This window comes from Flavobacterium beibuense (genome assembly GCF_004151245.1).
In the GTDB taxonomy this organism is placed as follows: Bacteria; Bacteroidota; Bacteroidia; order Flavobacteriales; family Flavobacteriaceae; genus Flavobacterium; species Flavobacterium beibuense_A.
In genome coordinates this window covers 1-57,671 of sequence record NZ_JUIW01000014.1, presented here as the reverse complement: position 1 = coordinate 57,671, position 57,671 = coordinate 1, and the positions used below count along the sequence as shown (strand labels likewise).

Sequence of the window (57,671 nt, the reverse complement as noted above, 5' to 3'; positions counted from 1 at the left end):
TGGTCAGATGTTAAGCCCGTATAGGCAAAACCAAAAGCTTCTTCGGTAGCATTGTTTACTGTAGCAACACCTCCAGAATACTGCTCTCCTTCTTCGGGAGCCAGGCTCACATAATCTTCGTCGTTCTTACTGCACCCTGTTGCAATCAGGGCTATGCAGGCAAGCGAACAGATGATTTTTTTCATTACTTTATTTTAACAGCAAAGTGCCTTCTTAAAAAAGAAGACACTTTGTAACTTATTTTATTTGGCGAAAAATTATTCAATAGTAACGCTAATTCCAAGCTTAGCTGCTCCCGCAAGTAAGTTAGGCGCAAGCTGTTCTTGTAAATCAAGCACAGCCGTTTTTACTTTAGCACCTTCTTCAGAGCTGGCACCACCCATAATAGCATAATCAAATGGTATTGCCATTGCGTTAATACTGTTTTCTGTTAATGTAAATGCAGCATCAGTATCATCAGCAATCATGGCATCTGCCTGTTCTACAAGATCTTCCAGAGATGCTCCTGTAATGTTACCGTAAGTTCCTTTATATACATTATACACACCTTTAAAGTTTAAGTAGATATCACGATGTGTATTATCACTAAAGCAAGAATGCTCATCTTCCTGATCCATGTTTGCAAGGGCAACGTCCATACGCTCTACTGCAAGCTCAGCAGCTGCAAGAGTAGTTATCCCTAAATATATATTTTGTAGTGCAGTATCTTCCGGTAAAGCAAGAAATACGTTTCTATAAGCACCACCTTCTTTCCACTGGTCTACAAGGTAAGCCAGATGATCTGTAAGCAAGTCGGCAACTACGTTAAGGTAATCACGTCTTCTGTCCTGGTTAAGAGCCGTACCACCGTCAACAAAGTCCGTATATGGTCTTTGTCCGGGTATCATATCTGCAGGATCTGTCAAATCCTGTCCCCAAAGAAGGAATTCAATAGCATGGTAGCCTGTACTGATGTTTTTCTCACCACCATCTTCGTTAAGGCTGATTAAAAGATCTTTAGTTATTTCAGGATAAGTATCGGTAGCATTAATAATACCTCCGTCTATTACAGTACCGTTATTGTCAACATAATCAATATAATTTTCATCAAGTGGCCATGCGTTAAGCAAACCTTCCGGACCGTTCTCATCATCTATAGGACCGTTAGCAAAACGAAAAGCCTCGGTAGTACCATAACTCTCCCTTGCTGTTTTCCATCTAAGTTTAGCCGTTGTAAAGTTAGCATCAGTAGGGTTAGCTGTAAAAGCGTTAATTGCCTCTTCCAGAGCTACTCCGTCATCATAAGCATTTTTATAATTTTGGTAAACGATATTTGCGTAGTTATCTATAACTTCTGCTTTAGTTACAGCAAAAGATGGTGTGCTTTGATCGTCATCATTGTTACATGATAACATTACCAGTCCGGCAATAGCAACTAACGATAATCCCAGGGTAAGTTTTCTCATTATTATATTGTTTGTTTATTTAATGTTATTTAGATTTATTAAAAACAAGACAAATGTAAAAACTTAAAGAGTATAACAAAAAAATACCTTTAATTTTTTTAAGATTTTTTGATGTTGAAGAAATTATTTATAATAATTATAGATAAGTAAGTTCTGTTTCATACTTTTGCAAAAAAAATTTAAAGAATGAAAAAAGTATTTGCAATAGTTATTTTGGCCGTTGTTGCCTTTGCCTGCTCATCTAATGATAATGAAGGAGTTAACAACAGTCAGAATTATGATCGTACTGCCATACTTACTAACTGGGCCGATAATATAATTGTACCGGCTTACCAAAACTATAATGATAAAGTAAGCGAGCTTTATACTAAAACAACAGATTTTACTCAAAATCCTGATGAAACTAAGCTTAATGAACTAAGAACTGCGTGGCTAAGCGCTTATGAAGCATACCAATATGTTGCTATGTATGATTTTGGTAAAGCATCTATACTTTATCTTAAACAAAGTGCTAACACCTACCCTACCGATGTTGCCGGAATTGAAAACAACATTACTACAGGAAGCTATAACCTTGACACTCAAATACAGTTTAGCAGACAGGGTTTCCCTGGTATCGACTATCTTATTAACGGTCTTGGCGATGATGCACAAACAGTTGCTTATTACAGTAACACTGCTGCAGCCGATTACCTTACTGCTATTACTGCACAGCTAAAAAGTATTGCAGAACAGGTTACTAACGACTGGAATGGTGCTTACAGAAATACTTTTGTAAACAATAACGGAACTTCGGTTACTAGTTCAGTAAATGTTACAACAAACAGCTTCGTGAGAAATTTTGAAAAAGATGTGAGAAGCGGTAAAGTGGGTATCCCTGCAGGTATTTTCTCAAATGGAGTTACTTATGCCGATAAAGTAGAAGCTTACTATAAAAATAATGTGTCAAGAACTCTTCTTAATGCCGGTATTAAAGCACAACAGGACTTTTTTAACGGTAAATCCTTTAACAGTTCTGCTACAGGGCCAAGCTTAAAAAGTGCTCTTGACGGTGTTAATGCCGTAAGAAACGGTGAAAACCTAAGCGCAATCATTAACAATCAGTTTGCTGCTATTTATACTGCAAATAACCAGCTTAGCGAAAGCCTTTCACAACAGGTTACTACAGATAATAATAAAATGCTTAATGCTTATGATGCCATGCAGCAAAATGTAATTTACATTAAACTGGATATGATGCAGGCACTTAACATTACTATTGATTATGTAGATGGTGACGGCGACTAATAATGATTTCGCATATAAAGTCATATTTAAACTCATATACTGATGCCGCAACACTGGCCTTCTACAGGCTGGTGTTTGGTTTTATGATGCTTATGGGACTTGCCCGTTTTGTATCATACGGCTGGATAGACAAATTTTATATTCAGCCAAAATTTCACTTTACATACTATGGTTTTAGCTGGGTTAAGCCTTTTGGGGCCTATACTTATGTCCTGTTCATAATTTGTGCAATTGCAGCATTATGCATGGCTATAGGATATAAATACAGGCTTGCAGCCATAACCTTTTTCCTGAGCTTTACATACATAGAGCTTATGGATAAAACCACATATCTTAATCATTACTATTTTATTTCCATAGTAAGCTTTGTAATGATTTTTTTACCGGCATCGGCCTGTTTTTCTGTTGATGCATATAAAAACCCGCAACGCAACTTTAGCCAGATACCGCGATGGACAGTTGATATACTTAAACTGCTTTTGGCGATAGTATATTTTTATGCCGGGCTGGCAAAACTAAATTCTGACTGGTTATTAAATGCCATGCCTTTAAAAATATGGCTATCGGGTCATGCCGATTTACCTTTAATAGGCCCACTAATGCTAAAAAACTGGGTACATTTTGCCTTTAGCTGGTTTGGTGCCCTATACGACCTGTTTATTGTTTTCTTACTGATAAACAAGCGTACCCGACTTATAGGGTTTGGTTTTGTAGTTATATTCCACCTGCTCACATCACTTCTTTTCCCAATAGGTATGTTCCCGTATATTATGATAGCCTCATCGCTTATATTCTTTAGCAGTAGCTTCCATAAAAAATGCCTTGCCATAATTACTAAGGCTTTCAGGTTACCTAAAATGGCTGTAGAATCAAGTAAAAAATACATACCGCTAAGAGAAGGATTATACAAACTAAGCCTTTCAATACTTACAGTTTTTCTTTTTATTCAGTTAGTATTCCCTTTCAGGTATTTATTATACCCTGGCGAACTGTTTTGGACAGAAGAAGGCTTTAGATTTTCATGGAGGGTTATGCTTATGGAAAAAGCGGGTTATGCACAGTTTATAGTAACCGACTCAGAAACCGGAAAAAGCATACATGTAAACAATGAGGAGTTTCTTACCAGATTTCAGGAAAAGCAAATGTCTTTCCAGCCTGATTTCATATTGGAATATGCCCACTTTTTACACGATTATTATGAAGCTAAGGGTATGAATAACCCAAAAGTATATACCGAGTGCCATGTGGCGCTTAACGGCAGGCTAAGCAGGCCATATATTGATCCTAAAATTAATTTAGCAGACAAAAATGAATCATTTAAACACAAAGACTGGATTTTACCATTTAACGAAACTATTTGGGGGCTTTAGCCTGTTCCTGTTGTTAGTTCCTGTATTTGCTTTTGCGCAAAACACTATTTCGGGCACTGTGGTTTCTAACGATGGTGGCAACCTGTCTTATGTTGAAATATTCAACAAAACAAACAATACATCACTTACCACTGATGCTAACGGTGCTTTTACCATTAAAGCAGCTACGCCGCAAATTCTGGTATTTTACAGAGACAACTATGGCCTTTTAGAGCAAACTTTTAGCCCCGGCGAAAATATTACCATTACCCTGCAAAAGGTTATTAGCCTTAACGAACTGGTAATACAGCAGGAAAAGTTCTATTCACTTACCAAAATGAAAGATGTGGATGGTACGGCCATTTATGCAGGAAGAAAAACAGAGGTTATAGACTTACAAAAAATTACTGCCAATAAAGCGACAAACAACACAAGACAAATATATGCACAGGTAGCAGGACTTACCATTAACGAGAATTCTGATGGCGGTTTACAGTTAAGCATTGGCGGACGCGGACTTAACCCTAACCGTACCTCTAACTTTAATACACGCCAAAACGGATATGATATTAGTGCCGACGTTTTAGGCTATCCTGAAAGTTATTATACACCTCCTACCGAAGCATTAGCTGAAATTCAGGTTATACGAGGGGCTGCAGCCTTACAGTATGGTACGCAGTTTGGAGGATTGATTAACTTTAAATTTCAGTCGCCTTCTCAAAAACCAATTGAGGTGGTTACCCGCAACACTGTAGGGTCTTACAATCTTTTAACGGATTTTACCAGTCTTAGCGGTACTGTTGGTAAGTTTAGTTACTATACTTTTTTCAATTACAAACAGGGAGATGGATTCAGACCAAACTCTGAATTTAACAGCCGTAACTTTTTTGCAAACTTAAATTACCAGTTCAATAAAAAGACATCACTACACTTTGATTATACCATGTTTGATTACCTGGCGAAACAACCCGGCGGACTTACCGATTATATGTTTTATCAGGATATGTTTCAAAGCAACAGAAATCGAAACTGGTTTGACGTAAACTGGAATCTTTTGGCATTAAGGCTTAATCACCATTTTACAGACAAGTCTCAGTTTTCATTACAGCTTTTTGGTCTTGATGCCAGCCGTAATGCATTAGGTTTCCGTGTTAATAGGGTAGCAAACCCCGATATTGAAGGAACAGAAAGAGACCTGCTTAAAGGAAATTTTGTAAACTGGGGTGCAGAAGCCCGTTTTTTACAGCTTTATGATATAAATGAAAACAGCAGTGCCTTGCTTGTTGGCGCAAAGTACTATCAGGCAAGAAATACAGGCTCTCAGGGACCGGGAAGTTCCGGCAGTGACCCCGACTTTAGTTATGCTTTTGATGAGTTCCCTAATTATGCGAATCAAAACGACTATGTGTATCCTAACCTTAACGTTGCTTTTTTTGCAGAAAACATGTTCAGGCTATCACCTAAATTCACAATAACACCGGGGATAAGAATAGAAAACATACGTACAAAAGCAGAGGGATACTACAGGGTAATAAATAAGGATTTGGCCGATAATGTAATTTTAGATGAAACAACTCAGGAAAACGTTACCAAGCAAAGGGAGTTTATCCTTTTAGGACTAGCCGCCAGTTACAAACCTGATACCATGATTGAGTTCTATGGTAATTTGGCTCAAAACTATAGGTCGGTTACCTTTAACGATATACGTAATGCTACCCCAAGTCAAACCATAGACCCTAACATAACTGATGAAAAAGGTTATACTTCTGACATAGGCGTACGTGGAAAATTAGCAAATAAATTATCTTATGACGCCAGTATATTTGGATTATACTACAATGATAAAATTGGTGATTATCAAACTTTTATAGATGGGAAGTTCACACGCTACAGAAGCAATTTGGGAACGGCAATCACATATGGTTTTGAAGCACTATTGGACTGGAACATTACAAATACTTTTTTTGAAGGAAGTAAGTTTAAATGGAACGTGTTTACCAATACCTCAATAACAGGATCTGAATACTTAAAATCTGAAGTACCAAATATTGAAGGGAACAGCGTAGAGTTTGTACCGCTGGTAAACCTAAAAGCCGGCTCAGGGCTTGGATATAAAAACTTTACCTGTAACATCCAATTAACCTACCTTTCATCTCAATTTACAGATGCTATAAACAGTACTTCAAGGAAAGAAGATAACACATACGGTATTTTTGGAGAAATACCTTCTTATTACGTTGCTGATGTTTCTGCATCCTATACATGGCGAATGCTTAAACTGGAAGCCGGTATAAACAACTTTACAAACAACTATTATTTTACAAGGAGAGCCACAGGATATCCGGGCCCTGGTATTATACCATCTGACCCTAGAACGTTCTACACAACACTTCAAATAACCTTTTAGGCATATATAAGCACAAAGCCCATGCAGTTGCATGGGCTTTGTCAATCAAAACCAATAAAAAAACATTATGAAAAAGTTTTTACCCTCCTTATTTATAGTGTAGGGTTATTTTCCCTAACTGGCCCAGTAATTTGAAAGATTGAAAGAATGAAACCTTAGTATTACGGGCATAAATCCATCTGTCTAAAGGCTTTTCATACCATAGCTGCTGCAAATTGTAGCGACCATACTTCTTTTTAAGCCTTAACAGTATTTCTATATCAAAAAGCGTTTTAGTGTAAAACCTGTTAGCAAATGCAAGTTCTACAACATCTCTTGTCATTATTTTTACACCACACTGTGCATCCCTGAATTCAAGCCTGAAGATTTTACGAATGGTATAATTTACAAACCTGTTTATAAACCTTCTGGTAGGTTCAGTAGTAATATCGGCTCCCATGCGGCTTACCCTGCAACCACTAACAACTTTGTATTTAGACTTGGTAATTGTATTAACCAAATCTGAAAGGTCTATGAAATTGGTAGAAAGGTCAGCATCCATAAAACCTATGTAATCAAACTGCTTTTGTTTTGCCAGACTTAGCATACCTAATCTTATAGCCTCTGCCCTACCTACATATTTTTTGATGTTATAAATACTTATACGACCTCCATTTTCCTTTTTAAGATCATTTAAAACCTCAAGCGTATTATCTGTGCTTCCGTCGTTTACAAAACAAAGGTGATACCCCAGATTCTTATGCACAAAACTCCTGAACTCTTCGCTTAAAAGCCAGTTCTCTTCATTATAACATGGTATTACGATGCCTATGCAGGTATTTTGTATAATACGGTTATTTATGCTTACGGGTACACTTTCCGCAGGTACTGGACTTCCAATCAGTTTTTTCACTCTAATCCCTATTTCTTTAAGGCTAACAGGCTTTTTCATATACTCGTTAGCACCCAGTTCAAAACCTTTTTCTAAAATATCATCATCAACATTTCCAGAAAGTATCATAACCGGAGTATCATGGTTTCTTACATATCTTATGTATTTTAAAACCTCAAGTCCTGAATCCTTGTTATCTATTTCCTTAATTGTATTTTCAGGAGAAAACGTATCGGCAGTAACCGACATATTGATATCGATTAAAGCTAAATCAGGACTAAAGCTGTCATAATACTGTACCGCATCAAAAATATTATCGGCACACTTTACTTCAAAGCCTAAATCGGTAAGGCTTTTTTCCAAAGACAGTAATACTAACTGTTGATCATCTACTACCAGTACTTTCATTGTACTATTATTATGGGGATTGTTATGTCAAATTTATACCTATAAAAGACTGTATAGTATAATTTTAGACAAGCTGCAGTTTGGTGTCGGTAAATGGTAACAAAATATCGACGTACTCCTTCAAATAAAAACCCCCTCCGCAAACAAATGCTAAAAGGGGGTTAGCTTTAAAATAGACATTAGTAAAGCTTTACATTTAAGCTCTTTAATTTAGTTATTGTATTGGGGGTATCGGCATTATGGTGGGGTTTAATAGGCACACAGACATATGTGCATTATTAATACACCGCAAATATCATAATACTGATAATCAGATATATTCATTTTTCGACCAATAGCTATTTACATTAGACGAATAAAAAAATTGAGCCGATAAATACTATTAGGGATAGGGTAAAAAAAACCATCCCGATTATTAATCGGGATGGCCAAACTAGCTAAAAAAAAGAATTAATATAAAAATTTATATTACTCAACTAAAAAACTCTGGATAGTGGTAGAGTAGCACCGGCCAGGCCGGATAAAAGAGTTAAGCCCCACTTCAACTGCAATTTACTACTCACCCTCAATAGGGTATCTCAGAGAACTTTGATGCAAAACTATAGCTAATTGTGGCCATTTTAAAATTAGTGTTTTTAGGATTTAAAGAAATTTCAGGTTTTAATAAAGAAAAAAACACAAGTTAAAGCACTGTAAATCAATATCTTATAATGATGTTTTTATTTTTTTTGATTATCTTCTATATCACTCCTTTTTTGCTCTAAAGACCTTCTCTTCTTCCTTATTTTTAAAAAGATTATTAACAAGATTGTAAGTAACAGAAACGAAATTGCAACTACAATTAAGATTAATTTATTACTCTGTTCCTGTTCGTTTTTTTTATTTTCTACTGAAATCTTATTTGCAACCTTGTTTAAAGATTTCTTTTCCTCTTCACTCAATTTCTTCTCTTCTTCTAAAGCAAGTTTATTATAGTATCCTTGTTTTTCAAAATTTTCAACGGAAAGATAGTCTTCGGAAAGCTCACGGTAAAGCTGACTTTTCATTGAGGCATCATCAATATTTTTAGTCTCATGCAAAACCTCATTCAATAAAGCTATCGCTTCTTTATATTTGTCTTCTTTTTTTAATACTCTTGATAATCCTATTTTTCCATAGGCAGCGCCTTGAGTAGCATTTACACTTTCGGCATACTTAATAGTTTCTGTAAAGTTTTCCTTTGCAGCTTCGAGATCATTAAGTTGGATATAGCAATCGCCGGCATTATTACTGGCAATGCAAAAGCTTACCGCGTTTATTTTTTTTTGCGTATTGGCCTTAAATATCTCTGCTGCCTCATTAAAATAAGGTAATGCGTATTCACATCCCAGATTATCTTTTTGAATAAGCCCTTTTACAAACAGTATATTACCTCCAAAATATTTTAATGAATCAGGAATAGTCTCTGTTTTATATATTTTTTCTGCCTGATTAATATAAACCAATGCCTTATCGTTAAGCTGCAATCTCCTGTATTCTCCCGCTATAAAACCTAAAACCTGTATTTTATTTAAAGGTGTTCCTCTGGTATCGGCTATATTTTTTGCTTTTAGGGCGGTTTCCATAACCTCATCATGCTTTTTTAATATGGCATAGGCATTTGCGATAGCCAGGAGATAGGTTATTTTAAGGGTAGTATCATCCTCTTTTATAAACGGATAGGCTTCTTTAGCCTTCCTAATGGCTTCTTCAGGATTATTATAAACCATGAGGTTTATCTCGTTTTTAAGACTGTCCAGATTAACCTGAGCAGAAACACGGAAACACATAAAGAGCAGGCACAGGACTCCCGCTGCTTTGTGCAGATTATTTTTTAGCATAGTTGGTTGTAATATAAATTCAGTAAAAAGATAGTGTTTTTAAACTACTTCCCTTTCTTTTTCGGTTTTCTTTTTCAGAAAGCTTATAAATTGTTTAGGAGTAAGATTAGTGACCGATTTAAAGACTACGGTAAAAACACTATGAGACGCAAACCCGCAGTTTTCAGCAAGGTAGCTCACCTTATAATTTAGAAATTTAGAATCAGTTTGCATCATGTCAATTATATAGTCAATCCTTAAATCGTTAATGTAAGCATTAAAGTTTTTCCCTTTATGTTTATTAATTATTTCAGAAAGATATTTTGAATTGGTCTTCATTTTTTTAGATAAAAACTGAACCGACATATTAGGATTGGTAAACTCCTTACCGTTTTCAAACTCTTTTAGCCTGTCTAGAATTGCCTGTTCAGTTTTTTCAGGAATAGTAAGAACCTTAACTTCTTTTTTAGCCTCTTCCCTATCCTTCTCTATTTTGATAAGAAGTCTTTCAAACTTTTTATACTCCTTGTCCAGCTTTTTATTATAGAAAAAGTATATACCAAAAGCTACAATAAAAACGAAAATAATAACAACCAGTAAGTAAGTATACCTTGTTTGGTTCTTTTTTAAAATTACATTATGTTCCTTTTCAATTTGGGCAATAAGTGTATTTCTTGCCTCTCTTTCTAAAGTAGATAAGGTATCAAAATTGGCTTTATATAGCTTGTAATTTTCCTTGTACTTACTATCATCTCCCTGCTTAAGGTAAATTTGGGATAGACTGTAATAAGTATCAGCTTTAACCTCGGTTTCAATTACCTTACACGACAGAGCCTTCTCAAATGCTGTTTTAGCATCTTCTAACTTACTACCTTTTAGCGCTATTTCACCTATTCCATTGTAAGCAGAGGCTGCTATAGATGAAAATTCCAGTCCGCCTGTCTTTAAAATATCAATTGTACGCTGGTAGTGCTGTTTGGCTCCTATATAATCTGAAGTATTAAAATAAGCTTTACCCAAAGCACACTGCATTTTAGCACATGCCCCGTAAAACTTGTTTTTATAAGGTTGAATTATAGTATATGAAGAAGATAGTACTCTTATCGCTTCAGAAAACTTTTTATCAGAAACTAAAACCTCTCCCTTTTCATACAACACCTTCGCCTTGGCTAAAGCCTTCTTATCTGCCTGCGAAATAAGATTGGAGTATTCTTCTGCCTGTTCGATATAAGTATCTGATTTATCGGTAAGTCCAAAAAAACTGCATTTAGATGAAATAGATGTTAACACAAAGGTTTTAAGAAAATTATTATTGCTTTTATCTAACAATCTATATGCCTCAAAAAGGCTTTCTACAGATTGCTTATAATCATCCTTTAAAAAGCTAATTTCTGAAATAAGATAAAGTCCCTGAACTTTTTCATCGTTATCATTAGCATTATCCAGCAGGTAGTGTGCAATTTTAAATCCTTTATCAGGGTCTTTATAACAATTGCTAAGGTTTTCAAGGAAAATAGCCTCTTTGTCGGCTACAGACTGGGCCGAAACAAATCCTGAAAAACATAACAGAAAAAGAAGTGCTATTTTTACTTTGAATACCATATCTGCATTAAAATTGCTACACAAAGATACTCTTTTATAAAAATGTTAAATTACTTTTTTCATAAAAGGGTCTACTCAATATCTACACAATTTATACAGAATCAGGCAAATAATGGATTACAAATTTATATTTGTAACAAATTTTAATATCTCGTTTATATCTAACACATAATCGGGCTGCATATTGGCTATGGCATTAACGGGCATAAAAGGAACCTCTGCACTCGCAGGCTTTTGTACTACAGTAATTCCTCCTGATTTTTTTACTATCTCAAGCCCTTTAGTACCATCGGCATTAGCACCGGAAAGTAATATAGCAACAAGAGTTCTTTCATAAATTTCTGCTGCCGATTCAAAAGCGACATCTATACTAGGGCGGCTGTAATTAACTTTTTCCGAAGTATCCAGAGAAAGAGTATGGTCTTTTTCAAATAGGAGATGATAATCAGATGGGGCTATATAAATATTTCCGGGTTCTAGCGGTGTTTTATCATCTACATCCTGTACAGGAACTTTAGTTTTCAGCCTTATAAGGTTTTCCAGAAGATTGTCTTCTCCACTCTTTCTGTGAAGCACAATAACCAGTGCAAACGAGTTTAATGTATTCAGGTTGGGGAGCAATTGCAAAAGTACTTCGAGGCTACCGGCAGACCCTCCTATTATTACCACTTGGCATTTTACGTTTATTTTACCTTCTTCCATATTTTTTCCCTGTTAAGTTGCTGAAACCGATCCTGAACGGTTGAAAACTTAATAGTTTCTTTTGTACCCAGTGCCAAATAACCTAAAAAAGCCAAACTGTTATCAAACAACTGGAGTGCCCTGTCCTGCAGGTTCTTATCAAAATAGATAAGTACATTACGGCACATTATTAAATCAAATTCATTAAAAGAGCCGTCTGAAACCAGATTGTGCTGTGAAAATACCATTTTCCCGGTAAACTCGTCACTAAACTTGGCCAGTCCGTAATTGGCTGTATAATAATCGGAAAAATCGTTTTTACCTCCCGATATCATATAATTTTCAGAATACTGCTTCATCATCCGCAAAGGAAATACCCCTTTTTTAGCAGTATCCAATACTATTGCATTTATATCTGTTGCATATAAAAGTGACTTGTGTAACAGGTTGGCTTCTTTTAATAATATCGCCATAGAATACACCTCTTCCCCTGTAGAACATCCGGCATGCCATATTCTTATAAAGGGTTTTGTTGCAAGCACCGGAAGTATCTCTTCCCTTACCACTTTATAGAATAGCGGGTCCCTGAACATTTCGGTTACATTAACCGTCACCTCTTCGACAAGGTGCTTAACATAACCCGGTTCACTTCTTACTTTAGAAAGCAAATCAGAAAAATAGGTAAATCCGTCTATCTGGTACAGCCTGTCCACACGTCTTTTTAAAGATGCTCTGGAATAGCCACTAAAATCGTAACCATAATATTCAAACACTTCATTTATCAAAACCTCAAGTTCACGGTCACTAATCATACAGTTTTAAATTGTGTTTAATAAAAGTAATAATTTATCTACATCTATAGGTTTAGAAACATAACCGTCTGCCCCGGCCTCAAAACATTTTTCCCTGTCACCGGCCATAGCCTGGGCCGTAACCGATATTACAGGCAAATCTGCCCTGTGAGGTATCTCCTTTATTAACGGAATGGCCTCATAACCATCCATATCGGGCATCATCATATCAATAAGCACCACATCTACAGGCTCCTCGCCTTTTAAAATAGTTAAAGCCTCTTCTGCACCGCTGCACGACAGGCAGGCAAAGGATTTGGCTTTTAAAGTGGCAGTAAGCGCAAAAATATTCCTTGCGTCGTCGTCTATTATAAGTACTCTCTTACTCATTCTATATTCTTATCAGGCTTTATCGTATAACCAAACTCTTAATAATGACAAAAGCTGATCTACATCTACCGGTTTGGTAATATAGTCGGACGCTCCTGCATTAATACATTTTTCCCTATCACCTGTCATCGCTTTAGCGGTTACAGCTATAACAGGCAGATTTTTGAGTTTCTTATCTTGTCTTATTCTGGTTGCCGTTTCATAGCCATCCATATTAGGCATCATCATGTCCAGTAACACTATGTCTATTTCAGGATTTTCTTCCAGTACTTTAAGCGCTTCCTTACCGTCTATTGCAGTAAGTACATTCATTTTAAGTACCTCAAGAGCCTTGGTTAATGAGTAAATGTTACGTACATCATCATCAACCACAAGTACCGTTTTACCGCTAAGGATATTATTTAAGGTATTAAAGTTCTTGTTCTTTTTACCTCCTTCTTTCTTGTTTTGTTCTACCAGGTGCAGGAACAATGATACCTCATCGAGCATACGCTGATATGAATGAGCTGTTTTCACGACAATAGAATCGGCATACTTTTTAATTTTAAGCTCTTCTTTCATAGAAAGGCTCTTACCGGTAAATACTATAACCGGTATATTATCGGCTCCTGATTTGTTCTTTACATTTTCAAGTATCTCATATGCCTGTTTGTCCGGAACACCCATATCCAGTATTACACAGTCTATATTAGTACCCTGTAGCGTAGTAATACCATCGCTTACATCACTCTTTATCTCCGATTTTATATCATTGGTTTCAAGGAAATAAGCCAATGCCTGAGCATGCTTGGCGTTATCTTCTATGATAATTACTTTTTGAGAATCCTTGTTTACAATGTGTTCAATCTTTTTAAACACATCAGGAATCTGTTCAAAAGCAACAGGCTTATCTAAAAAGTTTACAGCTCCTTTTAGAAGGCTTTCCTGTCGCACTTTATGTGAAGACATTATATGCACCGGAATATGCTTTGTAAGAACATTACCTTTTAGCTCATCCATAACTTCCCAACCGCTTTTTATAGGTAACTGAATATCCAGTAATATTCCTATAGGCCTGTATTTTAAAGCAAGATTAAATGCTTCATCTCCCCTAACCGATATAACCCCTTTATAGCCTCGCTGGTGGGTAAACTCCAGTAACGATTTGGCAAAATTAACATCGTCTTCAACTATAAGCATTACCTTATCCCCTTCTGCAATTATCCCTCTGTCGTCTGGTACGTCATCAGGTATTACCAGACTTACATATCTGTTTTCTTCTTTTACCACTAAAGGTTTTTCCTCTTCCTGCTTTTGCAGTTCAACGGCCATGGTTACCTGTGGTTTGGTTACTACCAGCCTGCCTGTAGCTGCTCCTAACACAGGAAGTATTAAGGTAAATTCACTTCCTTTGTTAACCTCGCTGGTAAGAGTAATTTCACCTCCTAATAATTTTGCCAGCTCCCTGCTTATTGAAAGTCCTAAACCGGTACCTCCATACTTACGCTTTGTAGAGCCGTCTGCCTGCTGGAAGGCCTCAAAAATAAGCGGTTGCTTTTCACGCGGTATACCTATACCGGTATCTTTTACCGTAAAGTTTACCAGCTTGTCATTGTCTTTTACCTTTTTGATTTCTAATGTTACCGAACCCTCACTTGTAAACTTAATAGCGTTTGAGATAAGGTTCTTTAATATCTGCTCCAGTCTCATTCTGTCTGTTTTAATAACAAGCGGAGCATCAGTAGTATCAATTTTAAACTCAATATGCTTTTCTTTAGCTACTTCGGTAAACAGATTCTTTAAATTTTCTGTTATTTCTCTGGTTGAAATATCAAGAAACTCAACCTCCATTTTACCTGCCTCAATTTTAGAAAGATCAAGAATCTCATCTATAAGCCCTAACAATCCGTTACCGGAACTTTGTATAACCTTGGCAAATTCTATTTGCTCATCGGTCATGTTCTTATCGTTGTTTTCAGATAAAAGTCTACTTAATAATAATATAGAGTTTAGAGGAGTTCTAAGCTCATGCGACATATTAGCCAGGAATTCGGATTTATAACGTGTACTCAGCTCAAGGTCTTCTGATTTTTTCTGGATTTCCATGTTTCTCTCCTCCAGTAGTACACTACGCTCGGCAAGCTCTTCATTGGTTTGCTGGAGCTCTTCCTGCTGAACCCTTAATTCTTCTTCTGAAGCCTGTAGTTTAGAAGTTTGTGCCTCCAGTTCTGCATTAATATTTTCAAGCTCGCTGTGCTGAATAATAAGCTCTTCAGACTGTGCCTGTGTTTCTTCAAGCAGTTCCTGAACCCTTTGCCTGTTTTGCGACGCTTTTATTGCAATACCTATATTATTAGCTACCGCCTTTAAAAACTGTATTTCCCTTTTTGTAAATGTGTTTACTGTAGCAAGTTCTGCCACACCTATTACTTTATCATCGGTTAAAGGTAAGGCTACAACATGCTTTGGTTTTACCTCGCCTAAAGCATAAGAAATAGTAATATCATCATCAGACAGAGAAGTTAATTCCAGTAATTTACCCGAAGTAACTGCCTGACCTGTTACACCCTGACCTGTTTTTAATCTTTCACGTTTATTTTCTCCGGCATAACTATAGCCTGCTATAAAGTAAAGTTCCTCTCCTTCTGCCAGATATAAAACACCGGCACTGCTTCTTGTAAATATTGCCAGGTACTCAATGATATCCCTTGTAAGCTCTTCTGTTGTTTTTTCGCCTATCATTACCTGATTAAGCTCGGCAACACCTGCCTGTAGCCATTCATTGTCAGATAAAGACCTGAACGACTTATCCAGGGAAGAAGCCATGTTATTTAATGAAACTGCTACAGTACCTAAAGCATCTTTCTGGCTATCGTCTACCCTAACTTCATAATTACCTTCGGATATTTGGGAAGCTATACCGCTAATCATCTCTATTCTTTTTGCCATCTCCACATCCTTTTCCTGAAGCTGCTTGTGCAGTTTGGCTCTCTCATTATAATCTTTAAGTATTCTCATAAAGAAAGAAATACTTATAAGTAGCGATAAAACTGCTGCGGCAACAATAAGTATTGAGCTGGCAGTACCATATCTTTCAGAATTACTGTTACGCTGTTTTAAAAGTTCCTGCTCCTGGCTCTCCATGCGTTTTAAGATAACGCGCATACGATCCATCATTTTTTTCCCCGTGTCTAAATCAGTAGACATTGTAGTTTCTCCACGGGTTTTATCTGTAATGAGATTTTGAAGGTAATCAAAAAATTCACCTCTTAGCGGTTTAAGTTCTGCCAGACTTTGTTGTTGTAAAGCATTATCGGAAGTAAGCCTTGCTATTTCCTCAAAAATCTCATTTGTTCTTGTTTCAGAATTATCGTACTGCTCCAAAAAGCTTTGCTTTCCCGAGACAAGAAACCCCCTTACGCTGGTTTGCGCATCTATAATTACAGAGGCTCCCTCATTAATATTATAAATTACTTCCTGAGTATGATTTACAGCACTGTTGCTTTTTAACAGGCTGGTTATACTAAAGAATGAGGCAGCAGAGCTGATTATTAAAATAACCAGAGAGATACTGAAGAAAACAAAGAGGTTTCGTTTAAAGTTGGTTTCCATATAATGTGTTTACTTTACCGGTAATATTATTATAAAGCTTGCCCCTTCTCCGGGTTGGCTTTTTGCTGTTATAAGTCCGTTATGTTTTTCTATTATCTTTTTGGCAATGGCAAGCCCTATACCTGTACCCTCATACTCCCTGCGATCGTTAAGACTCTGGAAAATGATAAATATCTTATCCAGATATCTTTCGTCAAAACCAATACCGTTATCGGTAACTGTTATTCGACAAAATAATCCGTTATCATCAGCAGGCGCATCAAAGTTCTTTTCAGTAATAAGTTCAGAACTTATTTGTATAATCGGACTTATGTCCTTTTTTGAAAACTTAAGTGAATTACTTATAAGATTTTGGAATATCTGCCTTAACTGGCTTGGCACTCCCTTAATTTTAGGTAAGTCCTTTTTAATTATTATGGCGTTTTTTTCTTCTATAAGATAATCCAAATCACTTATCACCTCATCAACAATTGCATTGATATCGGCCTTTTCAGGAGCCACATCAGATGACAACCTTGAATAATCCAGTAAATCGGTAATAAGTTTAGACATTCTTTGTGCTGCCCTCACTGTTCTGTCCACATAATCTGTTGCTTTGGGATTGTCAGTAAGATAGCGTTCCTTGATCATTTTTACAAAAAGCTCAATTTTGCGTATAGGCTCTTTAAGGTCATGAGAAACCACCCATGCAAACTGTTGCAGCTCATGATTGCGAAACTCAAGCTCTTCATTTTTTTCGATAAGTTCTTTGGTTCTTTCGGCTACTTTAGCCTCAAGGTTCTCTTCGGCAGCTTTTCGTATTTCCACCTCTTTAGAGAGTATGTCCCTTATGTTTTTAAGTTCGGTTTTCTGTTCAGAAAGTTTCAAAAAGGTCTTTACCTTAAGTATAAGTAAATCAGGATCTACAGGTTTAGTAATATAATCTACACCACCCGTTTCATAACCTTTTGAAATAAACCTTTTTTGCCTGTTTACTGCCGAAAGGAATATAACCGGAATATCTTTTGTACGATTGCTTCCGGCAAGTATTTCTGCTACTTCAAAACCATCCATACCCGGCATTTGTACATCAAGAACAATCAGTGAGTAATTTTGCTTTAATATTTTTTTTAAGGCTTCTTCGCCCGATTGTGCAGTATCAACCTGAAGGCCGTGTACTTCAAGTGTCTTTTTTAAAGCAACAAGATTTTCGCTAATATCGTCTACAATTAATATCATAATTTAAAATAGCCCTTACAGTTGAAAAGCTGTTTTGAGAACATTTTTTAATTTATCACATAATTGCCAAAAATCACTGGGTTTTTCTATAAACAATTTTGCCCCGTGGTTAAGACACTCTCTTTGATAATCATCAGATGCTGCCGTAGAGTACATAACAACGGGCACATCTTTAAAACGTATGTTTTCTTTTAAATGTTTAAGACAGTCAAACCCGTTCATGCGCGGCATATTAACATCTAAAAAAATCAAATCGGGAAGAGAAACCTTTCCCGACATAAGTTTTTCAAGTGCATCCGCCCCATTCGAAGCTTCAGTAAACTCAACAGAGTTATCAGCTTCAGCTAATGCCTCTTTAAAAAGAAAACGATCGTCCTGATCGTCATCAACTAATAGTAAAGTGCTTATTTTTTGGTCACAAAACAAATTTAAGAAAACATAAACACAACTCCTTGTTTATTAATATGGTTTTTACAGCTTTTACCTTACAAAAACACCACTTTATAACATTTTACGTAAAATTTCTAAAACCAGTCTACTTTTATTGAATCAAAATCAACCTTGAAGTTTCATTGTGCGTATACTCTAAAACACAATAAACTTGATAGTAATGCTTGATATTTAAAAAGAAAATTTTACATTTATTAAATAATATCCCCGCTAAAAAACAAAATATGCCGCAATCCTCTTCTACTCTGCAACAAGAGTTTAATGATTTACTTATTAAAGCCCCTACTGTATTTTCATGGTTAACTGAGGGGTCCCTTGACGGAATTTGGTATTGTGACCTTGAACTACCCGGAAAATTTTGGGCTAACAATGCTTTCTGGAAAATTTTAGGCATTACACCTCCTGAAGATCAAAACATATTTGACAGATGGAGTATGACTATAAATACTTTTGATAAAAACAAAACAATACACCTTATAAAACAATGTCGTGAAAACCCTAAAAAAGAGTTTAACGACACCTTTACCTATATTGATGACGAAGGCAATGAAGTAATATTACATTCTGAAGGAAAAGTAGTGTTTGATGATAAAAATAACCCGACAAGGCTTATTATTAAACATTTTAAAGAGCGGAATATAAAGCAGGAGAAACTTTTAAGTAAGGTTAAAAAGCTTAAAAAACTAAGGGGTATTTTACATGAAACCAACAAGGTTGCCAAAGTGGGTGGCTGGGAAGTTGATTTGGTTAACCAAAAAATAACCTGGACTAAAGTTACCAAACAGATACATGAGGTAGACTCTGATTATAAACCGGAACTGGAAACAGCCATTAACTTTTTTGAAGAAGGCTGGAGCAGAGATACAATTACCGAAGCTTTTGCCAAAGCTGTGGAAACAGGTAAGCAATATGATGTTGAACTTAGACTGATCACAGCTAAAGGAAATACTCTATGGGTAAGAACAATAGGCAAACCTGTTTTTGAAAATGGTAATTGTGTGAGAATATATGGAGCTATACAGGACATTAGTGCCCGTAAGGAACAGGAAGCCATATACGAAGAAACCCGGGAGAAATTTGAAAAGATTTTTAATCACTCCTCTATAGGTATAGTGCTTTTAGACTTTGATAACAAACCTATAATTGCCAATCCGGCAAGTATGAAAATCTTTGGTTTTGATAAAAATGACTTAGAAAAAATTGCACAAAAGAATATTACTCTAAAAGACATAATATATCCTGAAGACTTTGAAGAAGCAACTGAACTAAGAAAAAAACTTCTGAACGGCGAAATCAACAGCTATACAATACGCAGTCGTTTTTACAAACAAAACGGCGAGCTTATATGGTGTAAGCTAAATTCTTCATTGATAAAAGGCACTGAGAATTCTCAAAACATGATAATCAGTCACATTGAAGATATTACCGAACAAAAACATCTTGAAGAGACCGCCTTTGAAAACTCCATAAGGTTTAGAAGTGCTTTTGAACACTCCCCTAACGGAATGGCAATGGTAGGCCTTGACGGAACATGGCTAATGGTTAACAAAAGCCTGTGTAACATTTTAGGGTACACTAAAGACGAGTTTGTAAAACTTACTTTCCAGCAAATAACTTATAAAACCGATCTTGATGCCGACCTGCGACTGCTACATGAAACCCTTGAAGGAAAAAGGGATACCTACAGTATGGAAAAAAGGTATCTACATAAAGACGGTAGCATAGTATATGGCCTTCTTAATGTGTCGCTAATAAGAGATGAAGAAAACACCCCTCTTTACTTTATATCACAAATTAATGATATAACTAAAAGAGTAAAAGCTAAACAGGAACTTGAAGCTAGCCTTAAAGAGCTTCAGGACCTAATGAATGCCACTACACAGGTTGCTATTATTGAGGCTGATACCACAGGTATTGTAAAGAAATATAATAAGGGAGCCGAAACGCTTTTAGGATATACTGCAGAGGAAGTAATTGGTAAACATAAAGTAGGAATTTTCCACGATCAGGAAGAAGTAGCAAAACGCTCTAAATTACTTGCTAAAAAATATGGAAAAGAATTACACGGTATAGAACTCTTTACTTATAATGCAACAAGAGGTGAATATGATTCTGAAGAATGGGTATTTGTAAAAAAAGACGGGTCTAAGTTTGACGTTCAGCTGGTAATTACTGCCATCAGGGATAAAAACGATGTAATAACAGGCTATGTAGGTATAGCGACTGATATTACTCAGTTAAAGGAAATGGAAAAATCGCTTGTGAGTGAAAAGCACAAAGCGGAATATGCCAATAAATCGAAATCGGAATTCTTAGCAAATATGAGCCACGAGATCAGGACACCTTTAAATGGTGTTATAGGTTTCACCGATCTGCTTATGAAAACCGAACTCAACGAAACACAAAGCAAATACATGCAGATGGTCAACACCTCTGCGCATTCATTGCTCGATCTGATAAATGATATTCTTGACTTCTCTAAAATTGAAGCCGGGAAACTGGAACTTAGTGAAGATAAAACAGATCTTATAGAGCTTTGTTCTCAAACGGTAGATATTATTAAGCACGATGCCCACGAAAAAGGACTGGAGCTACTTTTAGATATTTCGCCAAAAGTGAAACGCTTTATATATGCCGACTCAATAAGACTAAGACAAATATTGGTTAACCTGTTAGGCAATGCTATTAAGTTTACCGAAAAAGGCGAAGTGGAACTTAAGGTAAGGAACACACCTTATGGAAACAACGAAAATGAAATGTTGTTTGAATTCTCAATAAGGGATACAGGTATAGGTATAGCCCCACATAACCTTCAAAAAATATTTAATGCCTTTGATCAGGAAGATGCCTCTACCACAAGAAAGTACGGAGGTACAGGCCTTGGTATTACCATAAGCAACCGCTTATTGGAACTTATGGACAGTAAACTTGAAGTTGTAAGCGAGCTTAATAACGGAAGTACCTTCTCGTTTAAAGTACGATTTAAAACAGAGTTTGATGACAGTTATCCTGAAAAGCAAACCGAAAACGTAAATAATGTGCTTATTGTAGACGATAATGAAAACAACCTTACTATTTTAAAGGACATGCTTGCCTTTGGCAAAGTAAATTCTGTAAGCGCACAAAACGGTATTCAGGCTCTTGAAATACTGGAAAACAAAAACGATTTTGACCTTGCCATTATCGACTTTAACATGCCTTATCTAAATGGTTTAGAATTAATAAGCCATATCAGAAAAAAACTGAAAATAGACAAGGAGGCACTACCTATAATATTACTTCACAGTTCGGTAGTAGACAGTAAGATACTTCAGCTTTGTAAAGAGCTTGACGTTAAGTTTGAAGTTACCAAACCTATACGAATAGATCAACTTTTTGACCTGATAAGTAATATTAAAATCGATAGCAATGGTGTTAAGGAGGTTGTAGACGATAGCTTTACCAAAAACGAACAGGGTGCTTATAACATACTTATTGCCGAGGATAACCCGGTTAACCAGTTCCTTGCAAAAACCATTATACAAAAAGTACTTCCTCAGGCAAACATTACGATTGCTGAAGACGGTGAAAAAGCCGTAAAAATGTATCAAAGTATGCCGCTCGACCTTATATTTATGGATATACAAATGCCTGTAATGAGTGGTTTTGATGCTACTAAAGAAATAAGGCAGCTTGAAGATCCGGGCTTTAGAATACCTATTATTGCATTAACAGCAAGGGCACTTAAAGGAGAAAGAGAACGTTGCCTTGATGCCGGTATGGACGATTATATTACAAAACCCATAATTTTTGAAACTATTAAAGAAACCATAAAATTACATTTACCAGTAACCCTTAAATAACATTTTATTATAATTTTAAACTTTAAAAATATCCCCACCCACATGCAGTTAAATATTTTACTTGTTGAAAATAATACTGAAAAAGATGTAGTGACACAGCTGCTCCCTAAAGAATGGCAAATTACCTGTTGTGAAAATAGCTATGATGCTATACAAAAGGTAAAAAAAGAGAACGACTTTCATCTTGTAATACTTGATGAAAACTCATCTCCGTTAAATGCTTACCAAACGTTTGATTATCTTAACAAAGAAATAAAAGCCGATGTACCTGTATTGGTTTTGGGCGAAGAAGGTGAAAGCACTATAGTTGAACACTATAAAGACAAGCTTGCGTTCATAAAAAAGCCCATAGGTATAGATGACCTTTCTATTATAATAGAATTATTAGAAAAAAATCACTGCGAGAAAGAAGCTGTAGAAAAAGCATACTCCCTGGATTATCTAAATGAAATTTCAGACAGTAACCAGGAATTCATTATGGAAACCCTCTCTATTTTCACTTCTTCGGTAAGCGATAAGCTTGAACAGCTTAAGGAAGCACTTATCAATAAAGATTATCAAAGTGTTGCCGAAATTGCCCACAACATTAAGCCCTCATTTGAAATGCTTGAAAACAAAACATCGGTAGAGATATGTAATTTACTTAACAACAGGGCTCCCGAAGAAGATGTCCCTTTCTTAGCCGATAATTTGATAATAGAGTTTGCTAAAATGAAAGCTCAGTTAGAAAACGATTTCCCACAATTAAAATAAACCCATGAAAAAAAGAATCTTAGTGATAGAAGACAACCCCATGGTCGTAAAATCATTAGAATTTAAACTTAATAAAGACGGCTATGAGGTAACCGTGGCCCCTGACGGACGAGTGGCTACCGAGATTTTAAAAAACAACAATTTTGATCTTGTTATTACAGACCTGATGCTGCCTTTTGTTACCGGCTCCCAGCTTATTGAGTTAATAAAAAAGGAAACACCCGAAACACCTATAATTGTACTTTCTACTGCAACACAGGAAGATATAATAATGGATGCCTTTACTATGGGAGTAGATGATTTTATTACCAAGCCTTTTAGTCCAAACGAACTATCATTAAGAGTAAAAAGAAGTCTTAGCAAATAAGTTAAGGTATTGGAACAGATATACGAAAATATATACTATAATGACTGGGAGTGGATAGTAAAGCTAAACATTCTGGTAAGCTTTGTATTAATTTTACTTAGCTTGATCTTAATCCTGTTTATACTTTACTTAAGGCTGTTTAAAAACAGTCGTAACCTAAAAAAAGCGGAACATTACAGCCGCTTAAGCGATTTTATTAACAACTATCTCTTTGATCCGGATTTTGACGAGACTGAAACCGAAAATTTTAAAAACAATTTTCTTAAAACCAACCTTCAAAAAAAGATAACGACAAAAGAGATACTTATATACAATCAAAACTTTAAGGGAGAAGCAAATGATTCTATAAAAAAACTTTTTTTTAGCCTTGATCTTGATAATATTGTATTTAAAGACTTAAAAAGCTTAAAGTGGCACCGAAGGACCCGCGGTCTCTACACAGTTTCCAGCATGGGAATAAAAATACAGGAATCGTTAGCAGTTAAACTCTTAAACGACAAAAGAAGTGAGGTAAGATTACAGGCACTTTTATACTTTATTAAGCTATCTCAAAAGTATCCTCTTAACTTTTTATACCGCTTAGAAGAACCATTAACCATATGGCAACAGGTATATCTGGAAGATGCTCTGAAAAAATACGAGGAGCAGGTCCCTGATTTCTCAAAATGGCTTACTCACAAACAGCAAAGTGTTGTTATTTTTTGCATCAAGCAAATTGCAGTATTTAACCAATATGAAAATATAGACCAGGTAATGCCTTTTCTTGAAAGCCCTGAAGAAGAACTTAAAAGAGCAGCTATAAGGTGTATGCGCAAAATAGGACATGAAGAAGCCATAGATGTGCTACTCACCAACTTTGCTACAGAAAGCACTGAAATTAAAAAAGAGATTTTAAAACTTATAACCCAAATAGGAGATTTCAATCAATTACAAACTTTATCCGGATTGCTTACCGGCAACGATGAAGAAATGAAAATAGAATATTTAAAAGCTGAAGAGCATTTTTTAAAATAAGACACTTTGGATTATAGAATATTAATAGATATAGCCAGTTGGGCATTTCTTGTATATGCAGTAGTAATATGCTCAGGGTATACGTTTGCTGCCTTATTCTCCTTTTTGGAAATTAAGGAGTATAAAAGGATATATAACCTACCTTCGGAAGAAGTAGCAATGCTGCAATCCTCTACCCTGCCACCTGTATCTATACTTGCACCTGCCTACAATGAGGAAGCCAATGTTGTAGAAAATGTACGCTCCATGCTTACTCTTAACTACCCTTCTTATGAGATAGTGGTAATAAACGACGGCAGTAAAGACAATACCCTGCAAAGGCTGGTAGAAACTTTTTCTATGGTAAAAGATGAGTCATTACGATACAACTCCATACCCACACAGGAAGTAAGGGGCGTTTACACATCTACAATTAAAGCCTACAAAAACCTAACAGTTATAGATAAAGCAAACGGTGGTAAGGCCGATGCATTAAACGCGGGTATAAACAACTGTAAGCACGACCTTATTTGTTGTATTGACGTAGACTGTATACTTGAAAACGATGCCTTGCTTAAACTGGTAAAACCATTTTTAAATAATGAGAAGACGGTAATTGCATCTGGAGGTATAATCCGTGTGGCTAACTCATGTATTATTGAAGACGGCAGGATTATAGAAGTGCGCCTTCCGGATAAGTTTGTGGCCCGTGCACAAATACTGGAATACTTCAGGGCATTCCTTATGGGGCGTATGGCGTGGTCAAGACTGGACGGACTCCTGTTAATATCCGGGGCTTTTGGTATGTTTGATAAAAAGATAGCCATAGAGGCCGGAGGTTATAATCACAAAACAGTAGGAGAAGATATGGAGCTTTTGGTACGCATGCGACGTATGATGCGTAATAAAAAAATTCCTTACACCGTAGGTTTTATCCCGGATCCTTTATGCTGGACAGAAGTACCACAACAGTGGAAAGTACTCCACAGGCAACGCAACAGATGGACACGCGGTACTATGGAAACCTTATGGATGCACCGCAAAATGCTCTTTAACCCTAAGTATAAAGTATTGGGTATGCTTAGTACACCTTACTGGATGTTTTTTGAATGGCTTGCCCCTATCATAGAATTCTTTGGGATCCTTTTCATTATCCTTTTATATGTTTTAGGATTTTTAAACTGGACCATATTCCTTAGCTTTTTTGCATTAGTATATTTCTTCTCGGTGCTTTATTCAATTACAGCTATTTTCTTTGAAGAATATTCTTTTCAGCAATACAAGAAACCTAAGTACATATTCAGGCTTATAGGCACTGCCTTTGCAGAGCCTTTATTCTACCATCCGTTTGTAATGTGGGCAGCAATAAAAGGCAACATCGACCTTATAAGAGGTAAAAAAACATGGGGAGCCATGAGTAGAACAGGGCTTTCAAACCCTAAAAAATAGTTTAATCTTAAAAATTACTATTGTGTCAGTCAATCTAAAAAAAATACAACCAACTGTTAAGGTATTACTTTTTATAGTTATGCTTTTTTCATGCATTACAGTAAATGCCCAAACCAGCGACGATATATACACAGAAGCCAGAAAAGAAGCTTTTGAAAACAAAAACTATAAAAAAGCTATTGACCTGTCACAAAAGGCTTTGGAATTGAGCCCGGATTATACCGAACTAAATATCTTTTTAGGCAGGCTATATACCTGGGATAAACAACCGGAGCAGGCCCGTTTGGTTTTTGAAAAGGTTATGATAAAAAATCCTGATAATACGGATTTATATCTGGCATATGGTAGCCTTGAGTATTGGAATAAAAATTATGAAAAGGCTTTAGAACTAACCGATAAAGGCTTGGGAAAAAGTCCGCAATCGGAAGAGCTACTGCTTTTAAAAGCGAGAATACTTAAAGATTCCAGACAATATACTGAAGCCAACAGTACCCTGACAACACTATTGGAAATAAACCCAAAAAACAATGAAGCCAGGACTCTAAGCCAGGTTATAGGAATGACAGGGTTTAAAAATGCCGTAGGGGTTTATTATGACTACTACTATTTTGATAAACGTTTTGACGACCCTTGGCATATTGCCAGTGTAGACTATACCAGGCAGGGTAACTTTGGTACACTTACCGGAAGGGTAAATTATGCCAATAAGTTTGCTATGGATGCCATGCAGTTTGAAATTGAAAGTTATCCAAGAATATCAGATGTTTTCTATACCTATGTAAATGCAGGTATATCTGATGATAAAGGTATCTTCCCGGAATATAAAGCAGGATTTTCATTGTTTGCCAATCTACCCAAAGGTTTTGAAGCAGAAGGAGGTTTTAGGATGTTAAGTTTTTCGGGAGAACAAACCTGGACCTATACCCTATCTGCCGGAAAATATTATAAAAACCTATGGTTTAACCTAAGAGGATATTTTACACCAGACAGAAATAATGTTGGCCAGTCTTATCAGTTAACTACCCGTTATTATTTAGGTGGTGCCGATGAGTATCTGAGCTTAAGGCTTGGTACCGGTATTTCTCCGGATAATCAGAATAACGTGCTTCTTAATGAGACTTTTACCTATAAGCTAAAATCATATAATGTAGCTTTGGAATACAGAACTGTATTTAACCGATCTTATGTAGTATACGCTAGAACTTCGATTGAGAATCAGGAATATGCCCCTAACACAAAAGGTAATCAGATAACTGCCGGCGTAGGTGCTATAAAACGATTCTAAAAAGAAACACCTGTAGAAAACTACAGGTGCATCAACCAAACCAACCATAAAACTATCATAATCCCTTAAGGCATTATGAAGTACTTTTATATTTTAATTCAAACTAAAAATCGCGTTATCTATACCACTTGTAAGCCTTTTGGCTCTTGCCTCAATATCAGAAATACTTATAGGCATTTTTGCATAGTCGTTTACTCCAAGTTCAAAGGTTTTATTAAAAACCCTTTCATCACTATGACATGAAACTACCATAACAGGAGTACTAACCTTTTTTACATTTCTAATATATTGTATAACTTCTAACCCTGCCCTGTTTGCCTTAGGTTTGTTTATCATAGGTACCATTGGGTACACTACCGACAAACTTATATCTGCAATAAGCAGATCAGGCTGAAAAGCATTAAAACTATTTACAGCATCCCGAGTATTGTCACAACACTCAATTTCATATCCTAAATCGCTTAGGCACCTGCCCAACGATGTTAATATGTGACGTTCGTTATCTACTATTAAAACTTTCATAAGTCTGCTGTTTTAGTTATTAACACTGAATCTTATATTCATTTACGGTATTTTTGGGGTTATCAGTTTATTGGGGGGCAATATCTTGATAAATTATTTTGGATTCAGTGTTAATTACAGTACAAATATCCGTCGGGTTTCAAAGCTTTTTGCCTAATATTCGACAAAAAACATTTTGCTGTAGACGAATGGTAAGAACTAAGCCGACAAACAGGTTGATGGAAGATTTTATCAATAATATCTATTAAGAAACCCTACATAAATAAAAAAGCCTCCTAATAAAGGAGGCCTTAAAAATAAACATCAGTAGTCGTGCATTCTAACATTAATTTCTTTTCATTCTTATAAAACTATCAATGTACTTTGGAGCTTAAAGTATGACAATCTATATAACCACTTTGTACTTAATAACACTGCAAATATCCGTTGGGAAATTACGTTTCCGTCCCATTATTCGACGAATGGAATTTTGCTTTAGATGAGCTGTACTCCTATTAAGGGTAAGCCGTCACATTTATAAAATAATAAACAATAAAAAAGGCCTCCTTATTAGGGAGGCCTGACACACCAGTAATTTTTAATTGAATATCAATAGCACTACTTTATTTTTGGGATCCATTTAATCTAGGGGGCTTTGACTAAATGATTATAAATGCATTATTTATAGTGCAAATATCTAGTGATTATGTTAGCTATATTGTTAGATTTCGACGAATGGCATTCAATTGTAGACGAATGGTATTTTTGTCCCGATTAACTAAGAATCTAATAATAAAATAAGCGTTTATCTATCAATCAGTTAAAATCTATATATTTTATACTTGTAAGAAACCGCTTATAGCCTATTTAAAACCATTCGTCGCTTCAAAGCTACCATTCACCGAAGTTTAACCCTCGCTTATCGAAAAGAAAAATTGTTCTTTACGGAGTCCCGTAATTTTGTAGTTGGAAAAATATACCCTAACTAAAAAAAATGGCGAGAGCACTTAATATACTTTTAATTGAAGACGACTCTATCGAAGTCATGAAGTTTCACAGAGTTTTAAAAACCCTGCACTTAAACCATAAGATAGTAGAAGCCAATAATGGCGAAGAGGCGTTAGCAATATTAAAAGACAAGGAAATTATTCCGGATATTATTATCCTGGATCTTAATATGCCTAAAATAAACGGCATAGAATTTTTGGGTATCCTTAAAAAAGATGAAGTGCTTAAATATATTCCTGCCATAATACTAACTACCTCAAACAACCATAGGGATGTAATGGAATGTTATAAAACAGGCATTGCAGGTTACTTAATAAAACCCCTTAAGTATGAGGAGTATGTAGACAGGGTTAAAAAACTTATAGAATACTGGAGCGTAAATGAATTAATCTCACAGTAATTATGTATGGCTTTGTTAACAATGCAATAAAACATTATGTAAACGATAACTTTGGCAACCAGATTTGGATGGAAGTTAAGCAGCAGTGTGCTCTTACTCCAAGTTTTCTTGATGCCGATCAGCCATACAATGAGGAAACTATTTTTAAAATAGCAGAAACAGTTTCAAAAATCACACAAATACCTCTAAACAAAGTACTTGAAGAAATTGGAGCAAGTATTATTTCAACACTTGCCGAAAAATATAAGTTCCTGATGGAATCCAGAGGCGAAAACCTCAAAGATTATTTATTAAATTTACCTAACTTTCATAACAGGATTATGTTAATCTATCCTGAATTAACTCCACCCGAGTTTAGAATAAGTAATGTAGCCCACAACAGTTTACATCTGCATTACAACTCAAACAGGGAAGGTGTTCGGGATTTTTTAAAGGGCTATCTGGATGGTTTGGTTAAAATATTTTGTGAACCCGCTATAGTAGAGCCTATTGAGTCCCCCGCTGAAAGCCGCCATCAGGAAGTTTTCAAAATCAATTGGTAATATGAGTAACAGCCATACATTTAAATTTAATGCCGATAATTTCAGCAGGATATTTCCTTTCTATATACTGCTGGATGAAAATTTAGTAATCTCCTCTTTTGGAAGCAGCATTACTAAACTGAATCCGGAATTAAAAAAAGGCGACTCTTTTTCTGATTTCTTTTCACTTATACGACCTCATACAGAAAACATTACTGAAGAAGTACTGGTAGAAAACCTAAGCCAGCTTGTTATCCTTGAAAGTAAAATTGTACCCGATTTAATACTAAGAGGCCAGTTTGAAACTATGGATAACAATTTTTTATTTGTAGGTTCTCCCTGGCTTATGTCGGTAGAGGAAGTGAAAAAGAGAAAACTTTCAATCTTTGATTTTGCCAATCATGATCCTTTGCTGGATCTTCTTCAGATATTAAAAACTCAGGAAGCTACCACTCAGGAGCTAAAAGAGCTTTTAAGGATAAACAATGAACAAAAAAATGCACTTAAACAGGATCGTGAAGAGCTTAATAAATTATCGGTAGTTGCCAGTGCAAACGAAAATGCCATAGTTTTTACCAAACCCAGCGCCGAGATATTTTGGTGTAACGATGCCTATTTAAAGATAACAGGCTTTAGCCGTGAGGAAGTAATGGGCAAAACCCCTATTGAGGTTGGCCGTACAGAATCTACAGACAGGGATGCATTACAAAAAATGATTGACTTGTTTTACAAAGGTGAATCGTTTGACGTGGAAGTAACCCATGCTAAAAAAGGCGGTGGCTATTTTTGGGCAAAAATTAAAGGCCAGCCTATATATGATGATAAAGGGAATATCCTTCAGTATTTTGCCATGCTTGAGGATATGTCTGAAGAAAAGGAAAAGGAGGAACAATTAATACTACTTTCCCTAATTGCCGAAAAAAATATAAACTCGGTGATTATATGCGATAAAGAAGGTAGAATAGAATGGGCAAACTCCAGTTTTGAGGTAATGTCAGGGTATAAAAAAGAAGAGCTTATAGGTAAAAAACCCGGGGTACTGTTACAAGGACCAGAAAGCGATGCTGAAACCGTAACCTATTTAAGTGATCAGATAAAAAAAGGGGAACCCTTTAACTGTGAGATAATAAACTACTCTAAAGACAAAAAGAAATACTGGGTCAGGATACAGGGTCAGGCCTTGTATAACAATTTTGGAGAATTAATACGCTTTTTTGCAATTGAAGAAGATATTACTCATGAAAAACAACTTGAAAAGCAAAAAGAGGAACTGCTAAAAAGCTTAGCAAAAAGTAATAAAGAACTGGAAGACTACGCACAAATAGTTTCTCACGACCTTAAGTCCCCTTTACGCAGTATCAACTCACTAGTAGCCTGGATTAAGGAAGAAAACGAAGGTTGCCTTACCGAACAGACAACAGGTTATCTAAACATGATTGAGGATAAACTGGAAAAAATGGATCATTTAATTCAGGGAGTCCTTACCTACTCTAAAATAGATAAAACAGATATAGCTAAAGAAAATGTAAACATCCACGAAGTGGTTACAAACATTTTAAGCATTATACACATCCCTTCACATATCAGGGTAGAAATAAAAAACAACCTGCCGGTTTTAAAGGCAGACAGATTCAGGATACAGCAGCTTTTTCAAAACCTGATAAGCAATGCTGTAAACTATATTGATAAACCAGAAGGATTTGTTGTTATCAATGTAAAAGAAGCTAAAGACCATTTTGTTTTCTCGGTTGCCGACAACGGACCGGGTATTGCCGAAGAAAATCAGGAAAAAATATTCAAGATATTCCAATCCTTCAGTAAAAATGAAAGATCTACAGGTCTTGGCCTGTCCATAGTGAAAAAGATAATTGACAACTACGGCGGCAAAATATGGATTGAAAGCGAATTAGGAAAAGGTACCGCTTTTTATATTAAACTTTACAAGTAAGATTTATGAAAACAGTTCAGGCATACAAAAAAGATAATACCTGGGTTTATCTTACTGATAAAAAAGCCTTAAACAATCCGTTAGTGCTGGTTTTTGGTAACAGGTTTTTATTGGAAAACAGTATTGTTATAGATGATCTAAGAAAAGAATTTCCTTACGAGCACCTTGTTTTTGGATCTACTTCGGGCGAAATAGCGGATAAAAATGTTATTGAAAACTCTATTGCCGTAACTGCTATAGAGTTTGAAAAAAGTTCGTTTATAATAAAACGCGATAATATACTAAGTCATAATAAAAATGCTTTTGAATTAGGCAAATCATTGTATGAGCAAATGCCTAAAGAAAATCTTAAGCATCTTTTTGTTCTAAGTGAGGGGAGTTTTGTAAATGGGAGCTCTCTGATTGCGGGACTTGAGGATAATGTTTTTAAAAATGTATGCATTACCGGAGGAATGTGTGGCGATGATGCGCGTTTTGTAAAAACAGTTGCTTCTTATAAAGAAAACCCTAAAGAAGGCGAAGTAATACTTATAGGCTTTTACGGCGAATCGCTGGAAATAACTTTTGCAAGTGTAGGCGGCTGGCAGTCTTTTGGGCCTGAAAGGGTTATTACAAAATCAGAAGGGAATACACTTTATGAGATTGACGGGAAGCCTGCCTTAAGCCTTTATAAAAAATATTTGGGAGACAAAGCAGAAGAACTGCCTCAGGCCTCACTACTCTATCCTCTTAATGTCACTATACCCGGTAAAAAAGCACCGGTTGTAAGAACAATATTAAATATTGACAATAATACACAATCAATGATACTTGCCGGCGATGCTCCTGAAGAATCTCTTGTACAACTTATGATGGCAACAGTAGATGGTATTGCTGATGGAGCTAATAAAGCTGCATTATATGCAATGCATAATCGTAAAACCATGCCTCAGTTGGCCCTATTAATAAGTTGTGTAGGTCGTAAACTGGTAATGAATCAGCGTGTTGAAGAAGAAATAGAACAGGTTAAAGAAATGATTGGTGATACTACCACTATTACAGGATTTTATTCGTATGGAGAAATGGCTCCGTTTGTAAACAGTAACTTTTGTGAGCTTCACAACCAAACAATGACATTAACTTTAATAAGCGAATGAAAAACCCCCTTTTAAAAAGACAGATATCCAAGCATATTGGAGAAGATATGCCTACAGGTTTGGAAAATTTTCTAAATGCTGTAGAAGAATCTTATGCTAATTATGAAGATCAGATATCTATGCTGCAAAGAGCAATGAGGATTAGTTCTGAAGAGCTTTTTGAAGCAAACCAAAAACTTAGGGACGAAGCCAATAGTCTTAAGGAAATAAACAATAACCTGGAGTTCATACTTAGTTCCATGAACATGGATAACGATGCTCCTGCTGAAGGGAATTATGACCCTTCCGATTACATTAAGCAACAATCTATACAGCTCATAAAAATAAACGAGCAAAGGGAAGAGCTTTTACAAAATCTTGAAGCACAAAATCAGGCATTAAACGAATATGCCCATATGGTATCTCACGACTTAAAGGCTCCCCTGCGCAACATCACCACGCTAATACAATGGTTTCAGGAAGATCATAACGAAAAGATTGGAAATGAAGGCCAAAAATCGTTAGAGCTTATTTTGTTTAACGTTGAAAAGATGGATCTGCTTATACAGGGTATACTTGATTATTCTTCTATAGACAAGGTACAGACTGAAGACAAACTGATAGATTTCAATAATGTATTTGAAGAGTTATTAAGAATGATTGAGATACCTAAAAATATTGAGGTAAAAATTCTGAATACGCTTCCTAAACTAAACGGCAACTTTTATAAGTTCAGGCAACTTTTTCAAAATCTGCTTGAAAATGCCATAAAGTATAACGACAAAGAAAAAGGGCTTATTGAAATTACCAGTAAGGAAAAGAAGTATGATATAGAATTTTGCATTAAAGACAACGGAAAAGGCATCCCCGAAGCTTATTTTGAGAAAATATTCAATATCTTTACTAAGCTTGACAGTGAAAACCCGTCTTCCGGAATTGGTTTATCTATAGTAAAAAAGATAGTTACACACTATGGCGGTAAGGTTTGGCTTAAGAGCAAAGAAAATGAAGGTACTTCTTTTTACTTTACCCTACCTAAATATCATGGAACAGCCTAATCTTAATTATATAGACCAATTAGCAGGAAATGATGCTCCATTCAGGCAAAAGCTTATAGACATTTTAAAAAAGGAATTGCCCGAAGAAATAAAACTCTATAAAGACCATTTAGGCAGCAACAACTTTTTAGCCGCTGCAGGCAGTGTACATAAGCTTAAACACAAAATAAGTATTATGGGTATGGAAAAAAGTTACTATCTTGCTGAAGAGTTTGAAAAAAACCTTAAAAATAATTCCACTGAACTGAATGAAGATTTTAATATCATTCTTTCAAGAGTACAGAATTATGTAAATGGTATTTAAAGCCGGTTATTTTATATGAATTGCATTATAATTGACGACGAAGCACTGGCAAGAACAATAATTGCGCAAATGGCTTCTAAAGACCCTGAACTTAACATTACGGGAGAATTTAGCAATGCGCTGAGTGCTATGAAGTTTTTAAATGAAAACCACGACAGCACCAACCTTATTTTTCTTGACATTCACATGCCTGATTTTACAGGTTTTGATTTTATTAAAACCATTAAAAATCCTCCGGCTGTAATACTTATCACTTCAGACAAAAACTTTGCAATTGAAGCTTTTGAATATGACTGTATAGTAGACTATCTGGTTAAACCGCTTACAGAAGAGCGATTTCTTAAAGCCGTAAATAAAGCAAAAGCAAAAAAAGAGAGTATACCTGCTATAAAAACCTCAAATACACAAAATGAAAATCAGCCTGCTGACACAGCTAATGAGTTCTATGTTAATATAGACCGCAGGCTTATAAAAATTGAGATCCCTACAATTAATATTATTGAGGCAAAAGGAGATTATATTCAGATAAAGACGGAAACTAAAAACTACACAGTACACTCTACCCTTAAAAAAATTGAGGAAAAGTTACCTCCTTCCCTATTTTTAAAAGTTCACAGGACCTATATAATCAATACCAAAAAGATTATTGATATAGAAGACAACAGTGTCCTTATTGGTAAAGATGTGGTACCTGTTAGCCGGGCAAACAGGCCTGAGCTCATGAAAAGACTTAATATGCTATAAAGCATTAAAAAAATACATTGATAAAGCAGCTAAAACGCTGCTTTTTTTTATGAAACAACCCCTTTATGAATTCATAAAGGGGTTGCTAACATATTACTACTAATTAATTAAAATCGATGTTTACTCTATCATAGGCAATTTCTGGTTTTTAGTGGTTAATAATCCTTGTTTGTTTCTTTGTAAGCTAGTCTGGCCATCTGTCTTATAAGACAACCCAATACCGATAAGTATAGCGGCGTGTTATACAATTTGCTAAATGACAGTTGTTTTTCCAGCCGGATGCGGCACAAATGAATATGTAGTAAAACACAGCCGCTATGGCTTATCAGATATTACTACAACATTAATGAAAAAATGAAAGTTTTATTTTGCTGTCACGTAGAAAATAACAGCCAAAAAAGCGACAAAACAAGGTAAATTAAGCGACACTAAAAACCTAAATACTTGATATGTAAGAATATAAATCAACTTCTTTAGATATATTCATTTTTGCTGATAAACGCTCTTTTCTTTTCTTACTGGCTGCAAGAGTTATATTAAGTACTGTTGCAATTTCTTTAACGCTTAACCCCATGTAGATGTAGGCTATAAATCTTATATCATTTACACTGAGATCCTGATGAAGTTCTTTTAGTCTTGACATAAAGCCCTGATTAACTTCCTCAAAATGCTTTATAAAATTATCCCACTCATTGTCGGTTCTTAAATATGCCTTTAGGGAATTAACATGATTAACCAGGGTTTGGTCTTTTGCCAGTTTAGGCTTTTTGGAAAGATAAGCAACAATCTCTTCTATAATCTCATTCCTGTCAGAAAGATAAAGCGCCCTTGAAGAAAGTTTTTTGTTCTTGTTTTCTATTTCTTCATTAAGGCGTTCCTGCTCTAAAAGAGCTTTGGTAACTTTTCTCTCCAGTTTAAGATTGTAGTTTTTTTCCTTTTCAAGGTGGAGTTCAATTATATTACGGCTACACTCGGCAATCATTTTCTTTTGTCTGAAAATAAGCACTATAATTATAACAGTAGCACATATAATAACTATTATAGCATAAAACACTCTCCTTTCGGAGGCAAGCTTTTGTTCTTTTACGTAAATCTGATTTTTATAATCCTGTATTTCAAATTTAACCCTGTTATTTTCAAAAACCCTACCGTTGTTACGTTCGGTTAGTTCGTGTTCGGTAACAAGTATAGAGTCTTTAAATCGTAGCGCATCTTTATAGGAACCGCTTTTTTCATATATATCTGAAAGAAGAACAAAAACATTCTTCTTGAATTCCAAATCGGGATTTCTGTTTAGGGCACGCTTAGCAAATACAATTGCCTGAGAATAATTATTTTCCTTAAGATAGCTTTTGGATATTATTGTCCATAAAAAAATATCTAGCCCCATTTCAGCAGCATTCGGTTCATTATTATATAAGTCCCACGCTCCTTTTCTTGCCTTTACCACATCACCTAAAAGCAAATCATTTTCAATTAAAAGCACTTTAGACGAAGCCAAAAAATGGCCTTCAAGGTGTTTCGTACTTTCCAATAGGTACGGTCTCGCCTTTTCAGGTTTATTCATACGATTATATATATAACCCAAATTCATTTGAGGAAGCCAAATATGTGACTCGATATTCTTATCCTTAGCACCCTTATAAGCCTTGGTATAATACTCTATCGCTTTTTCATACATTTTTTGACGGGCATAAATATTAGCAATATTATTAAGGCACTCCAGTTCCTGCTCGTGCCATTTATTTTTAACAGCTATATTATAAGCATCTAAAAAAAAATGGAGGGCTTCTCCATAATCAAACATGGAATAATAACTGAACCCGGTACAAAAAAGTGAATTAAAAAGTTGTCTGTCCCAATTTTTAGATAATGCCATTTCTCTTGCTACCGTATAATATTCCAATGCTTTTACATAATTGGCCTTATCTTTCTCTTTGTTACCTTTTTTTATTAGAGTATCACACTCTGCCAGTGTATATTCTTCGCCATTATTACCATTATTTGCCATTGATAAGCTACTATATAACAAGCAAATAACAAATATAAGTCTGTATTTTTGAAGAATATTTCTTAATGGTTTCATGTGGTAGGGGATGGTTAAATTTTAAGTTTTTATTAACATTTTCAAATATAAGAATTGTATTACCCAATTAAATTTTTAATTTTCTTAAAAAATCAAAAACCGATAAACTTTTACATAAAAAGCAAACAGAAAGGTGAATCTTTAAGAAAAAATAAATTTAAAGCCCTTAAAATACTATTCATAAAAAAATAAGGCACTCATTAAGAATGCCTTATTAAAAACTAAAACGATAGAGAAAATTATTTATTTGCCTGTCACAGGATTAGGACGAACAAAAGTGTTATTATCGAAAGAGATATGATAATCAGATTTGAATAATTTACTTGGTAAATAATAATCGGTAGTTATTATTTGTGCACCCGATGTACATGCCTTATTAAAACGTGTATAATCATTATTACGAGCTTCCTGTGTATTTGCATCTGCCCTTGTACGTATTATATAGCCTTTCTTAACCAGACTCTCAATATCGGTATCAGTTTCCGGCTCATTCTTAAAAAGCCATGCTGCTTCGGGTGTGCCGGGTTTTGCATTTACAAAAACCGCACGACCTTTTAACGACGGATGTCCTTTCATATATAAATCCCTTTTCTTACCGCTATCGTCCAGTATAAAAAGAAATTTGCCCCTAGCCTCTTTTAGTGCTGGCCAATTATTATTAAGTACCGCTTCTTCAAGTGTAGCATAATTACCTCTTACCATATCTGGTGTTATAACCTTATCCTTACCCAAGACAGATAAAAGTACTTTATCAAGTTCGTCAAAAAGTTTAGCATTAAATTGTTCGGGCTCTGTACCAAAACGGTTTTTATCACCGTCTTTAGGCTCAAGCGTAATAAATACAGGTACATGACCAGGATGTGCCTCACTCCATTTCCTTAATTTGGCAAGACAGTCTTCAAATGTCATACACTGAGTCCTAAAGTCAAAATCGGGCATATGTAAAACCTTAAATCCAGGTTTTTTCATAACACCTTCTGTATCGTAAGGCTGTTCTGGTGTTACAAGATCAAGACCTTTAGGATGGGCGTATTTACCACCTTTGGTATCGGCATAAACATCAATCTCTAAATTTCTCAGTCCCATATCAAGCTGTTTTTCAATAGCTATATGTTCATACTGAAGTCCGTAAACAGAATGCGTTGTATCCATTTTAGCCATAGCCTCAAGCAAAGCAGGCTCTATAGCATTTTTATAACTGTTATGTGACCCAATAACCTGTAGTTGGTTAATATGTAAATTATCGTCCTGAGCCATAGCCTTAAATACAGGAGTGATTAACAGTAGCACCATTAATGGTGAAAAAAGTGATTTCATGGTTGGAAAAATTATTGTGAAGTATTGAGGCGAAAAGTATAAAAGAGATATTAAGCGCGTGTTATTTAAACAAAAACAAATAAAGATTAAAAAATACCTCTCGGATACAAATCATTATGCTTTTCCTTAAGAAATTAATTAAAATATAACTTTCAAATAAAGTACAATGCATTTTCATTTTTTTATTTAGCGGTTTACACAGCGCCTCTATTTACCCAATGAAAAGTACTACTGAGTTTGAAGAAATATACACCGGATATTGGGAAAAACTCTACGTTTTTTCTTTTAAAATGACACAGGACCGGGAACTTGCACAAAACATTGTGCAGGATGTTTTTATCGACTTTTGGGAAAGAAGAAATGAAACCAAAATACTATCTGTAGAAAGCTATCTGTTTAGGGCTGTAAAAAATCAGGTTTATAAATACTACCGCAATAACCGCTTTGACAAAAGCATACCCGAAGAAAAATTTGAAAATTACCTTATAGAGAATATCAGCTCTGTTGACGATGAACTACTAGATAAGCTTTACTCCTTATTAGACAAGCTTCCCGAAAAAAGAAAAGAAATCCTGATGATGTATAAAATTCAGGAAATGGATATAGACCAGATAGCCGCACAATTAAATATTTCAAAACAAACTGTAAAAAATCAAATCACCTCAGCCTTAAAACAATTACGTGCTGAGATAAAAGACATGGATTTTAATACGGTAATGCTGCTGTTTTTTCTATTAACTTTTCTTTAACAGTATAGTAATACTCGGCAATAGTACTATTTCTCCCATAAGGTACTTATAGACGAATTACATTATGATGATTAGAAAAGTAAAACATTATCTGGAACATCTTATCGAAAAAAGTACAGATAAAAAAGCCTCTGAAAAAGAAGAGCAATTGCTGGAAAGTTTTGTTCTGCATGAATATTCCAATAACAACAATTGGGATGAAGCGACTATGGGAGATAAAGAAGAGGTTTCAAATGCTATTTATAATACTATAAGCCTGTCTATAAATCCGGTTAGAAAAGTAAGAAAACTTAATTTTTACAAATATGCTGCCGCTGCCGCTATTGTAATAGCTATAGGTGTCACTTTTATAATTAAAAACGATACAAAACCGCAAATGCTTTCATTGCAAACCACTGCTGCAATGGATTCCCTTAGACTTGAAGATGGTACAACCATATTTCTGGCGGCCAATTCACAATTATCTTATCCGGCACATTTTACCGGAAAGGAAAGGGCTATAACACTATTACAGGGTAACGCCTTCTTTAAAGTTGCAAAAGACCCTGAGCATCCCTTTATAATCACTTCGGGCGATATCAAAACCAAAGTACTTGGTACTTCTTTCCATATAAAATTATGCAGGGAAAACTGTAATGTAACCGTAGTAACCGGTAAGGTAAATGTATCATCGGGCGCACAGAGTATAGACCTGCTGCCTAATGAGGAAGCTATATACAACAACAGTAAACTTACTAAACAACCTGTTACCGAAACCATACTGGCTAACTGGTACAAAGAGGATATTGAACTTAATGATGTAAAACTGAACGAGGTATTTACTGTATTACGATATAAATATGGTGTAAAACTGGAGCTTAAAAATGAAGAAATATTAAATACCAGACTTACGGTTTACATTAAAAACAGAGCATCTTTAGACAGCATCTTAGAACAAATAAACTACATCACAAATCAAAAATTTGAGGCCTATGACAATACAATAACAGCGAAACGATAATAAAAAAACCGCAGTTGCTGCGAACAACTACGGTCTATAGAAATTAAGCCATCGTAAAAACCAATAACTTAAAACATGTATTCTAAATTTACTTCTTTTAAACTAAAAAACACAATCTTTTTAGTGTTTGCACTACTCTCCTTTTTAGGAGGGCAGGCTAAAAGTGTACTAAACTCACCAAAAGTAAGCTTTAAATCAGAAAAAGCAACACTGGTAAACATTTTTTCAACACTAAGCGAAAAAACAAATTATAAGTTTAGCTATGGTGAAAGCATCATAGAAGATAAAAACCTATACACGGTTACTTATACAAACGGCCCGATAGAAACGGTATTAAAAGACCTTTCTCAAAAAGCTCATTTTACATATAACATTAGTAACAAACTGGTGCTTATTAAAAAAGAGGCTGCTGTTAAAAACATTTCAACTATACAGCAAACCGTAAAAGGTAAAGTATTGGATGAAAACGGAATGCCTCTACCCGGTGCATCTGTTATGGAAGCAGGCACAAACAATGTAGTAGCAACTGATTTTGACGGTAACTTCGAAATTATGGTAGCTCAGGGTAAAATCCTTGAAGTATCATTTATAGGTTACAAAACAAGAAGTGTTTTAGTTGACAGTGACAACCTTAGCATACAGCTGGAGTCAAACGCATCAGAGCTTGACGAGGTTGTAGTAGTAGGTTATGGTAAGCAAACTAAAGCCGACCTTACTGGATCGGTAACACAACTTGAGGAAGACAATTTCAGGCAGGGTGTTAACGTTTCTGCAGATCAGCTATTACAAGGTAAGGTTGCTGGTGTAAGGGTTGTTCAGGCAAGTGGTGAGCCAGGTGCTCCAATGGATGTAACCATCCGTGGTGTAGGCTCAATAAGAAGTGGTAGTACTCCCCTATTTGTTGTAGACGGTGTGCCGCTAACTAATGATGATGCAAGCCCTGCCGGACAGGATGTTGGTTTTGGTTCTTCAAGAGCTAAAAACCCTCTTAACTTCCTTAATACAAGTGATATCGAATCTATAAGTGTACTTAAAGATGCATCTGCTGCGGCTATATATGGAGCAAGAGGATCTAATGGTGTGGTTATAATCACTACTAAAAAAGGTAAAAAAGGTGAAGCTACTTTTACGGTAGACTCTTACTTAGGTTTCTCTAAAGTCTCTAAAAAACTTGATGTACTTTCTGCAAGCGAATACAGAAATGCACTTACAGACCCTGCTTTTGACCACGGTGGAGATACCGACTGGCAGGATGTAATATACAGAAATGCCGTAACTACAAATAACGTAATGGCTTTCTCTAAACAAACCGATACAGGTAACTACTATGTGTCACTTGGACAGATGGACCAGGAAGGTATAGTAAACAACAGTAACTTTAAGCGTACTTCTGGTAGGATTAATGCTGCCGAGTCGTTTTTTGACAAACGTTTACGCCTAAGCGCTAACCTTACTGCAAGTGAAACTGTAGATAATGGTGTACCAACCAGTGATGATGGTGGTTCTAACGGACAGCTTATTATCCACACCCTTATGGCAAACCCTACTCAGCCGGTATTTGATGAAAACGGTGAGTACCAAAACTTCAACATGAACGCGCATTATAACCCTGCTTACCTTTTAAGCATCTATAATGACGAAACACGTACAATAAGAGTATTAGGGAATTTTGAGGCTTCTCTTAGGTTAGCAAAAGGTTTAGATTATAAACTTAATGTGGGTATAGACCGTTCAATGTCAGAAAGAAATACTACAATTTATCCTAACGTAACCGACCTTAACCCTATTGGTAAATACATTCAGGGTAACCTGGAGTCTAAAAGCCAACTTATCGAAGATTATTTAACCTACAACTGGTTTAACGATAAGCATAAAGTAGAAGTTCTTGGCGGTTTCTCTTATCAGAAATTTGAAAGATCGGGAACAAGCTTCAGTATAGACGGTATAGCTGATCAGGAAATAGGTGTTGATCCGGCAGACAATCCTGCATTTTCAGGTTATCAGACAGGAGTTAAAGGTTTCGCTCAGGAAAATGAGTTACAATCTTTCTTTGGAAGGGTAAACTATTCTTTCAACAAAAAATATCTTTTTACAGCTTCAATGAGGGCTGATGGTTCTACACGTTTTGGAGAAAACAATAAATACGGTTACTTCCCTTCATTTGCAGGAGGTTGGGTAATTTCTCAGGAAAGTTTCCTTAAAGAAAACAAAGTAATAGAAAACCTAAAGCTTAGAGCAAGCTGGGGACAAACCGGTAACCAGGAGGTACAAAATAAAATTACAAAGGCTAGTTACGCACTTAGCGGCGCAGATGGTTACTATCTGTATGATGATCTTGGCCTTGTTAATGGTGTATCTGTTTCAAGAACTCCAAACCCTGACCTTAAATGGGAAGTAGTTACTCAGTTTGACTTAGGTATCGACTTTAGCCTTTGGAACGGTAAACTATATGGTACACTTGATTACTTTAACAAAACTACAACCGATGCTATATTAAATATACCTTCTCCGGTACTTAGCCCTACCAATACTATTTGGGTAAATATAGACGGAGAAATTGTAAACAAAGGTTTTGAGTTTATGTTAGGTTCTCAGATAATTGACAACAGCGACTTTAAATGGTCGGTAGATTTTAACGGGGCTACACTTGATAACGAAGTGAAAAACCTTCCTGTATCAGAAATCCTTTCAGGTGCAATTTCAGGTCCTGGTCAGTCAGGAGTATTGGCAAACATCTACAAAAGCGGATATGCTGCAGGTTCATTTTACCTTATTGAGCATGTAGGTTTTGATGAAAACGGTGCCGAAATATTTAAAGACCAAAACGATGACGGTGCTATTACAGGAGACGACCGTGTAATTATAGAAGGTGCATTACCTAAATTCACTTATGGCTTTAACAGCCAGATGAGTTATAAAAACTTTGATTTCTCATTCTCTATCATCGGTCAGTCAGGAGGATATCTTGTAAACAATACAGGACTAAACGCTCTTAATATTAATAACCTTGCGTCTGACAGAAATACTGCAACAGATTATTATAACTCAGGTGCTAACCCTGCAAATTCACCACAGCTGTCTACCCTATATCTTGAAAAATCAGATTTCTTAAGATTAAACACAGCTCGTTTAGGTTACAACTTTAAAATTAAAAACCTAAACTGGTTACAGGGACTTAACCTGTATGTAACAGGACAAAACCTATTTACAATAACAGACTATAGTGGTTATGATCCGCTAATTAACAGCGCTAAATCAAGCGGAGGTAACCAATCACTGGGTATCGATTATTCAAGCTACCCTAGTGCAAGAACATTCATTCTAGGTGCAACTCTAAAATTATAAAAAATGAAAAAGAACAAAATATTTACGATAAAAAGTATAGCAGTAGCACTTGCTGCCCTGACTTTAGCCAGCTGTACCGACTTAGACGAGGTAGTGCTTGACGAAGTACTTGGTGAAGACGCATCGAGCGTAGACGGTGCCCTTGCAGCAGCATATGACAGATTAGGAGACGGAACTTTTGTAGATAACGGAGGTATATTTGCCATGCAGGAATATTCTTCTGATATAGCTATCCTTCCTACACGTGGTAGTGACTGGGGTGATGGTGGTAAATGGCGTACAATGCACGAGTTTACATGGACTCCAAGCAGTGCTGTTATTACAGATAACTGGAACAAACTTACAAATGGTATTACACGTTCGCTTACAGCCATAAAAACCATAAGCGGAAATGAGTTTCCAGATAAGGCAATGTTTCTTGCCGAAGCTAAAGGGCTCCTTGCATTCTATACTTACTATACACTTGACCTTTACGGACAGGCTCCTTACCGCGACCCTCTTAATGAGAACGCTCCAGTAGAGATACTTCAGGCTGCTTATGCTATTGACGGGCTTATTGAGGATGTAGAAGCTATTATCCCTGATTTAGCTGAACTTGGAAATAACCAAACACATACAGGCCGTTTTACAAAAGAGGCTGCTTATGCCCTACTTGCTGATATGTACCTTAACCGTGCGGTTTATAAAGATCGTTACAACGCAAGTTCTTCATTTAACTTTAATGAGGCTTCTGTAAACGGAAACGGTACCGATATGGACAGGGTAATTTACTACACTTCGCTAATTATCGATTCTGGTAAATTTAGCCTTAACCCTAACTTCTTTGATAACTTCTCTATCAATAATTCTGGTGGTCAGGAACACATTTTTGTTGTAGTACAAAAAATAGACAACATCCGTAATGGTGATAACGACTTAGGCTATATGTGTGTGGCCCGTAACCAGAGACCTTCTCCTGCAAACAGGGGTACTAACGGTTCATGTACTACTCCTGAGTTCTATGCAAGCTGGGAAGGTAATCATGAAGACCCTAGGTTCTCAAGAAAATACCAATATGGCGACGGCACATGGTTTATGAATGACGGTACCGACGTAAGCGTACCTGCATCTGACCTGGTACCGGGAAGCAGCGACCTGCCTTGGTTCCACTTTAACAGCGGACTTCTGGTTGGACAACAGTACGGACCAAAACTTACCCAGGCGGGTGGTTTTGAAATGACTGGCGACGGCAGAATTAAAGTATCACAACTATTTATGGAAAAAAGTGCTACCACTCCGATGGTATTTACTCCTGAACTTGATTTTGATAATCCTACACAGGCAGTATTTGCTCAGGATCAGATAAACCGTGGTGTACGTATCTTCAAATTTGAGTACGATCCGGAACAAGGTAACGGATCAAGTAATGTAGATATTCCGTTATACCGTTTGGGTGGTATTTATACTATGAGAGCTGAAGCTTATTTACGTAAAGGAAATAACGGTTCTGCCCTAATGGATATCAATATGCTTAGAACTTCGAGAACAAGAGAAGCACTTTACGGAAATGCTCCTGGTATAGCTATCCCTTCTATCGATGCTGACATCTTATATAAAGAAATTGGATTTGAGCTTTACTGGGAAATGAAGAGAAGGCCGCAAATGATACGTTTCGGCAAATTTGACCTTCCTTATACAGCAAAACCTGCTTCTGAGCCATTTAGAAGGGTATTCCCTATCCCTCAGGAAGCAATGGACGTTACTGATGAACTTACGCAAAATTTGGGTTATTAAGTTGATTAATGTTTCAGTACTTAAAACTCCGGCAGCTGCCGGAGTTTTTTTATTTATATACACTTAGTTTAGCTGCAACACCTGAGGGCCAAACTCTTCAAAAAAGATCTTATCTACGGGAACATTACATTCTTTTAAATAATTGTAATGTGCCTTTATAAAACCTGCAGGACCACATATATAATATTCGGTTTGCACATCCGGTAACCAGCCTTTTATTTTAGAAAGGTCTACCCTGCCGGTGTAATAATCAGCGGATGTATTTACAGCTTCCTCGTAAAAAATATGGGACGAAACATTGGCCACATTATTTTCTACTTTTTTAACTGCTTCTTCAAAAGCATGTACTCCCGAATGTCGGCAACCATGTATCCATACCAAATTATGATTTAATGAAGTATTGGTAAGGCTCTCCAGCATTGCCAATAAAGGCGTTTGCCCTACTCCTCCGCTAATAAAAACCTTATCGTTATCATTTGTATTAAGTACAAAATTACCTGAGGGCGAGGTTAGCTCTACAAGCTCGCCTTCTTCCATTTGGTGTAGTCTGTTACTAATCATTCCGTCCGGATGAAGTTCTCCCCCTAATTCCCTTTTTACCGAGATTCGGTAATACTTACCGTTAGGGGCACACGATATACTGTATTGCCTTGGTTGTAGTAAACCAAGCTGAGGCAAAAACAGTCTTATACTTAGGTATTGTCCCGGTACATGTAAAGGAACTCCCTCACCCTCTATCGGATAAAGATAAAAGGATGTTATTTCTTCCGATTCGCGGACTTTTTTCTTAATCATAAATGATTTCCAGCCAACCCATCCGTTTTCTTCTGTAAATTTCTTATTGTACAAACCTTTCTCGTGACCTATCATCAGGTCGGCCAGCTGTTTGTAAGCAATGGTCCAGGCATCGATAATATCATTTGTTGCTGCTTCCTGTAACACCTCACTAATTGCAGCTATAAGATTCTCTCCTACTATTGAATAATGTTCAGGCTTTATATCCAGACTTGTATGCTTATGCCCTATCATATCTATAACAGGTATTAACACATCCGGATTTGTAATATTTTCGGCATAAGCAAGTACAGCCATTGCCAGAGCGGTTTGCTGCCTTTCATTATTTTGATTACCCAGATTGAATATATTTTTCAGTTCAGGATGATTTCTAAGCATCCTATTATAAAAGTGTTTTGTAAGTACAACGCCATTTTCCCTTAAGACAGGAACGGTTGCCAAAATTGTTTCTTTTTGCTTTTCTGTCAGCATATTGTATACTACTTAATTGATTAAAAAAAGATTTCAGCAGGTTTATATCCATAAACCTGAGAAGAGAAATACTGCAGTTTCTTTTCGCTTGTAAAATTAAGTTCCCTTACACATGCCGACTTATGACCTCAATCATAAGACTACTTTAAAAATATCTTACGCTGTCTTATAAGTAGGTAACCTTCCTTTTCAAGCTCCTTTACGCCCCTTATAACGGTTTCAACCCGCAATCCCGTAAGATCGGCAATCTGTTGCCTGGTAAGGGGTACCATATAGGTAAAAGGCCCATCAGTAGCGTTGCTGTGGCCCTTTTGATAATTAAAAAGTGTTTTTAACCGCTTATTGGAATCCTGAGAAGATATTTCGGGAGCCATAACTGCCTTATAGAACAATCGTCTTGCAAGGCTTCTGTTTATTTCTATAGAAACCTCAGGGTGCTGGTAAAGCATTTTAAGAAAATCGTCTTTCCCTAAAGCAATAAGCTCAACATTGCTAAGTGCAACCGCATTAGCAGGATAAGGCTCATCTATAAACAAAGGAGGCTCACCAAAACTTTGCCCGGCAGTAAAAATGTTCTGGATAAACTCTTTTCCTTCCTCATTGTAGTTATTCATTTTTACCTCCCCCAATCGTATCTGATAGTAATAGGACGGATAATTCCCCTTAGAAAATATTGTATCTCCTTTTTTGTAGTTGAGGAACCTAGCGGGGAAAGAAAGAAGGATATCTTCGGGGATCATGAGAATTTTGTTTAAACACAAAATTATTACTTTTTACAAAGCCATGTTTCAAAGCTTCAATAAAATAAAAAAGGCCGGTAAAAAATGTACCGGCCCTCTTCTTGCATGAAATTATAATACTACCTGTTAACTTTAAGCACTTTATAAGTTCCTGTTTTATCACCTACTGTTACATTGATGATAAATACCTGCTCACCCTGAAGTGATGTTAAGTCCAGGCTTATAGTTTGTGTACCGCCTGTAGTTTGTACATTTTGTGTAGTTATTTTTCTACCTACTAAATCATATACATCAACTACTACATCCTTACCACCTTCGTCGTTAATTTCAACCGTTACCTTACCGCTTGTAGGGTTAGGATAAAGGCTTACTTTATCTCTAAGAGGATTAGGTGTATCAATACCAAGAGCTTCTTCAACAATTATGTACTCCTCTTTAGTAAGCGACTGGTTACCGGCAACGTTTGTTGCTATAAGAGTTACATCATAAGTACCTGCTTCTGCATAAGTAACTGTTGGGTTTTGCTCTGTAGATGTAGCAGGCTCACCACCTTCAAACGTCCAAGACCACTCTGTAGGGTTATTGGTACTCAAGTCGGTAAATGTTACTGTTTCACCTTCTTCCACCTCTACCTGATCTGCAATAAAATCAACTTCAGGAGCCTGAGCACCTAAGTATTGATTAAGTGAGAACACTACAGTAGCCGAAGCATTAAATGTTACATCGCTAAATGTAGCATCCTGCTGAGGAGCATTGCCACCGTTAGGGTGCTGTACTGAGAAGAATCCGTATTTATAATCTGGTGTAAATGTTAGACCTGTAGGCTCAGAACCTGCAGGCATAGACGCAAATAACTCAATATTAGGGTTGTTTTGTGTATGATTCGGACGGATTACCCAAATGTAGTTTAATCCACCATCCTGGCATACCCAAAGGTTACCTTTGTCGTCAAACACCAGGTTATCGTTACCGTCACCCCATTGTTCTGTAACTGTACCTCCCGCTGTTGCAATAGGATAAGACATACCTCCTGCAAAAGTTTCAAAGTCTGTGATTGTATCGTTCACACTTACAGGGTCTGTAAATCTGTAGATACGGTTTCTTCCTTTTGCAGTAAAGTAAATTTTACCGTCAAGAGGGCTAATATCACAGTCTTCAACACCATTAAAGTTTGTACCTCCTAAAGAAGCAGCAACTGTATTAAGGTTGTTTCTGTCCTCTTGTGTTGTATTAGGAACCTGAATCCATCTTGCTTTTGCAGAACTTGGCTCGTCGTTAGACATTTCAAGATCTAAGTGAAGTACATATACAGTACCTGAGTAAAGGTTACCCGGTACATCCGGTACATATTTGTAAACACAGTGTGTACCACCGTCTTCACCATAGTAAGCTGCAGAACCATCGGCTTTAACAACCACGTTTTCGTGATTCATTCTACCCATAGCCCAAAGTTTTTCCTGCTTACCATTACCGTACTCCATTACCTGAGCAGTAACAGGATCTATTTCCACTAACCAACCTTCATCCTGATATCCGTCGCCGTTAGCGTCTCCGGAAGCCGTATTCTCTTCAGCAGTAATTACGGTACCCCAAGGGGTAATACCTCCAGAACAGTTTCTTGTAGTTGTTACAAGGTCGTTGTTATAGAAGTCTACCGGTTGAGAATCGTCAATAACCCAAAGTTGGTTTTCTGTATCTAAGTGAATATCCAGCATAGACACACCACCCGGAGTGTTTTCATGGTTAACTGATAAATGACCCAGTTCGCTGTCTCCGTCTGTACCTACATAGGCAGAGAAGTCATGGTTACCCGGTACGTTACCCGAACCATCCATATAAGCATCTCCCTGTTTGAATAATAACTGGAATCTGTGCTCCTGAGAAATTATAAGGTAAGGAGTTTGCCCTGTAGGGTTAATTGAAGTGAAACAAGCAATATGCTCTTCGTCACAAACCTCAATATCCTGAGGAGCATCTTTAATATACATATCAAAACTGATATCTGAACTCTGACCGTCACGGTTGTGAAGCTCAACAGAAATTCTGTTTACACCTTCCTGGAACACAGTTTTTGGCACTATGTGAGAGAAATATCTCTTCTCATCTGCTCCGTCTATTGTAGTGGCAGAATGTGTAAGATAATCAATAATACCAACCGGCATATTGTCTCTAAACACTTCCACACCGTTTACATAAACTACGGCACCGTCGTCTCTTCGTAAACCAAACTCAACATTTTCAGCTACATCAGCAAGAGAAAGTTCGATATCTCTTGTAAAGTAGTAAGTAATGTATTTGTTTGAAGCATCAGGACCGTAAGAGATTACTGTTTTAGCAGGATCTCCGTAACCAAGAGGAGCTTCTCCTCTTTCCCATGCATTGTTGTTGTATGTAGATTCTGTCCAGTCTGTAGCACCTAAGTCAGAACCATTATCAAGGTAAGCCCATATCTCTCCTTTAGGAAGCGGGTAAGATGCTGCTTCAAGCGGAGGAAGGTTAAAGTTAACTTCCATATCAAAGCCAAGATCTGAACTGTTTGCAGAAGCCTGGTGAAGCTCTACAGCAATTACGTTCGTCCCGTTTTGAAGCAGGTTAGCTGTTTCAACTAGTTCATAAGTAGTTTCATCTGAACCTCCTATTGTTGAAGAAGCATAAGTGTTGTAAGTAACAGCACCTTCAGGCATGTTTGATCTGAAAGCCTCAACGCCGTTTACATATACTATTACACCGTCATCTTTTAATGTATGGAATAGTAAAGAACCTATTTGAGAGGCATTTTCAACATTAAAAGTATGTCTAAAATAGTAAGTCGGGTATTTGTTGTTAGCATCTTCACCATAGCTTAGTGTAGTTGCCTCAACACCGTCTCCGTAACCTAATATACCGTTACCAAACATCCATGCTGTATCATCATAATCTACAGCTGTCCATTCAGTACCAAGGTCAACACCGTTATCGTTGTATTTCCATAAGCTTTGGGAAGCGATAGGGAAAGTACCCACAGGATATTCTGTAGAACTTTCTAACCATGCCAGGTATAGCGGTGTACCATCAAGAGGAATCTCTGTAAAGGTTACAATGCTTCCTACTTTAGTACCTGTTGCTGCAACCGTAATTTCTGTAGCAGGGTTACCTGTTAACAGGAAGTAAGTTGTTGCAAGTGTATTTACATCGTTAGGGTTGTCAAATACTTTAGATACATCAACCTTAAGGGCTGCAGTTTCAATAAAGCGTGTATCCGGCATCCATCTGCCGCCGATATAAAGCATATCGTTTTCTTCATCATTTAGTGCATGAAGTACTTCGTTACCTTCTTCTTTACCAAATACTACGTTGTTGTTAACGCTGGCAACTTCATCTGCAAGGTACATACCGTTACCGCTATCATTCATAACACTCCAGCTACCCCTAACCTCATTACGGTAAGGAGCTTCCATATCCCTTACAGGATCTGTAGCAGCTATGATTGAAGCATTTGTATAAGGAACTTCAACTACTTCAGAACCACTGTTTACTAAGAAACCGCTGTTATCCTGATTAAATGTATAGTTGTAAACAAGGTTATCTGTAGCTTCAGGAATTGAAAGGTACATGTCTTCACGTATCTCCTCAATTGTCTTAGCTTTAGTCCATATACGGAACTCATCTATATCACTGCTTGTAGGCGCATCGTTAGAAAGGTTTCTACCAAAGGCAAGGTTGTTAGCATTTGGCTGGAATGTTCCCACCGGCATGCTGTCTACAAGTTCACCGTTTATATAGAACTTAAATTCACCATTAGGTACAAATGTTACCGCAACGTGGTTCCATTCGTTTACTCCCCAAACGTGGTCTGAGTTTAGTGAATTCCATCCTCCTCCGGCTCCCTGACCTGTAATTGTCTGTAGTGTCTGGTTACCTAAGAACTCCATTTCCCAACCGTAGTTACCACCACCAAAGCTTGTAAAGCCTACAAGTTTCTTGTTAGCTCCCGAAGGCTCCCTTAAACGAGCCCAAAGCTCAATGGTAAAGTCTCCCGAAAGTGCAGCATTTACACCTTCTTTAGGTATCTGTACATCGTGACCGTTACCTAGGCTAAGTACACCACCCTGTGCTATAATAGCAGCTGTTGGGTCTATTTCAAAAGCAAGGTAATAGTTACCTATAGCTAAATCAACATCTTCAAACAGTACCACACCATTTTCTTCAGTAGCTGTTGCTACTGTTTGGTAAGTACTGTTAGGATCACCTTTTATAAGTGAATATTCTGCCACTATTGCATTAACAGCTGCAAAATCTTCTATAACAGTTGCAAGGTCAACCTCAAGATCGGCAACCTCCATGTTAAGGGCATTTAAATGCCATCCGCCTACAAGATATTTGTTATCCTCATCTTCACCAAGCTGAGCAATCTCATTGTCTTGGTTACGTGAAACGATTAGGTTTTCTGTAAAGTTAGAAATACCACCGCTTACATATAAACCATTAAGAGTTTCGTTAGTAATACTCCAGTTACCTGTAACCTGATCTGGGAAATCTACATTTATTTCACTAACCGGGCTGGTAGCATTAATTATAGTTGCATTTGTATAATCTACAACTGTTGTTTGAGTACCACCTGCATTTTCAAGTACGCCGTTATCATCCTGATCGAAAGTGAAGTTGTATAATAAACCATCCTGACCTTCTTCAAGAATTACGTGCATCTGCTCAACAATCTCTTCCTGAGTTTTTACGTGATTCCAGATACGGAACTCATCCATCATTGAATACGTTTGTCCGCCATAGTTTATACTTTTACCAAAAGCAAAGTCCCAGTTTTGGTTAGGAACGAAATCTGCAAAAGCATTTTCACCCTTTAGCTCACCGTTAACGTAAAGCTTAACCATACCACCGGGAGCAGCAGTAACCGCAATGTGGTTCCACTCGCCTATTGTTAAAGGAGTACCTGAGTTAGTGCTATTCCATGCACCGGTATTATTACCAAATACAGCAGAAATAGTATTGTTATCCGGCATCTCAAGAGAGAAACCTGTAGAGTTACCGTTTATTTTACCGTGGCTTGAAAGTACCTTGTCGTTATTACCCGGATCCTGAGTTACATTTAACCAGAACTCAAGTGTAAAGGCATTAGACATAATAGGGTTCATATCTGCATACGGAATAGTAATGTCGTGTCCACCTGCAAGCGATAAAGCTCCACCTCTGCCCGGTACGAACTCTGCTGTAGACCATGCTACATAATAAGTACCTTCTGTAAGATTAGCATTGTAGAATGTTACATTTTGTCCGTCAAAGCTTCCTTCCGCAACATTTTCAAATTCTTCTGTCCCTTCAGATCCCTCAACCGACTTAAGCAGGTAGTACTGCCCTGCGGTCTGGCTTATGGTTTCATAATCCGGTAAGCTTTCTTCAAGATTGATTTTTACTGTAGCAAAAGGAGTGTTTAGAGGATCTATTCTCCATCCGCCCTGAAGGTAAGTCATATCGTCCTCACCCGGTACGGCTGCTATAGTCTCCACATTATGTTTACCTACTACAACATTGCTGTTATATGCAGTAATATTGTTAGGGAATGTAAGTCCTGAGTTGTTTACATCGTTGTTACGGCTCCATTTACCTGTAACCACATCTTTATAATCATCACCAAGTACTGATACCGGAGATGTAGCTGTAGCAAATACACCTCCGTTAAGGAAGATTTCCTGCTCCATAGAACCTAAGCTTACAAAGCTGTCTGCCTCTTCATCAGCAGCACTAAAGTCAAAGTAAACAGCAAGATCTTCCTCATCACCTGTTAAGTGATAGTGCATATGCTCGTTTATCTCATCTGCAGTAAGTGCTCTTTCCCAAATACGGAACTCATCAAGTTCTGCCTGTACAGCACTACCATAGTAAGGGCTGTAACCAAGGCCTAAACCAAACTCGTTAGGAATATACTCTCCAAACGGCGCAGAACCTATTTGCTGTCCGTTTACATAGTATGTCATGGTACCGTTTTTAGTAACCGAAAGGGCTACGTGGTTCCACTCACCTATATTCCATATAGCTCCCTGATTAGAAATTGTATTCCAGCCTGAACCGTTTGTACCAACAACTACATTCAGCTGGTTGTTATCCGGGAACTCAAAAGATATACCTGTTGTAAGGTTGTTTACCCTACCGTTACTTGCAATAATTTTAAAGTTCCCTCCCGGGTCTGCAGTAAGTTTACCCCAAAACTCAATAGTGAAATCATCACTTAAAGCGTCGTTTACTACTTCAGAAGGGATAAGCATTTGCTGAGCACCAGCCATTTTAAGTACATCACCACGTGTTGACTCAAAATCGGCCTCTTCCATAATAGCCTCATCAGATATGATTCTACCGTAAAGGTTAAGCTTATCTAATAATCCTATATATTTTTTATTCTGGAAGTTATTACCAATTGTAATATCAGCATCAGAAGCTACCGGAGTAAGGATGTTACTCCATTCCTGGATAAGGAATCCGTTATAGTATACTGATAGTTTTCTTTTTACGTTGTCGTATTTCCAAACAATGTAAGACCAGTTGTTTACAAGCAGGCTGTACTCTGTAGAAAGTGTTGTGCCTGTTGCATGGTTTGTGTAAGTAAGCTTACCGTTAGGGCTAATACCAAATGATATACCCACACCCTCTGCTCCGTTTGAATAAATTGTTGATCCTGTTGCAGTAAACTGTTCCGGTTTTAACCAAAACGCTAAACTAAACGGGCGGTCGTGCATATCAAATGCAGTAGCATAAGGAATGGTTACATTAGTAGCAGCACTAAATTGTAATGCACCGTTAGTAACGCCATCTCTGTCTGCTGCAAAAGTGTGGTTCTCTGCAGTTATGATATGGTTATAGCCTGAAGCATCTGCAACAGCATTTTCTATACCCATTTCCAGCTTAAGCGCATCTGCATTCTGGCTGGTAAGCATATCTTCGTGAATGATGGTCTCAAAATATGGCTGACCTGTTGCACCCACATATTCCACTTTCATCCTTCTGTCGTCTGCATCACCATAAACATTAATCCTTAAGTAGGTTTGCTTAACTCCCGTAAGGATATAATTGCTGTTATAGTTAATGTTGTAGTTACCGTTACCTACATCTGAATTGATGTTACCCGATAATACATCATAAAGCGGATAGTTAACATCACCATCCCTTATCATGAATTTCTGCTCATGTATATCAGCACTTAACGATAATACACCATTAATGTTGTTAGCCTTAATGTAGTTGATTAACTCCTGAGATTGTGCTGTGTTACAAAAGTTTCTTCCGCCACAGTTACGCTCAAATGAAGGCGTACCATTAATTAAAACTTTAAACGTAGCAGTAGAATTTAATAGTCCGTCTTTCAGCCACTGAAGCTGATCCGGACCTAAATGCTGCGATATACCGTCGCGGTAGCTACGGTTATCCAATAAAAAGTACTCGACATCTTTATACACATAAGATGAGAATAGTCCCTGCCCTTCCGGTGTACTGTTATATTCCGGGTTTGGCCACCAGTCCATGAATATCTCACGCATCTCGCCAATAGTAGGCAGCGTTTTATTAAATTCATTTGGACCAAGGTCATGGTTGTCTGTAATTGCAAGCTGAGGCATTGCAACCGTCAGACTGTCATGGTAATTCCTAAAGAACCTGTAACGGTCAAAAGCCATATCCTTGTTAGCCCAGTCATCAACACCATCAGGACATTGTCCCATTGCATGTTGTAAGCCTAACAGATAAACAGCGTCACCTAACCATACCATCAGGTCACTCTGTTCTTCAGCCATTACGTTAAACATTGTTGGAGTTCCGTTAAAATGGAACTCGGCTTCCGGCTGGTCTATACAACGGCTAAGGTCATATATACGACCACATCCTCCTGAAAGGAATTCAAAATCACTTAACGTGTTTTGTCCGTTTGTAATTGTCGACTGACGGCTTGAAGGAGTACCGTTAATAAGTACCTTTGCCGTGTACGACTGCCCTTCTGTTAGTCCGGTGTACTCAAAAGACCTAAGGCTGTAACCAAGCCTGTCGTCTGAATTGTAAACCGTACCTGTAAGAGGGGCGTTCGCAGTACCGTTTTGAGTTAACGCTATAGAAAGCGCATCACCCGATCCGGTATTGTTCTTGGTTAATACCCAAACTCTTACTGAGTTATTGTATACAGGACTCATCATAGGCCCGTACACTATGGAATCTCCCGGAATGGTTTGTGCCCGCAGGCCAAAACTCATCAGTAAAGACACCATTAAACTCAAAAAAAGTAAACTTTTTTTCATTTTAGCTAATGTTGGTTTAAATTAATTAATAGATTCAGTCGCAAAATTAGCCCCTCGTTTCTGGAAGGATTGTTCGAAATTTTTAAGTTTACTTTAATTGAATATGAAGATTTTATGGCAAACCATAAATATATTTTTATCAAAAAAGCCTAAAATCGATTCTTAACATTGAAATGACTTTAAAAAGTAAAAAAATGACAACTCTTTAACAGTTAAGACTTAAAAGCATGTAAATCAGTGATATTTTTTTAGTTATAATGCAAATAGTCTAAATCTTAACTTTCAGTTAAAATACTTATACCTTATATTATTGCGCACGCACCCGTATAATTACTTTTTAATTGACGAAGGATTGTCTGTTAAGGATTCCAGGAAGGCAATAAGTTCCTTTATTTCTTTTTTACTCAATTCTAATTTATCAGGAGGTAGTGTTTGATTTGGCAGTTCATAAGAGAGTCCCTTACCTGCTGCACCACCTTCATTATAAAAGTCTATAACCTGTTCCAGGGTTTCATAAGCGCCATTATGAAAATAAGGGCCTGTTAACTTCACATTCCTTACGCTAACTGTTTTAAATGAATTCCTGTAGATTTCATGCCTTTCATCAATAACACCGTTTGCAATACGGCCATAATCGGTATCTACCATCAAAGTATCAGGATGTCTCAACACACCCAATACCTCACTCTCATTTTCATCATACAATGGTGGCACCAGTCCGCTAAATGTTGGCATGTAATGACAGGTAGCACAACCCGCTTTACCCATAAAAAGGTTAAAACCTGCTTTTACGTCTTTTGGCAACTCTTTGCTTTTCCCCTGCATATATAAATCAAACGGACTGCTAAACGATCGTAATGACAACACATAAGATGATAAGGCCGACGAAAAATGGTATCGTGTTACCGGAGTATTCGTTTTGAATACAGCATTAAACTGTTCCCTGTAAACTTTATCAGAATTCAGTTTTTGTACCAAAACCTCAAAACTTGTATTAAACTCCATATGATTTTCTACCACATGTTCTGCCTGTTCTTCCAGATCATAAGCTCTCATATCATAAAAATACCTGTCAGCATAAACCGAATTAATAAGGGAAGGTGAATTACGCAATACATTTTTACCTTCTATACTGGCAAATGATTTTTTATGACCGTCAGAAAAAGCCACTTCTGGTTTATGGCAACTTGCACAGCTCATCATACCGTTTCGACTTAATGCCGTATCATAAAACAGTTTCCTGCCCAAATCTCTCAAAGCATCACTATCCTTCTCTTCTTTCAGCAGACTGTAATAATAAGGATTCAGGAAATCTTCCGAAAACATATTTGTACTATATGCATTCCACGACGGGGTGGCTGCATGTACTTCGGCACTGCTTTTTATATGCAGGGATAGCTGCAAATCCAAAAGATGCTTATATAAAGGATTGATGTATTCCGTAATAAAATTCAGCCTGTCAAAACCATCAAAGTCCCTGCTTTTATTTAAAACGGAAATAGACTTCTTAAATAACCCTTTAATACTTTTATTCAGATTAGTCTCCGCTTTTGACAGTAAGGGTTCAAGCACTTTTTCTATACCTGCCATCGATGAAGCCGCCTCTTCCATAGCGTTAAGCGAACCCGGGGTATCAAACCCCGTAATTCCTCTTGCTGTTATTCTAACCAACTCTAACCTGCAGGCCTCCATTACTTCAAAGTCATAAAAAAATGTTCTTGATTTAAATGCAGTAACCAATACCTGATAGGAATCTCTTACCCCTTTAGCTAGTCTGTATACCTCGTCCTTATCAGGATTATCATCCGTATAAAGTGTTTCATCCAATACCTGTAACCCTACAGGCGCTACTATCTTTACCTCCCCTTTATAATGACCCGCCTCCAGATTATCGATAGGCATACTGTTTTTATATTGTTCCGGATTAAGATTATAATAATCTCCCGAAGCATTCTTATCTATAGGTAGCGGATCTGGATGATCTAAAGGAGCACCATTTATATAAGCTTTTATATGCTTAGGATAGTAATACTCCAATATATATTCAGACTGTTTAAAAGAGTATCGGGTTTTTGCAAGTTGCTCTTTTAATTGCTCAAGACTAAGATTCCCTTTTTTATAATTCAGGGCCTGTTGCTCAAGTTTATTTAATTGCGAATTTAAATCATCAATACCTGTAATTATTACAGTACGAAAATCATCGTCGTAATAATCACTCACAGAGGTATACTGCAAATTGAATGGCAGGATAAAAACTATCAGAAAAAATAGTAGTACAAAACGATTGTAACCTTTATACATATTTCAGGCTATTAGAAAATGCAAACATAAAGAGCCTTAAAATTAGCCTGTGGAAACCTGTATTAAGAAATGATTAAACTATTAAAACAAAACAGGCAGCCCGTGGGCTGCCTGTTTTATATCATTTGTTTATCGTCTTATCTCTTCAGTGAGAAGTGTGCCTTGAACTCCTTGACAACCGGCATACCGTTAACCGTCTCACGGTAGG

At 36.7% G+C, this 57,671-nt stretch carries 38 protein-coding genes (1 of these 38 running past the window's edge); 20 read left to right on the top strand and 18 right to left on the bottom strand.

All coding sequences use genetic code 11. From position 1 onward, the window contains the following. Positions 1 to 185: the beginning of a di-heme oxidoredictase family protein gene (locus NU09_RS16930; protein ID WP_129752498.1), read on the bottom strand. The gene continues 1,213 nt to the left of window position 1, outside the view; only the first 185 of its 1,398 coding nucleotides appear in the window; it begins with the start codon at positions 183 to 185; its stop codon lies beyond the left edge, outside the window. A 72-nt stretch (positions 186 to 257) separates the two neighbouring features. Next, the gene (locus tag NU09_RS16925) at positions 258 to 1,445 is read right to left on the bottom strand and encodes an imelysin family protein (protein WP_129752497.1); all 1,188 of its coding nucleotides are present in this window, start codon (positions 1,443 to 1,445) and stop codon (positions 258 to 260) included. Between the two features lie 186 nt (positions 1,446 to 1,631). Here NU09_RS16925 and NU09_RS16920 point away from each other — a divergent pair, with 186 nt between their 5' ends. The 3 genes from NU09_RS16920 to NU09_RS16910 are packed head-to-tail and all read left to right on the top strand — an operon-like array spanning position 1,632 to position 6,488. Then, positions 1,632 to 2,732 (top strand): imelysin family protein, encoded by a 1,101-nt coding sequence (locus NU09_RS16920; RefSeq protein ID WP_129752496.1) that lies wholly within the window; start codon positions 1,632 to 1,634, stop codon positions 2,730 to 2,732. A gap of 2 nt (positions 2,733 to 2,734) precedes the next feature. After that, positions 2,735 to 4,102, top strand: a complete 1,368-nt coding sequence (locus NU09_RS16915) for an HTTM domain-containing protein (protein ID WP_129752495.1) — start codon at positions 2,735 to 2,737, stop codon at positions 4,100 to 4,102. Next, positions 4,041 to 6,488 carry a TonB-dependent receptor domain-containing protein gene (locus tag NU09_RS16910; RefSeq protein WP_129752494.1) on the top strand — a complete coding sequence of 816 codons (2,448 nt, stop codon included), beginning with the start codon at positions 4,041 to 4,043 and terminating at the stop codon, positions 6,486 to 6,488. Before NU09_RS16915 ends, NU09_RS16910 begins: the two co-directional genes overlap by 62 nt. Before the next feature lie 88 nt (positions 6,489 to 6,576). On the opposite strand, the gene NU09_RS16905 is transcribed toward NU09_RS16910, so the two are convergent. The 9 genes from NU09_RS16905 to NU09_RS16865 form a co-directional block, all read right to left on the bottom strand. Then, a complete protein-coding gene (locus NU09_RS16905; protein WP_129752493.1) occupies positions 6,577 to 7,767 on the bottom strand; it encodes a glycosyltransferase in 1,191 nt (396 codons plus the stop codon). A gap of 719 nt (positions 7,768 to 8,486) precedes the next feature. Continuing rightward, positions 8,487 to 9,626: a tetratricopeptide repeat protein gene (locus tag NU09_RS16900; protein WP_129752492.1), complete on the bottom strand. Its 1,140-nt coding sequence runs from the start codon at positions 9,624 to 9,626 to the stop codon at positions 8,487 to 8,489. A 39-nt stretch (positions 9,627 to 9,665) separates the two neighbouring features. After that, complete coding sequence (locus tag NU09_RS16895; protein WP_129752491.1) at positions 9,666 to 11,207, bottom strand: helix-turn-helix domain-containing protein; 1,542 nt, start codon at positions 11,205 to 11,207, stop codon at positions 9,666 to 9,668. Positions 11,208 to 11,324: 117 nt separating this feature from the next. Then, positions 11,325 to 11,909: a chemotaxis protein CheB gene (locus NU09_RS16890; protein ID WP_129752490.1), complete on the bottom strand. Its 585-nt coding sequence runs from the start codon at positions 11,907 to 11,909 to the stop codon at positions 11,325 to 11,327. After that, a complete protein-coding gene (locus NU09_RS16885) occupies positions 11,891 to 12,700 on the bottom strand; it encodes a CheR family methyltransferase (protein ID WP_129752489.1) in 810 nt (269 codons plus the stop codon). The genes NU09_RS16890 and NU09_RS16885 overlap by 19 nt, the downstream gene beginning before the upstream one ends. 6 nt (positions 12,701 to 12,706) lie before the next feature. Beyond that, entirely contained in the window at positions 12,707 to 13,069 is a 363-nt protein-coding gene (locus tag NU09_RS16880) for a response regulator (protein ID WP_129752488.1), read from the bottom strand. Positions 13,070 to 13,081: 12 nt separating this feature from the next. After that, complete coding sequence (locus NU09_RS16875; RefSeq protein WP_129752487.1) at positions 13,082 to 16,660, bottom strand: response regulator; 3,579 nt, start codon at positions 16,658 to 16,660, stop codon at positions 13,082 to 13,084. Positions 16,661 to 16,669: 9 nt separating this feature from the next. Next, positions 16,670 to 17,878, bottom strand: a complete 1,209-nt coding sequence (locus NU09_RS16870; protein WP_129752486.1) for a response regulator — start codon at positions 17,876 to 17,878, stop codon at positions 16,670 to 16,672. Between the two features lie 15 nt (positions 17,879 to 17,893). Beyond that, on the bottom strand, positions 17,894 to 18,304 hold the full coding sequence (locus tag NU09_RS16865; RefSeq protein WP_129752485.1) for a response regulator: 411 nt from the start codon (positions 18,302 to 18,304) through the stop codon (positions 17,894 to 17,896). Positions 18,305 to 18,552: 248 nt separating this feature from the next. On the opposite strand from NU09_RS16865, the gene NU09_RS16860 reads away from it, so the two are divergent. The 6 genes from NU09_RS16860 to NU09_RS16835 all read left to right on the top strand — a co-directional run bounded on the left by NU09_RS16860 (position 18,553) and on the right by NU09_RS16835 (position 27,017). Next, positions 18,553 to 22,170 (top strand): PAS domain-containing hybrid sensor histidine kinase/response regulator, encoded by a 3,618-nt coding sequence (locus tag NU09_RS16860; RefSeq protein WP_129752484.1) that lies wholly within the window; start codon positions 18,553 to 18,555, stop codon positions 22,168 to 22,170. Between the two features lie 42 nt (positions 22,171 to 22,212). Beyond that, positions 22,213 to 22,923, top strand: coding sequence for an Hpt domain-containing protein (locus NU09_RS16855; RefSeq protein WP_129752483.1), 711 nt, complete (start codon positions 22,213 to 22,215; stop codon positions 22,921 to 22,923). 4 nt (positions 22,924 to 22,927) lie between these two features. Next, a complete protein-coding gene (locus NU09_RS16850) occupies positions 22,928 to 23,290 on the top strand; it encodes a response regulator transcription factor (RefSeq protein ID WP_129752482.1) in 363 nt (120 codons plus the stop codon). Between the two features lie 9 nt (positions 23,291 to 23,299). After that, the gene (locus NU09_RS16845) at positions 23,300 to 24,304 is read left to right on the top strand and encodes a HEAT repeat domain-containing protein (RefSeq protein ID WP_129752481.1); all 1,005 of its coding nucleotides are present in this window, start codon (positions 23,300 to 23,302) and stop codon (positions 24,302 to 24,304) included. Positions 24,305 to 24,310: 6 nt separating this feature from the next. Further along, complete coding sequence (locus NU09_RS16840) at positions 24,311 to 25,732, top strand: glycosyltransferase family 2 protein (RefSeq protein WP_129752480.1); 1,422 nt, start codon at positions 24,311 to 24,313, stop codon at positions 25,730 to 25,732. 79 nt (positions 25,733 to 25,811) lie between these two features. Further along, the gene (locus NU09_RS16835) at positions 25,812 to 27,017 is read left to right on the top strand and encodes a YaiO family outer membrane beta-barrel protein (protein WP_129752508.1); all 1,206 of its coding nucleotides are present in this window, start codon (positions 25,812 to 25,814) and stop codon (positions 27,015 to 27,017) included. Between the two features lie 93 nt (positions 27,018 to 27,110). Here the strand turns inward: NU09_RS16835 and NU09_RS16830 are convergent, their stop codons facing one another. Further along, entirely contained in the window at positions 27,111 to 27,539 is a 429-nt protein-coding gene (locus tag NU09_RS16830; RefSeq protein ID WP_129752479.1) for a response regulator transcription factor, read from the bottom strand. A 973-nt stretch (positions 27,540 to 28,512) separates the two neighbouring features. Here NU09_RS16830 and NU09_RS16825 point away from each other — a divergent pair. Genes NU09_RS16825 through NU09_RS16795 form a run of 7 tightly spaced genes read left to right on the top strand, consistent with a single transcriptional unit; the run spans position 28,513 to position 34,616 of the window. Beyond that, entirely contained in the window at positions 28,513 to 28,926 is a 414-nt protein-coding gene (locus NU09_RS16825) for a response regulator (protein WP_129752478.1), read from the top strand. Positions 28,927 to 28,928: 2 nt separating this feature from the next. Next, complete coding sequence (locus NU09_RS16820) at positions 28,929 to 29,468, top strand: heme NO-binding domain-containing protein (RefSeq protein WP_129752477.1); 540 nt, start codon at positions 28,929 to 28,931, stop codon at positions 29,466 to 29,468. Between the two features lies 1 nt (position 29,469). Next, on the top strand, positions 29,470 to 31,395 hold the full coding sequence (locus tag NU09_RS16815) for a PAS domain-containing protein (RefSeq protein WP_129752476.1): 1,926 nt from the start codon (positions 29,470 to 29,472) through the stop codon (positions 31,393 to 31,395). Positions 31,396 to 31,400: 5 nt separating this feature from the next. Further along, positions 31,401 to 32,531, top strand: coding sequence for an FIST signal transduction protein (locus NU09_RS16810; protein WP_129752475.1), 1,131 nt, complete (start codon positions 31,401 to 31,403; stop codon positions 32,529 to 32,531). Further along, a complete protein-coding gene (locus NU09_RS16805; RefSeq protein ID WP_129752474.1) occupies positions 32,528 to 33,568 on the top strand; it encodes a sensor histidine kinase in 1,041 nt (346 codons plus the stop codon). The genes NU09_RS16810 and NU09_RS16805 overlap by 4 nt, the downstream gene beginning before the upstream one ends. Then, complete coding sequence (locus NU09_RS16800; protein ID WP_129752473.1) at positions 33,555 to 33,872, top strand: Hpt domain-containing protein; 318 nt, start codon at positions 33,555 to 33,557, stop codon at positions 33,870 to 33,872. Before NU09_RS16805 ends, NU09_RS16800 begins: the two co-directional genes overlap by 14 nt. A gap of 15 nt (positions 33,873 to 33,887) precedes the next feature. Continuing rightward, positions 33,888 to 34,616, top strand: coding sequence for a LytR/AlgR family response regulator transcription factor (locus NU09_RS16795; RefSeq protein ID WP_129752472.1), 729 nt, complete (start codon positions 33,888 to 33,890; stop codon positions 34,614 to 34,616). Between the two features lie 436 nt (positions 34,617 to 35,052). On the opposite strand, the gene NU09_RS16790 is transcribed toward NU09_RS16795, so the two are convergent. Beyond that, a complete protein-coding gene (locus NU09_RS16790) occupies positions 35,053 to 36,702 on the bottom strand; it encodes a tetratricopeptide repeat protein (protein ID WP_129752471.1) in 1,650 nt (549 codons plus the stop codon). Between the two features lie 243 nt (positions 36,703 to 36,945). After that, positions 36,946 to 38,019 carry a phosphatidylinositol-specific phospholipase C1-like protein gene (locus NU09_RS16785; protein ID WP_129752470.1) on the bottom strand — a complete coding sequence of 358 codons (1,074 nt, stop codon included), beginning with the start codon at positions 38,017 to 38,019 and terminating at the stop codon, positions 36,946 to 36,948. Between the two features lie 218 nt (positions 38,020 to 38,237). Here NU09_RS16785 and NU09_RS16780 point away from each other — a divergent pair, with 218 nt between their 5' ends. The 4 genes from NU09_RS16780 (at position 38,238) to NU09_RS16765 (ending at position 44,886) form a co-directional block, all read left to right on the top strand. Beyond that, the gene (locus NU09_RS16780; RefSeq protein WP_129752469.1) at positions 38,238 to 38,768 is read left to right on the top strand and encodes an RNA polymerase sigma factor; all 531 of its coding nucleotides are present in this window, start codon (positions 38,238 to 38,240) and stop codon (positions 38,766 to 38,768) included. A 64-nt stretch (positions 38,769 to 38,832) separates the two neighbouring features. Further along, positions 38,833 to 39,768: a FecR family protein gene (locus NU09_RS16775; RefSeq protein ID WP_242501898.1), complete on the top strand. Its 936-nt coding sequence runs from the start codon at positions 38,833 to 38,835 to the stop codon at positions 39,766 to 39,768. A 75-nt stretch (positions 39,769 to 39,843) separates the two neighbouring features. Further along, positions 39,844 to 43,113, top strand: a complete 3,270-nt coding sequence (locus NU09_RS16770; RefSeq protein WP_129752468.1) for a SusC/RagA family TonB-linked outer membrane protein — start codon at positions 39,844 to 39,846, stop codon at positions 43,111 to 43,113. Between the two features lie 3 nt (positions 43,114 to 43,116). Continuing rightward, entirely contained in the window at positions 43,117 to 44,886 is a 1,770-nt protein-coding gene (locus NU09_RS16765; protein ID WP_129752467.1) for a RagB/SusD family nutrient uptake outer membrane protein, read from the top strand. 63 nt (positions 44,887 to 44,949) lie between these two features. Here the strand turns inward: NU09_RS16765 and hmpA are convergent, their stop codons facing one another. From hmpA to NU09_RS16745, 4 genes are all read right to left on the bottom strand, one after another. Beyond that, positions 44,950 to 46,152 carry an NO-inducible flavohemoprotein gene (hmpA, locus tag NU09_RS16760; RefSeq protein ID WP_129752466.1) on the bottom strand — a complete coding sequence of 401 codons (1,203 nt, stop codon included), beginning with the start codon at positions 46,150 to 46,152 and terminating at the stop codon, positions 44,950 to 44,952. A gap of 140 nt (positions 46,153 to 46,292) precedes the next feature. Then, on the bottom strand, positions 46,293 to 46,892 hold the full coding sequence (locus NU09_RS16755; RefSeq protein WP_129752465.1) for a Crp/Fnr family transcriptional regulator: 600 nt from the start codon (positions 46,890 to 46,892) through the stop codon (positions 46,293 to 46,295). Positions 46,893 to 47,011: 119 nt separating this feature from the next. Beyond that, positions 47,012 to 55,162 carry a LamG-like jellyroll fold domain-containing protein gene (locus NU09_RS16750; protein WP_129752464.1) on the bottom strand — a complete coding sequence of 2,717 codons (8,151 nt, stop codon included), beginning with the start codon at positions 55,160 to 55,162 and terminating at the stop codon, positions 47,012 to 47,014. A gap of 330 nt (positions 55,163 to 55,492) precedes the next feature. After that, the gene (locus NU09_RS16745) at positions 55,493 to 57,382 is read right to left on the bottom strand and encodes a cytochrome-c peroxidase (protein ID WP_165357714.1); all 1,890 of its coding nucleotides are present in this window, start codon (positions 57,380 to 57,382) and stop codon (positions 55,493 to 55,495) included. Positions 57,383 to 57,671 lie beyond the last annotated feature (289 nt).

Excerpts from the sequence above, each read along its gene's own strand:
- NU09_RS16925 (WP_129752497.1), bottom strand. The coding sequence starts at position 1,445 with ATGAGAAAACTTACCCTGGGATTATCGTTAGTTGCTATTGCCGGACTG.
- NU09_RS16920 (WP_129752496.1), top strand. The coding sequence starts at position 1,632 with ATGAAAAAAGTATTTGCAATAGTTATTTTGGCCGTTGTTGCCTTTGCC.
- NU09_RS16915 (WP_129752495.1), top strand. The coding sequence starts at position 2,735 with ATGATTTCGCATATAAAGTCATATTTAAACTCATATACTGATGCCGCA.
- NU09_RS16910 (WP_129752494.1), top strand. The coding sequence starts at position 4,041 with ATGAATCATTTAAACACAAAGACTGGATTTTACCATTTAACGAAACTA.
- NU09_RS16905 (WP_129752493.1), bottom strand. The coding sequence starts at position 7,767 with ATGAAAGTACTGGTAGTAGATGATCAACAGTTAGTATTACTGTCTTTG.
- NU09_RS16900 (WP_129752492.1), bottom strand. The coding sequence starts at position 9,626 with ATGCTAAAAAATAATCTGCACAAAGCAGCGGGAGTCCTGTGCCTGCTC.
- NU09_RS16895 (WP_129752491.1), bottom strand. The coding sequence starts at position 11,207 with ATGGTATTCAAAGTAAAAATAGCACTTCTTTTTCTGTTATGTTTTTCA.
- NU09_RS16890 (WP_129752490.1), bottom strand. The coding sequence starts at position 11,909 with ATGGAAGAAGGTAAAATAAACGTAAAATGCCAAGTGGTAATAATAGGA.
- NU09_RS16885 (WP_129752489.1), bottom strand. The coding sequence starts at position 12,700 with ATGATTAGTGACCGTGAACTTGAGGTTTTGATAAATGAAGTGTTTGAA.
- NU09_RS16880 (WP_129752488.1), bottom strand. The coding sequence starts at position 13,069 with ATGAGTAAGAGAGTACTTATAATAGACGACGACGCAAGGAATATTTTT.
- NU09_RS16875 (WP_129752487.1), bottom strand. The coding sequence starts at position 16,660 with ATGGAAACCAACTTTAAACGAAACCTCTTTGTTTTCTTCAGTATCTCT.
- NU09_RS16870 (WP_129752486.1), bottom strand. The coding sequence starts at position 17,878 with ATGATATTAATTGTAGACGATATTAGCGAAAATCTTGTTGCTTTAAAA.
- NU09_RS16860 (WP_129752484.1), top strand. The coding sequence starts at position 18,553 with ATGCCGCAATCCTCTTCTACTCTGCAACAAGAGTTTAATGATTTACTT.
- NU09_RS16855 (WP_129752483.1), top strand. The coding sequence starts at position 22,213 with ATGCAGTTAAATATTTTACTTGTTGAAAATAATACTGAAAAAGATGTA.
- NU09_RS16850 (WP_129752482.1), top strand. The coding sequence starts at position 22,928 with ATGAAAAAAAGAATCTTAGTGATAGAAGACAACCCCATGGTCGTAAAA.
- NU09_RS16835 (WP_129752508.1), top strand. The coding sequence starts at position 25,812 with ATGCTTTTTTCATGCATTACAGTAAATGCCCAAACCAGCGACGATATA.
- NU09_RS16830 (WP_129752479.1), bottom strand. The coding sequence starts at position 27,539 with ATGAAAGTTTTAATAGTAGATAACGAACGTCACATATTAACATCGTTG.
- NU09_RS16825 (WP_129752478.1), top strand. The coding sequence starts at position 28,513 with ATGGCGAGAGCACTTAATATACTTTTAATTGAAGACGACTCTATCGAA.
- NU09_RS16820 (WP_129752477.1), top strand. The coding sequence starts at position 28,929 with ATGTATGGCTTTGTTAACAATGCAATAAAACATTATGTAAACGATAAC.
- NU09_RS16815 (WP_129752476.1), top strand. The coding sequence starts at position 29,470 with ATGAGTAACAGCCATACATTTAAATTTAATGCCGATAATTTCAGCAGG.
- NU09_RS16810 (WP_129752475.1), top strand. The coding sequence starts at position 31,401 with ATGAAAACAGTTCAGGCATACAAAAAAGATAATACCTGGGTTTATCTT.
- NU09_RS16805 (WP_129752474.1), top strand. The coding sequence starts at position 32,528 with ATGAAAAACCCCCTTTTAAAAAGACAGATATCCAAGCATATTGGAGAA.
- NU09_RS16800 (WP_129752473.1), top strand. The coding sequence starts at position 33,555 with ATGGAACAGCCTAATCTTAATTATATAGACCAATTAGCAGGAAATGAT.
- NU09_RS16795 (WP_129752472.1), top strand. The coding sequence starts at position 33,888 with ATGAATTGCATTATAATTGACGACGAAGCACTGGCAAGAACAATAATT.
- NU09_RS16790 (WP_129752471.1), bottom strand. The coding sequence starts at position 36,702 with ATGAAACCATTAAGAAATATTCTTCAAAAATACAGACTTATATTTGTT.
- NU09_RS16785 (WP_129752470.1), bottom strand. The coding sequence starts at position 38,019 with ATGAAATCACTTTTTTCACCATTAATGGTGCTACTGTTAATCACTCCT.
- NU09_RS16780 (WP_129752469.1), top strand. The coding sequence starts at position 38,238 with ATGAAAAGTACTACTGAGTTTGAAGAAATATACACCGGATATTGGGAA.
- NU09_RS16775 (WP_242501898.1), top strand. The coding sequence starts at position 38,833 with ATGATGATTAGAAAAGTAAAACATTATCTGGAACATCTTATCGAAAAA.
- NU09_RS16770 (WP_129752468.1), top strand. The coding sequence starts at position 39,844 with ATGTATTCTAAATTTACTTCTTTTAAACTAAAAAACACAATCTTTTTA.
- NU09_RS16765 (WP_129752467.1), top strand. The coding sequence starts at position 43,117 with ATGAAAAAGAACAAAATATTTACGATAAAAAGTATAGCAGTAGCACTT.
- hmpA (WP_129752466.1), bottom strand. The coding sequence starts at position 46,152 with ATGCTGACAGAAAAGCAAAAAGAAACAATTTTGGCAACCGTTCCTGTC.
- NU09_RS16755 (WP_129752465.1), bottom strand. The coding sequence starts at position 46,892 with ATGATCCCCGAAGATATCCTTCTTTCTTTCCCCGCTAGGTTCCTCAAC.
- NU09_RS16750 (WP_129752464.1), bottom strand. The coding sequence starts at position 55,162 with ATGAAAAAAAGTTTACTTTTTTTGAGTTTAATGGTGTCTTTACTGATG.